This window comes from Trueperaceae bacterium (assembly GCA_023954415.1).
In the GTDB taxonomy this organism is placed as follows: Bacteria; Deinococcota; Deinococci; order Deinococcales; family Trueperaceae; genus JAAYYF01.
On the sequence record JAMLIB010000012.1, the window covers coordinates 1 to 57671 of the forward strand.

Below are 57671 nucleotides of genomic sequence, written 5' to 3' on the forward strand. Positions count from 1 at the left end.
GCGGTCGCCTGGATGGTCACCGAGATCGCGAACACGATCCCCCAGGCCGCCAGGTTGAGCTCCGGGCTCGCCATGCGCGCCACGAACGCGGCAGCTATGACGAGCTCGGACGTCATGATGATCCAGCTCAGCGCCAGCGGCAACCACGTGCCGACGACGGTCTTCGGGGTGATGGGTGAGGCTGCCTCTGCGATGCTCACGCGCGTGGAGCGTCTGCCTCGTGGGTCAGGCGGCTCAGCCCTCCACTACTTCGGCCATGTCCCAGCCGTTCTCGTGGCACACCGTCGCGACGTGCGAGTCCCACGTCGGCTCGACGGTGGGCCGGCCGCCGGGGAAGCAGTCGACGACGAGGTAGGCGAGCGGCACGCTAGAGGTGCAATGCACGCGGTGGAGCGTGCTCGGCGGGATGCGCACCAGGTCGCCCGGCACCAGGTCGGCCACGAAGCGCGCCTCCGGCCCGATCTCGAGGCGGCCCTCGCCCTCCAGGACGTAGAAGACCTGCTCCGTGTCGTCGTGTTTGTGGAGCGGCGGCGCCTCACCCGGCTCCATCACGCTGATGAAGCTCTCGCTCGTGGTCGCCTCGGCCCGGTCCATCACCAGGAGGTTGGTGTGGGTCGGGAAGCGATAGCGCTTGGGGTTGGAGGTCTTGAAGACGTAGTTCATGGCTTGCCGTCCTTCCTGCGCCAGCTGAACGCGGGCGTCATGGAGCCGTTTCCCAACCTGCGAGGAGTGATCGCAGCTCGTCGATCACGGGTCCCACGCTGAGACCGGGGCCGAGGTCATCCGCTGGGTCGCGAGCGAGGCCGCCCGCCAGGTTGCGGTGCTCCAGCGGGTCGGCGACGAGGTCGTAGAGCTCGTCCAGATCGCCCAACGGGTCGGTGACGTACTTCCACCGCGCGGTGCGGACCATGCGCCGCGCTCCCTCCGCCTCGCGCCGCTCGAGGCTCGCGCGCACGGCCTCCAGGCCGTGGGTAGTGCCGACGGTCCTCCCCACCGCCTCGAGGTCCGCGAGGGTGAAGGCCGGCCCACCGGCGCCGTACTCGGAGAAGGCGGCGGCGCGTGGCGCGGCGTCGGTGAGGGTGGGCAGGGGCGCGCCCTGCATGCCCGGCGGCACGGGCAAGCCTTGCAGCGTCAGGAGCGTCGGCACGACGTCTACGAGGTTCGCCATGGAGCCGTCGACCACGCCGGCCGGGCAGGTGCCGCGCCACGACACCACGAGCGGCACGCGCGTCAGGCAGTCGTAGAACGCGCCGCCCTTGCGCGCCATGCCGTGCTCGAGCGCGAAGTCGCCGTGGTCGGAGAGGAACACGACGATGGTGCGCTCGCGCAGGCCGGTCCGCTCGAGCGCGTCCAGGACGGTGCCGACCCCGTCATCCACGAAGCGCGTCATGGCCCGGTACGTGAGGAGCAGCCGCTCCTGGTCGACCCTGGGCACACCGGACACGTCGAGGAGCCGGCGCAGGACGCGTGTGCGCTCCGGCGCGCCGGGCATGTCCGGCGGCTCGGCGGGCGGCAGCTCGGCCCCCTCCGCCGCGGCCGCCTCGAAGTAGGCGCGCGGCACCTCGTAGGGCGTGTGCGGGTCGGGGAACGACACCCACAGGGCGAAGGGCTCGTCAGGGGTGCCGGCGCGCCCGGCGAGGTAGCGGGCGGCCTGGCCGGCGACGAGACCCGTCGAGTAGTCATCGTGAGGGTAGTCGGTGACGGCGTAGGACACGGCGGGCGCTTGGCGCGGCATGGCGCGCCGCACCGCGTGCGCGGCGGTCACGCCCTCCTCGGGGCGGAACCACGGCATGCCACGCGCGGGCCGCCCTAGGGGTAGGCCCTCATGGCCGATCTCGCACCATACGTCGAAGAGCGCCTGGTCCTCCGGCGCCTCGAAGCAGTGGTCCTTGCCTATCAGCGCGGTGGCGAAGCCGGCCTCGCGCCACACCTTGAACGCGTGGGCGGCCCCGGCGGGCATGGGCGTCTGGTTGTCGCGCGAGCCGTGCGTGTGCGGGTACTGGCCGGTCCAGAGCGACACGCGCGCAGGCACGCACAGCGGATGGGGCGTGACGGCGTTCTCGTACAGCACGCCCTCGGCCGCCAGCCGTGCGAGCGCCGGCGTGGCGGTGCCCACGGGCGAGTAGAGGCGGCTCGCCGTGGCCTTCAACTGGTCGGCCATGATGACGACCACGTTCGGCGGGCGGCCGCGCTCGTCCTGTGGTCGCTCTAGCCCGCCGGACGGCTGCCCGTCCGTGGGCCGCAGAACTCCGCTCGACGGCGCCGCGCTGCGTGCGCCGGGCGACGCGTCCTCGTGGCCGGTCGTCGTCAACCCTCGGCCCGCGAGGTGCCGAGGCTCGGGGTGCCCCGCTCCACGCCCGGCAGGTCGAGCTCCTCCGCGCGGTGGCACGCGACGAAGTGCCCGGGCCGCACCTCGCGCAGCAGCGGCGTCTCGGCCTTGCACTGCGCCGTCGCGAACGGGCAGCGCGGGTGGAAGTAGCAGCCGCTCGGGGGCTTGGCGGGGTTGGCTACCTCGCCCTCGAGCCGGATCATCTCGCTGCGCCGGCGCGGGTCGGCCTGCGGCACGGCCGCCATGAGGGCCGACGTGTACGGGTGGAGCGGCGCGTGGAACAGGGGGTCCGTAGGCGCCGTCTCGACGATCTTGCCGACGTACATGACGGCCACGCGGTGGCTGATGTGCTTGACGATGCTGAGGTCGTGCGCCACGAACAGGTACGAGAGCCCGAGCCGCTCCTGCAACTCCAGGAGGAGGTTGAGGATCTGCGCCTGCACGGAGACGTCGAGGGCGGAGACGGCTTCGTCGGCCACGACGAGCTTGGGGTTGAGCGCGAGTGCACGGGCGATCACGACGCGCTGGCGCTGCCCGCCGCTGAACGCGTGCGGGTAGCGGTGCATGTACTCGGGCCTCAAGCCCACGAGGCCGAGCAGCTCGGCCACCCGGTCCATGCGTTCCTGGCGGCCCTTCACGCCGTTGACGAGCAGGGGCTCGCCGATGATGTCGAAGAGGTTCTTGCGCGGGTTGAGCGACCCGAACGGGTCCTGGAAGATCATCTGCATGTTGCGCCACAGGGGGCGCAGCTCGCGGTCGCTCAGCTTGGCGACGTCGATGACCTCGTCGTCGCCGATCCGGAAGAGGATCTCGCCCGACGTGGGGTTGACGGCCCGCAACACGCAGCGCGACGTGGTCGTCTTGCCGCAGCCGCTCTCACCGACGAGGCTGAGGATCTCGCCAGTGTCGACGTGGAGGTTCACGTCGTCCACGGCCTTCACGGCGCCGACGGTGCTGCCGAAGAACCCGCCCTTGATGGGGAAGTGCTTCTTGAGGTGGCGCACCTCGAGCAGGCGCTCCGGGGGGAGCGCGTGCGCGCCGGCGCGGGTCCGCTCGGCGGCGGCGGGGCGCGTCCGCTCGCCCGTTGCCGCGGGCGTTCCAGCGTCCGACGGCGAGCGCTCCGCCGCGGCCGAGTCCGGCGTCGTGTTCACGGCATCCGCCTCACTCACCCTCGACCTCCCGGTGATAGAGGAAACAGGCGACGGGCTGCTCGGAGTCCGTGGGCCGCAGCGCGGGCACCTTGACGTCGCACACGCCCGGCATGGCGTCCGGGCAGCGCGGGTGGAACGGACAGCCGGTCGGCTTGTGCAGCGGGTGCGGGATGGAGCCCTCGACGGTCGGCAGGGCCACGCGCGGCTCCGTATCCATGTTCGGCACGGAGCGCAGGAGCGCCTTCGTGTACGGGTGCTTGGGGGCGTGGAAGATGTCGTCGACGGGGCCGCGCTCCATGACGCGCCCCAGGTACATGACGACGACGCGGTCGGCGACCTGCGCTATCACGCCGAGGTCGTGGGTGATGAAGATGATGGAGGAGCCGTGCTCGGCCTGCAGCTCGCGGAGGAGCGCCAGTACCTGCGCCTGGGTGGTGACGTCGATGGCCGTCGTCGGCTCGTCCGCCACGAGCAGCTTCGGGTGGCAGGACAGGGCCATGGCGATGATGGCGCGCTGCCGCAGCCCGCCGGAGAGCTGCCAGGAGTAGGCGTCGACGCGCTGCTCGGGGCTCGGCACGCCGACCTCGCGCAACCTCTCGATGGCCATGGCGCGCGCTTCCTTCTTCGAGACGTCCTGGTGCAGCCGGATGGCCTCGACGATCTGCTCGCCGATGGTGTGCAGCGGGCTGAACGACGCCATCGGCTCCTGCGGGATGAGGGCGATCTCTCCCCCGCGGATGTTGCGCATGCGGCGCCCGTCCTTGCGGAGCTTGGTCAGGTCGATCTCCGCGCCGCCGCCGCCCGCGCGGCCTGCCGGGTCGGGGCGGTAGAGGATCTCGCCGCCAACGATGCGGCCGGGCTTGGCGACGAGCCTCAGGATCGACTTCATGGTGATGCTCTTGCCGCAGCCGCTCTCCCCCACGATGCCGAGGACCTCGCCGGGCATGACGTCGAAGCTGACGCCGTCGACGGCGCGCACCGTGCCCTCGTCGAGCTCGAAGTACGTCTTCAGGCCGCGGACGGAGAGGAGCGGGGACGTGGCCTCAGTGGCTGTAGGGGTCTGCGGCATCGCGTAAGCCGTCTCCTAGGATGTTGAGGGCGAGGACGGTGATGATCACGAACACGCCGGGGATGAGCAGCCACGGGGCGTTGACGACCGATTGGAGGTTCTGCGCCTCCTGCAGCATGACGCCCCAGCTGATGGCGGGCGGGCGCATGCCGAGGCCGAGGAAGCTCAGGAACGTCTCGTTCAGGATCATCAGCGGCACTGCCAGGGTGACGGCGGCGATGATGTGGCTAGCGAACGACGGCACCATGTGCGAGAAGATGATGCGGCCCTGGCTGGCGCCGACGAGCCGGGCGGCCGTGACGAAGTCCTCCTCGCGCAGGCTGAGGAACCGACCGCGCACCTCGCGCGCCAGGCGCGTCCAGCCGAGCAGGGCGAGGATGACCGTGATGGCGAAGTAGACCCACGTGACGGGCCACGTCCTTGGCAACGCGGCGGAGAGCGCCAACCACACCGGGATGGCCGGGATGGCTTGGAGCAGGTCGATGAGGCGCTGGATGAGGTTGTCGACCCAGCCGCCGAAGTAGCCGGAGATCCCGCCGAGCACGATGCCGAGGATCGTGCTGATGAGCACGGCGACGAGGCCGATGGAGAGGGAGATGCGCGTGCCGTACATGAGGCGCGACCACTGGTCGCGGCCCAGTCGGTCCGTGCCGAGGATGTTGGCCGTCACCGGTTGCTCGGCCGTGCCGAAGCCGAAGAGGTGCCTGTCCGCCGGGATTACGCCGAACAGCTTGTAGGCGTAGCCGCGCGGGAACAGGCGCAAGGGCAGGACGACGTCGGTGTCCTGCACCCACTCCATCTTCAGCGTGCGCTGGTTGCGCTGCCCCTCCACGCCGTAGACGAACGGCCTGACGAGGTGGCCGTCGCGGATGATCCGCACGGGCTGCGGCGGGATATAGGCGAGCCGCGCGCTCGTCACGTTGGGGTCGGCCGCGCTGAAGAACTCGGGCATGAGGGCCATCAGCGTGATGAGCACGACGATCCAGAGGCACACGACGCCGAGCTTGTGCTTCGTGAAGCGCAGCCACGTGAGCTTCCAGGCCGGGGTGACGTAGACCGAGGGCTCCTTGGCCCGGTCGGCGACGGGCAGCGCGACGTCGCTCATGCGCTCTCCAGCTTGATGCGCGGGTCGAGGACCACGAGGAGGATGTCTGAGACGAGCGCGCCGAGGACGGCGAGCATGCAGAAGATGAGGATGATGGTGCCGGCGAGGTACATGTCCTGGCCGACGAGCGCGCGCAGGAGCAGCGGGCCGATGGTCGGCAGGCTCATCACGACGGAGACCACGAGGCCGCCCGACAGGAGCTGCGGGAAGTACCAGCCGAGGGTGCTGACGACCGGCGCGATCGCGACGCGCGTGGGGTACTTGATGACGAGGCGCCACTCGGGCAGGCCCTTGGCGCGCGCCATCTCCGTGTACGGCTTGCTGAGCTCGTCGAGCAGGTTGGCGCGCACGACGCGGGCGATCTGGGCCGTGCCCGCCACGCCGAGGACGATCATCGGCAACCAGATGTGGCTGAGCAGGTCGCCGACGCGCGCCCACGACCAGGCGGCGTCGAGGTACTGGGGTGAGAAGAGGCCGGTGACCGTGACCCCGAACTTGTCGAACGCCACCCACATCAACACGAGGGCGAGCATGAAGTTGGGCGTGGCCAACCCGATGTAGTTGAGGATCGTGAACACGTAGTCGAGCAGAGAATACTGGCGTGTCGCAGAGAAGATACCTATGGGGATGGCCACTGCCCAGGTGAACAGGAGCGAGAACGTGGTGAGGATGAGGGTGAGCACCAGGCGCTCACCGATGAGCTCGCTGTTCGGCCTCCGCCATTCGAGGGAGACACCGAGGTCGCCGCGCAGCAGGTTGCCCACCCACCTGCCGTACTGGACGTATATGGGTTGATCGAGGCCGTAGCGCGTGCGGAGCGCCTCTATCTCGGCCTGGTCGATGGACGTGCCGCCGGCCGCCAGCTCGGCGACGTAGCTCGTGAGGAAATCGCCGGGCGGGGCCTGGATGAGCGCGAAAGAGACGATCGAGAAGATCAGGAGCAGGAACGGGAGCAGCAGTAGTCGCTTGATGATGAACCAATGCAAGAGACGCTCTCCTAAGCGGTTCGTGCTCGTTACTTCGGCAGTGCCTCGCTCGGCGTGGCTCTGGTCGACGGAGCCTTCGTCGTAGCACCCCCGGTCGGTCCTGTTCACTGACCATCATGCCCCAAAGGCGGGCGGGGTGCCCAACGCCGGGCCGGTTGGGCACCCCTCGTAAGGGGCGCCCAACCGGGGTGAGCGGGTCAGTTCGTCTTGTAGAAGAACTGCTCGGGGCGGGAGTCGCCCGGAGTGCGGAGCGGCCAGTCGTTCGCGACGACGGCCGGGACGTTCATGAGGTCGTCGTTGACGACGACGACGCCCTGGACCATCGGCGTGAGGCCGACGAGGCCGAAGCCGTACAGCTCGTCGACGGCGTGGCGGAAGAGCTCCTTCGCCAGCTCGATCTGCTGCTCGACACCGACGGTCTTGGCCTCTTCGATGATGTCGACGATGCGGGCGATGCCCGGAGCGGGCTCCCTGCCGGCGGTGCCGCCGGACTCGTACCAGCGGCGCGACTCGACGGCGAAGATGGTCGCCGGGTTGCTACGCGGGTCGATCTTGGGGTTGCCCGTGAAGGGGAACGCCGTGGTGTCCTCGTTCCAGATCTCGACCTGGAGCTCGTTGGCGTCGCGCATGGTGAAGTGGGCGTTGCGCTCGCGCACCTGCACGTCGGTCGGAACGCCTACCGCGGCCCAGTCGGCGGCCACGAGCTGCGCCACGTCCGGCCACGGGCCGAACGCCGGCACGACGGAGAGCTCCACGCGCAGCGGCTTGCCGCTCGGCATGAGGCGGTTGCCGTTGGCGTCCTTCGTGAGGCCGATGGCATCTAGCATCTGGTTGGCGAGGTCAGGGTTGTACTCCGTGTACTTCTGGGCGTACTCGTCGCCCGGGTAGTACGGATGCCACGGCGCCGGGACGTTCTGACGGATGTCGCCGAGGCCGAGGAACGCGGATTCGCGGATCTCGTCGCGGTTGGTGGCGTACGAGAGGGCCACGCGGAAGTCGTGGTTGGCGAGGATGCTTCCGAGTTCCGGATCGATCTCGTACTCCTGGTTGAACCAGACGGCGGCGTCTGCGCCACCGAAGCTCGGCCACAGCATGACGCGGTAGTTGGAGCGGTCGGAGTTCTCGACCAGCACGGGGTAGTTGGGCATCTGGATGTGGCGGGCCTGGAAGTCGAGCTCGCCCGCGACGGCCGCGAAGTTCAGGGCCTGCACGTCGGCGAAGTAGCGGAACTGCACTTCGTCGATGTACGGGAGCTGGTTACCGGCCGGGTCGACGCCGATGTAGTACGGGTTGCGGCGCAGCGTGAAGACCTGATCGGAGACCGTCGAGTTGTAGGGCACCCAGGCGGCCATGGTCGGACGCTCGGGGTTCTCGGTCGGCATGGCCTTCGTCATGAACAGGTCGGTCCAGGTCGAGAGGCCGGCGGCCTTGACCTTGGCATCGAGCTCTTCGGCGGTCTGGAAGTCGGGGTGGAACTGCTGCAGGTAGTGGCCTGGGAGGAACGCGGCCAGGGTCCTGTCGCCGCCGTCGCGGAACGTGAGCTCCGTGAGGAACAGCGTGTTCGGGAAGTCGAACGTGATGCGGACCGTGTAGTCGTCGACGGCCTCGAGCTTGGCGGCCGTGCCGTCGCGGTTGGCGAACCAGGCGGGCACGCTCGGGGTCAGGTCCTTGTTGAGGATGACGCGCGTGTACCAGAACGTGAGGGCGCTGGCGTTGAACGGCGCGCCGTCCGACCAGTGGGCGCCGTCGCGCAGGTGGAGGGTCCAGCTATGGAAGTCGTCCGAGGCTTCCCACGACTCGACGATGTGCGGGACGATCTCGGAGCCGTCGGTGCTGAAGCGGACGAGGCTGTCGTAGACGACGCGCACATAGTTGTTGGAGTCGGCCGGGCCGGTGAAGGCGCGGCGCAGGACCCCGCCGTACGTGCCGATCTCGTCGACGACGTTGACGACGAGCGGGTTCTTGGGCAGGCGCTCTTCGACGGGCGGGAGCTGCCCTGCGGCCACGAGTTCCGCCAAGGCGGGGGCCTCGTGGTACGTCTGGGCCGACGCGATCCCCCAGATGAGGGCGGCCAGGACGAGAAGCAGCGGCCGCCTCCACCCCGCGCGCCTCCGAGTGCTCGACGTGAAGCTGTTGGTCATTTGAACTCCTTCCGGTCTCTAGCTGCGCGCCATCCGAAGCGCTCCCTCCGTTTGCGGAGGGACACCCTCGTTCCGAGGGGTTCTGCACAGGAGATCGCCCTCTTTGGCCCGGCGCCGTGCCATTTCGTCACCTTCGCCGGTTGCGTTAGCGATAACGCGAATTGCTAGTGGTAGGAGGCTAGCACGCGTCGGGGGGGTGGTCAAGGCTTGAGGCGGACCTCTCGGCGCCGCGGAGCGAAGCCGCGTGAACACGTTGCGGCTCGGCGCAACTTGTCCTCGGCGCGATCCTCCTCGGCGGTGCCTGCGGCCCGGCCGGACACACCGCGACCCGAGCGGGTTCGCGGCTCAGGCGGCCGAAGTGCGCGCCTCGACCCCACCCTGCAAGAGTTCGACGAGGACCATCAGGTTGCGGTTCAGGTGGTAAGGGTCCTTGACGGGCAGGCCGACGACCTTGTCGAGCGGCGCCCCCTTGCGATCGCGGATCTGGGCCCACTCCCCTACCGCCGGGTCGGGGTGCGGGAACGTCTTGAAGACGTAGTCGAACGTGCGGTCGTGGACGGCGCGGAGCTCGGCGTCGCCGGTCAGGACGTGGCCGAGGAGCGCGCCGTACAGCGTCTCGGAGTGCGGCCACCAGATCTTCGTGTCCCACGTGCCGAGGATCAGCTCCTCGAAGGGGCCGTTCGGTGCGCCCGTCGGTGGCAGGCCGTCGCCACCGACGTAGCGGAAGATGCCGCCGTGCTCGGGGTCCCAGCCGGCCTCGAAGGAGCGCCTCAGCACGCGGGCGGCGTTCTCCACCGCGGCCGTCCGCCCGTGCCTCGCGGCCTCCTCCATCACGAACCACATGGACTCGATGGCGTGGCCCGGGGTCACGTGGGTGGTCAACAGGCCTTCCCCGCCCTGGGCGCACCGCACTTCCTGCACGAGACCGTCCGGGCGGACGAAGGTGTCGAGGATCGCGTCCATGTGCGCGAGCGCACGAGCGGCCATGTCATCGGCGCGCGCGTCGCCGCGCTGCCTCAGCGCGAGCTCCAGCTCCTGCGCCACGTTGAGGAGGATCATCGGCTCGGCGTGCGCGCGGCAGCCGGCCGGCAGCGGGTAGGGCTCGCTGCGGGCGGTGCCGGCCGCGAGGCGCGCCACCACGCGCTCGTACGCGGCCACGGCCTCGTCGAGGTAGCGCCACTTCCCCGTGGCGCGCGCCGTCTCGCTCAAGGCCAGCGCTATGAAGCAGTCGGCGAAGTAGCTGATGTCGTGGCCCTTGCCGGGGATGAACTCCTTCTTGCGGCCGTCGGCCGTGAGCAGGTAGGCCGCCGAGCCGTCCTCGAGGAAGGCGTTGGCGCGCAGGAACTCGACCGTCTCGACGGCGCGCGCGGCTAGGTCGTCCGCGTCGCCCGTCAGGAGCCCGGCTCGCACGAGGCGCGCCGCGTGCGCCATCAGCCACGCGAACCGCCCCTGCGACCAAACGAACTTGTCGTCGCTGACGCGCTTGCCCGTGTAGTTGTCGATGCAGGTGAACACGCCGCCGTGCACGCGGTCGCTCGGCTCGCCCAGCCAGAACGGCAGCACGTCCTCCTCCAAGTGACGGCGGTAGAAGGCGCCGAGCTCGGCCAGCTCGAAGGTGGAGGACGGGGGGAGATTGGCGGTCGACTGGCTCATCGGGTGGCTCCTTGGGGTTGCGGCACGGTGTCGTGGCCGACGCGGTTCCGGCCGTCCGGGTGGCGGCTCGACAGGGTGCGCCTCAGCGCCGGGCACCTTTGGTCCGCTGCCGCGAGCGTACCCGGTTCTTGCCCTAGGCGCCGAGGGCCGCCCCGGGAAGGTCCAGCGTTATCGCCAGACCTCTTTCGACCGCGCCCAGCGCTTCGTCCGAGAGGCTCCCCAACCAGCCCGCCAGCTTCGAGCGATCCAAGGAAGTGAGTTGATGGCATAGGGCGACCGAGTCCTCCCGCAATCCGCCCTATCGCCGTCCTGGCAAGCGTCGTGGCGGGCAATCCCAGCCGCTCCGCCTGCTCTCTCAACCCTTGGTGCAGCGCGCTGGGCAGCGGCACGTGGATGTTCTTCCGATCCGTTGGCTGCATGGCTTGCCATCTCCGATGTCACATTTTCTTGACATACAACAGGACTCGTGGAATCTCTTCTGCCCCACCCAGCCCAGCACATCCGTGCAGGAGCCGCCTCCGCGCATGGTCCATCGACTCGCGTGTCCTCGTACCATCCTTCCCGGATGGGCGAACCTCGCAGCGCGCCGCGCGCGACGTCTGCTAGGTTGAGCGCGCCGACCCGAAGGCGCACGCCCCCGAGCCAGCCCATCTCCATCGTCAGGCGCGCGGGCACGAAACCCGCGGCGGCGTGACGAGGTGGAGAGTGCGCATACTTCTGACCCGCTCTTTGGCCGCTTGCCTGAGCGTCGGACTGCTCGGCGGTCCCATCGGTTTACCCAGCTCGGTGGCGCTGGCCGCCGGGAGACCAAGCATCTCAGGAGACGAGACGGGGCGCCTGCTGGCGGCCCTGATGACCGCCAGGCAGGAGCTGCCGCGCGACACGTTCGACACGTTCTCCGCCCTCGACCAGACCGACTTCACCGCCGAGGGCGCCTTCGCCTGGGTCAGGGACGAGACCAGGCTCGTCCCCTACCTCGGGGCGCTGCGCGGCGCGAGCGGCGTGCTACTCGACCGCGAAGGGAACAGCCTCGACCGCACCCTGCTTCTGCAGGACCTGCTCGACGCGCTCGGGTACGACACACGCCTCGTGCGCGGCACGTTGAGCGAAGAGACGGCGGCCGGGCTGCTGGCCGGCGTGCGCGGGCGCGACTGGCAGCGCACCTGGGAACGCGCGGCGCTCACCGACCTCGGCGAACCGACGACACCCGCGGAGCTCGCCGAACGCTTCGGCGTGGACGCGGCCCTCGTCACGGAGGCCGGGCGACTCACGACTGAACGCGCAGCCGCCCTGGAGGCGGCCATGGCCGAGCGCACGTCGGCCCAGACGGCCTTGCTGAGCGGCATGCTCGGGGCTCTAGCGCCGGCCGGCGCTTCCGGGCCCGGCGGCGCTGGCGGGCCGACAGGCGCGACCGACGCTCACGAACGAGCCCTGCTGGACGCCCTCGCCGACCACTGGTGGCTCCAGTACCAGGACGAGTCCGGCGCCTGGGTCGACCTCGATCCGAGCCTGACCGGCGGCGAGCCGGGCAGCACGTTGACGACCGCCGACGAGACGCTCGACGCCTTCGGCCTGGCGGAGCTACCCGCCGAGCTGACCCACCGCGTGAGCCTCGCCGTCGTGCTCGAATGCGTGGTCGACGGTGCGTTGAGTGAGACGACGCTCGTGGCCACCGAGCCGCTCCTCCCCTCGCGGCTGCTCGGCCAGCGCGTGTCATTCACGGTGCTCCCGGGCGGCCTGACCGAGGAAATCGCCGCCGACCCCGACGCCCTGATCGAGAAGCTCATGAGCGAGCAGCACTGGTACCCGACCATCAATGTCGGCGATGTGACACTCACCGACCTCGAGTTCTCACCGGCGTGCGAGACGAGCCCGTACTCCCCCTCGTCGCTCGGCACGGCGATCAGCGACACCCTCTTCGGCGCCATGGACACGCTCTTCGGCGCCGGGCCCGCCGAGGACGCCGTCAGCGCGCTGCGGCTCGAGTTCCGGTCGCAGCGACCCGGCGCGGACGACGTCGTGCTAGCGCGCCACCTCTTCGATGCCCTCGGCCCCGCCAAGCGCGCGGCCGGCGACCTCCGGCTGGATGAGAACGACGCCGCGCGCCTAGCCTGGCGCCTGAAGGCAATGGGCGAGACGGAGGCGCTCGTGACCGCGGGCGGCGTGAGCCGCGCGTTCGCGGCGGACCTGGCGGCGCGGGCGCTGCTGGCAGGCGAGAGCGGGCTGAGGGCGTTCGCGGACGGTGTGGGCGAGCAGGCCAAGGCGCAGCCGGAAGCCGTCGCGCCGAGCGCCCTGCTCGCGCTCGTCATGGAACGGCAGAAGGCACAGCCAACCTCCCTCTACCAGGCCGAGGCGAACGTGTTCCTGCGCCACACGTGGCTGGAGGACGGCGAGCACGGGCTGGCCCGGCATCAGGCCCTCGACTTCGTGAGGGCCGACCTGGCATCCTACTCGGACGCGGCCACGGCGCGCGCCGAGCGCATGGCGCAGGGCGTGGCCGACACGAACGCCGAGGCCCTCATCGTGCGGCAGCTCTGTGAGGACGACGCGACCGCCGAGTACTGCCTCCCCTACGGCAACGCGGCTGAGCGCATGGCGGCCTCCCCCGCCGCCGGCTCGTGGCTGGTGCTCGCCTCGCTCTCGGAGGTCGACGCTGTGCTGCCCACCTGGTCCGCCGACGCCCGCGCGAGCCTGGCCGCCGACCTGCGCGCCGGCTTCGCTGCCGTAGCGCCCGCCACGCTCGAGCCCTCCGGCCGGCCCGCCACCTGGTGGCGCGTCGACCCGGCCACCGGCGCGGTCCTCGGCGTCAGCGAGAGCGGGCGCGGCGACGCAGCGGTCGAGTACGGGATGCTGGTCAACGTTATCGGCCTGGCCTTCTGCATGGTGGGCGCGGTGAGCGCCGATTCGATCAGCGCCCTGTTGCTGTGCGGGTTCGGCTTCGCAACGGGCACGGGCGTCCTGCTCGGTTCGGCCACGGCCGTCGGACACGGCACGGGGCTCTTGATGGTCCTATCAGCCGTGCTGTACGGCCTCGGCGGGCTCGGCATCCCGGGAGGCCCTTGAGCAGCTAACGTCTGGCGACCCGGAACCCCATGTGGCCCGTCGTGCTGTCCGGCGTGTTGAAGGTGCGGGCCGCCACCCGGTAGCGGTTGCAGTAGGAGGCGTGGCAGAGGTACGAGCCGCCCTTCACGACGCGGCCGGGGCCGTGGCGCGGGCCTTGCGGGTCGGCGATCGGGGGTGAGCTCCGGGGGTCCGTGGCCACGTGACGGCGTTGCGGGTCTGCCACTTGACCCCTGTCGTGTAGATCGGCGACAGTGCGCGAGCCTGCGCTCAGGTTCACGTCCGGGCCGGCGCCGGCGGCGAGGGCCGGGCGGCTACCGCCGCCGAACCGGTCGGCCCCGAACCAGTCCGAGCACCACTCCCAGACGTTGCCCGAGACGTCGTGGAGGTCGTAGCCGTTGGGGGCGTAGGAGCCGACCGGCGACGTCCCGACCCAGCCGTCCTCCCCCGAGTTCCGCACGGGGAACTCGCCCTGCCAGATGTTGCAGCGATGCTCGCCGCCGGGTCGCAACGTGTCGCCCCACGGGTAGCGCCTGCCCTCGAGCCCGCCCCGGGCCGCGCGCTCCCACTCGGCCTCCGTTGGCAAGCGCACGCCGGCCCAGGCGCAGTAGGCGACGGCGTCGTTCCACGAGACGTGGACCACGGGATGGTCGGCCCGCTCGTCCACCCCGCTGCCGGGACCATCGGGTCGGCTCCACGTCGCGCCATGCACCTGGCGCCACCACGGGGCGGCCGGCACGGACCGGTAGGCCTTCGGGTCGGCCAGAAAGAGCTGGAAGACGAAGGACCAGCCGAAGCGCTCGGCCTCGGTCACGTAGCCCGTCGCGGCCACGAACTCCGCGAAGTCGGCGTTGGTGACGGGGTACTTGTCGATGGTGTATTCGGAAAGCTGCACCTCGCGAACGGGCCCCTCGCCGTCGGCCGGGAAGCCTTCACCGTTCGAGCCCATGAAGAACGTGCCCGCCGGGATGTGGACGAGGCGGTGCGCATGGCGGTCGTGCGCGTCGCGGTCGTGCGCATGGTAGTCGTGCGCGTGGCGGTCGTGCGCTTCGCAGTCGCCCGCTGTCGCGCCGACACGCGCACCGGCCGGGAGCGCGGCGGCGGCCGAAGCTGATGCGCCGACAAGTGGCACGGTAGCTGACGCCTGCGCCGCGGCGGCGGCCAGGCCGGAGTCCGCTCCGCTGACCTGCGCCCCATTGGGCGCGAGGCTAGGCACCGAACAACAACTAGGCTCTGATCTCTCCACTCGCGGCCTCCCGAGGCCTAGCCTAGGGCATGAAGTGACCCCGGCCTGATAAGACACAAGAAGAGTTAGCACACAAGTATATATCCACTTATACTGGTCGTCGAGTTGGAGGAGCCTCGATGAGCCAGATAACCATCTACCTCGAACCCGACCTCGCGAAGCGCATGCGCGAGGCGGCCGAAGGCGAAGGCATCTCCCAGAGCAAGTGGATAGCGCGGCTCGTCGAGGAGCGGCTCGACGACATGTGGCCTCCCGAGGTCCTCAGCCTCGCGGGCTCGATGCCGGACTTCCCTTCCCTGGATGAGATCCGGGCATTCGAGGGCGAAGACCTCCCGCGCGACTCCTTCTGATGTTCGCGCTAGACACGAACACCGTCATCCACTTCCTCAAGGAGGGCGGTAGGGTGCTGGTCAATCTCGCACGCGTCCCCCGGTCCCAGGTCGCCATACCAAGCACCGTGGTGTACGAACTGGAAGTAGGAACCCTTCGGCTGACCAACGCCGACGCTCGGCGAGCACGGATCGACGCGCTCCTGCGAACCGTGACTATCTTGCCGCTCGGACGGGAGGAGGCGGAAGCCGCTGCCCGCGTGCACGCGGGGCTCGAGGCGCGCGGACAGATCATCGGCCCGCGGGACACCCTCATCGCCGGCACCTGTCTGGCAGCGAACGCGACGCTCGTGACGCGCAAGACCCGCGAGTTCGCGCGGGTTCCCGGGCTCAAGGTCGTCAGCTGGTACGAGTGACGGACCGGCGTGCCTCGCCTACCGGTTGGGTCGCCTAATGGTTGGGTTTGGCGCGGCACGACCAAGCCCTCGCGGGCATTGCCCTAACGATCCGGTTGAAGCGACCACTAGGGTGTAATTACGATTACAGGTAATCACGCATCCATGTAAGTACGGTTACAAGTCCACCCAGGTCGAGCTGCCGACCTCCTGCCCGGCTAGATGTCAAAACCGGAGCCGGCTAAATGTCAAAAACTATTACGGCTGATCGTCAATCCGCAGTGTATCTTGCCATTGTGGATCGGATCGAACGCCGTCTCCAGCCCGTCATCCGGGAGCGCATGGCAGAGACGCCGGTGCTGCTACTCGAGGGTCCGCGGAGCGTCGGGAAATCGACCTTGTTGGCAGAGATCGCGACGAGTACTCCTCACGCACGATCGTTCGACTTCGATGACTAAACGGTCCTGGCACTGGCGCAACAGAACCTCTCGCTGATCACGCAAGAAACACTCCCCGTGTTCGTCGACACATCCCCGACGTCCTGCAGGCCATCAAGGCGCGACTCAACAAGGAGCCGCACCGTGTTCCCCGTGCTCTCGAGCGTGCGCTCGACGGCGACTGCCGTTGGTGGATGGCGGGTCCGCTTGGCCATGAGGTTCTCTCGCATGTTAAGCGCGATGTCTAGGCTCTGGATGTCTTGGCGCGGGATTTCTCGGCTAAGGACTTCTCTCCGTTAAGGATCTCTCTCAACGAGGGATGTCTCGGCGCGGACAGTCCTCAACCGGCCACCGCGGCGCGCAAACCCATACCCAGACGGCGTGCGCCTTCCGCCAGCTCCTCCGGAGCGTAACGACTGAACGACAGGCGCAAGTGGTCCGAGAACCCCCCACCGGCCGAGAACGCCGCTCCGGGCGCGAAGTCGGCGCCCGCCTCGCGCGCTGGGCCACGCAAGCGCTCCGCACCGACGCCCGGCAGCCGGGCCCAGATGAAGTAACCGCCCCGAGGCTCGTCGAAGGCGAGCTCGGGAACATGCTCGCGCAGCGCCGCCGCGAGTGCGCCCGCGCGCTGGGCGTACGCCCGGCGCAGGTCGCGCACGTGGTCGGAGAACCGTCCGTCGGCGAGTAGCTCGCCCACCAGCGCCGCGACGACGGGGTTGAGCCCGCCGCCGCTCCTGAGGAAGCCGCTCGCGCCTACACGGCCGATGACTGCTTCGGGACCGCTGAACCAACCCAGCCGCAGGCCGGGGCCGAGCGTCTTGGAGAACGAGTTCAGCGACACGACGTGCTCGCGTCCCGCGCCAGCCAAGCTCGCGATCGGCAGGCCCTCGAACTGGAGCAAGCGGTAGACCTCGTCGGCCACGACGAGCGTGCCGGTGCCGGCAGTAAGCTCGACAACGGCCGCGCGTCGCTCGGGCGTCAGCGTCACGCCAGTAGGGTTGCCGAAGATCGGCACGAGGTAGAAGAGCGCGGGCCGATGCGACGCGAGCGCCGCCTCGAGCTCCGCCGGCAGCGGGCCGTGCTCGTCGCACGGAACGGGCACGACGTGGAGGCCCCGGTCGGCGAACACCCTGAGCGCGAGGAAGTAGGTCGGTTCGGCCACCAGCACCGTCTGGCCGGGCCGGGTGTACAGGGTGCAGAGGATGTCGAGCGCCTGCGAGGCGCCGCCCGTTACGAACAGCGCGTCCGGGTCGGTGGCGACGCCCGTCTCGGCCGCCAACGACGCCGCGAGATGCCGCCTGAACCGCTCGGACCCCTGCTCGGCGCCGTACTGGAGGATGGAGGGGTCGGCGGCTAGGGCGCACTGCGCCGCTGAGCGCAGCAGTCCCAGGGGTAGCAGGTCGGTCGACGGGTGCCCTGGGCCGAGGTCGATGACCCCGGGTCGCCAGGTGGCAGTGATCGTCGCGGCGCTGTCGGCGGCCGGGTCCATTCAGCCCACGATATTACCGAGGAGGCGTCGCCGTGGTCCTTGCGCCACCAACCGGCCCGCACGCGCCAACAGGGACTACTCGCGCCAGATCGCCCAGCTCAGGTCCTCCAGTGCCATGCGCTGGTCCTCGGGCCGCCCGGCCTGCCGCAGCAGCGCCGCGATCTGCCCGCGGTGGTGCGAGTCGTGCACGATGCAGTGCTGGATGAGGTGAGCCGGGTGCGATTCGTAGTACCCCTCGAACCCCCGACCCGCGGCCATGGCGTCCAGCACGGCGCTGCGCATGGCGGCGTCCCCTTCGTCGAACGCGGCCTGCAGTTCGGCGATGCTCTTGACGGTGAGCCAGGTCGGCGTCTCGCCCGTCACGTCAGTGACGCGCGCAGCGTGCTCTGGCGAGACACGCTTCAGCCAACTGAGCCTGAAGTTCACGATGTCGGCCAGGTGCTGGCCGATGTTGAAGCCGCCCACCCCGTCGCTGTACTCGAGGTCGTCCATGGTGAGGGTTTCGAGCAGGGCGCGCGTTACACGGGCGTTACGGTCGAGGGACTCCAGGAGCAGTTCGACTTCGGTTGGTATCGGCATGGTCGGTCGTCCGCCCTTCGGCGCGCGGTTGCCGCGGCGCCTCGCGGTCTCATCGACGCGCTCGCCGTCGATTCTAGCGGCGCAGGCGCGCAGATACCGCAGGATGGGCGAACCCACTGTCTCCGACGGCCGACGTGCTGGCGTCCGCACCGTCTGGCGATCCGCGCGCACGCTTCCGTCCACCAGTTCCTCCCTACATACGCCATCCCAGCGCCGCACCTTGACAGCCCCAGTCACCCCTCCCTATCCTTGGCACCAGTCGAGCAGCTTGCGTTAGCGGTAACCTAGCGTGTCGAACAGGGGTCGCGATAGCGGCCCACGCATTCGCCCAACCCGGGTTCCGCGGGCACGGGCCGTCCTAGAGACCATCGGGACGGCCGACGGCGAGCGAAAGGATGTCCGCATGCCAGGCGAACCAGTACCAGTACGCGAACTAACGGTCGACTCCCTCCCGGTCGCCGTCTACGGCAGCACCGAGGCCATGGGGTTGGCCGCGGCGCTCGCAGCACGCGAGGCGCTCACGGCCGCCATCGCCGAACGTGGCGAGGCGAACGTCATCCTCGCGACGGGCAACTCGCAGCTCGCCTTCCTCCACGCGCTGCGCGAGCTGGACGGCATCGCCTGGCGGCGCGTGCGGGCGTTCCACATGGACGAGTACCTCGGCCTGCCGGCCGGTCACACGGCGAGCTTCCCACGCTTCCTGCACGAGCACTTCCTGGACCACGTGCCGCTCGGCGAGTTCCACCCGGTTCCCGGCGATCAGGACATGGCCGAGGAGAACTGCCGCGCCTACGAGGCGCTGCTGCGCGCCCACCCGGCCGACCTCGTGGCGCTCGGCTGGGGCGAGAACGGGCACCTCGCGTTCAACGACCCGCCTTACGCGTTCTTCGACGACCCGCACTGGGTGAAAGTGATCGAATTGGCCGAGGCGAGCCGCAAGCAACAGGTCGGTGAGGGGCACTTCCCCACCCTAGCCTCCGTGCCGACCCACGCCGTCACCCTCACCATCCCCGCGCTGCTGGCCGCCAAGCAGGTCCTCTGCATCGTGCCGGAGGCGCGCAAGGTCCCGGCCGTGCAGGCCTGCCTGTACGGGCCGGTCACCGAGGACCACCCCGGCTCCGTCCTGCGCACCGTGCGGCACGCGCGGCTCTACCTGGACCCGGCGTCCGCGGCGGGGCTGCGATGAGCGGCGGCGCCGCGACTGCCTCCGCCGGCAGCCCTCCCGTGAGCGACGAACCCGCGGCGAGCGGCTCCTCCACGGCCGCCTTCGGCCGCTTCGACCTAACGGGCCGCGTAGCGCTCGTCACGGGCGCCACAGGCGTCCTTGGGGGCGAGATGGCGCGCGGCCTGGCCGCGCACGGGGCGAAGATAGCCGTGCTGGGCAGGAACGCCGAGCGCGCGGAGGAACTCGCCGCCGGCCTCGCCTCCGAAGGGTACGAGGCGCTGGCGACGCCGGCCGACGTCCTCGACCGCCCCTCGCTCGAGCGCGCGCGCGAGGCGATCATGAAGCGCTTCGGGCGCCTGGACGTCCTCGTGAACGCGGCGGGCGGCAACATGCCCGGCGCCACTCTGCTGCCGGGCGCGAGCTTCCTGGAGCTCGGCGAAGAACCCATGCGCGAGGTGATCGACCTGAACTACATGGGCACCGTCCTGCCCATCCAAGTGTTCGGGGCCGAGCTCGCCAAGGGCGGCCACGGCAGCATCGTCAACATCTCCTCCATGGCGGCGCTCCGCGCCATCACGCGCGTCGTCGGCTACTCGGCCGCCAAGGCCGCCATCGACAACCTCACGCGCTGGCTCGCCATGGAGTTCGGCCGCCAGTACGGCGGTGGCCTGCGCGTCAACGCCATGGCCCCCGGGTTCTTCATCGGCAACCAGAACCGCCGGCTCCTGCTGGAGGAGGACGGCTCGCTGACGGCGCGGGGGCGCACCATCATCGATCACACGCCGCTCGGGCGCTTCGGCGAGCCCGAGGAGCTGGTAGGCACACTCGTATGGCTGTGCTCTGACGCCAGTCGCTTCGTAACGGGCGTCGTGGTGCCCGTGGACGGCGGCTTCGCCGTCACCAGCGGGGTGTGACCGGAAGGTGACCGACCGGTCCGGACGACGCGGCGAGGGCTCCAGGCCGAGGACCGTCACGAACGCCGACGTCGCGGCTGCCGCCGGCGTGTCGACCATGACCGTATCGCGCGTCGTGAACGGCACGGGCAGGGTCAGCGAGGCGACGCGCCAGCGCGTCCGCAAGGCGATCGACGAGCTCGGGTACCAGCCGAACCAGCTCGCGCGCTCACTCACCCAGGGCCGCACGCGCACCATAGGCATCGTCGTCCCGGACATCACGAACCCCTTCTTCCCCGAGATCGTCCGCGGGGCGGAGGACGCCGCCTGGGCGGCCGGCTACACGGTGGCCCTCGCCAACGCCGTCGAGGACCAGGCTCGCGAACGCGCCGCCCTGCGCAACCTCGCCGGTCACAGGGTGGACGGGGTGATCGTCTGCAGCCCCCGCCTCCCGGATCACGAGCTGACCGACCTGCTGGCGGCCCACCCCGCCGCCGTGCTCGTCAACCGCAAGGTCCACGGCGCGCCTGCCGTGAGCCTGATGGTCGACGACCTCCTCGGCGCGCACCTCGCCGTCGGGCACCTGCTCGGGCGCGGCCGCACCCGCCTGGCGCTCCTCGGCGGCCCCGACCGCTCGGCCAGCGCCAAGTACCGGCGCGAGGGGTTCCTGGCCGCCATGCGCGAGGCGGGCGTGGGCGTCAACGAGGCCCTCCTCACGCACTGCGAGCCGAACGAGGAGGCCGGCTACGAGGCCGCAACGCGCTGGGCGCAGGCCAAGGGGGGCGCGCCGTTCGACGGCATCGTCGCCTACAACGACCTGGCCGCGCTCGGCGCAGTGCGCGCGCTTAACGCCGCCGGGCTGCGCGTGCCCGAGGACGTCGCCGTCGTGGGGTGCGACGACATCCGCATGGCCAGCGCCGTCGCGCCGTCGCTGACGACGCTGCGCATCGAGAAGTACGGCCTTGGCCGCCTCGCGGTGGAGATGATCTTCGCTCTGCAGCGGGGCAGGAAGCCGGCGGACAAGACGTTCGCGCCGGAGCTGATCGTTAGGGAGAGTGCGCCGTGAGCCCCAGAAGAGAAGAGAAGCAGGCATCCAGGAGAACGCAGAGCAGCACGCATTGGAGAGAACGATGAGCGAGAGCACCAGTCCCGCGCCTGGCACGACGCCAGACATGCCGGCCGACCGGGCGGCGGCCGCGCGCGTGGCCGCGGAGCACGGGCGCCAGGCGGCGCCTGGCAGCGCCCGCGGCGTGGACGGCCTGTTCTTCTGGGCCGAACCCGGGGCGGGCGGCGGCCGCCTCGTCGTGGCCACCCTGGCGAACCACGCGCTCGGCGCGAACGCCGCCGTCATCGAAGCGCTCGGGCCGGAGACCCATGCGAGCGGCGGCTGGACCGTCTTCCGCGCCAACCGCGCTCCCGCGACGGACGCCGCGCTCCGTGCGCTCCTGCCGAACCTCGCGCCGCGGCCGCTCGGCCTCGCGACGAGCGCCGGCTTCGGCGACCGGCTCGGCCTCGCCACGCCCGGCCACGTCGACGCCCTGAACGCCTGCGGCGCCGCCGGCAAGGTGGCGGCCATCTTCGGCCAGCAGTCCATGCGCGAGAACGCCCGCACGGGCCGCACCCCGCGCGAGGTCGTCGACGACGCGACCTGGGGCGCGTTCACCGCCGGCTGGCAGCACGCGGTCGGCGCCGACGCCGACCACCTCAAGACGGAGGCCGACATCGACCTCTGCCTCGCAGCCGGCTACTCCTTCTTCACGATCGACCCCGGCGAGCATGTGAACCCGGCCGCGGACACGCTGGAAGGGGCCAAGCTGCAGGAGGCGTTCGACGCCCTGCCGTGGCAGGCGCTGGAGACGACGCCGGGCGACCTGCGGGCGCGGCTCGGCGGCGCGCGCGTCGACCTCGGTGCCGCGCCTGCGGGCGCTTCGGCCGCAGCCGGCTCCGGCGCGGCTTCCGGTATGGCAGGCGCCCACGCGGCTGCGGACGTCGTGACCTTCGCCCCCGGCGCCCTCGAGCGGGCCGCCGTCAAGTACGGCAGGGCCGTCGCCCACGTCGCGAGGCTGGCCAGGCACCTCGTCGCGCGGGCCGGCTACCCGACGGAGCTCGAGGTATCCGTCGACGAGACGCCCACCCCCACGTCGTTCGCAGAGCACGTCTACTTCGCTACGGAGCTGCGCCGCCTCGGCGTGCGCTGGGTGTCCCTCGCCCCGCGGTTCGTCGGGGAGTTCGAGAAGGGCGTCGAGTACATCGGCGACCTGGGCGAGCTGGCGCGCTGTCTACGGGGCCATGCGGCCATCGCGGCCCAACTCGGCCCCTACAAGCTGAGCCTCCACTCCGGCTCCGACAAGTTCGCCGTCTACCCGATCGCGGCAGCCGCCACGGGCGGCCTCGTGCACCTCAAGACGGCGGGCACGAGCTACCTGGAGGCGCTGCGCGTGGTGGGCGCGCATGAGCCCGAGCTGCTCAGGCGCGTCGCCGAGCTGGCCTTGGAGCGTTTCGCGGAGGACGTGCACTCGTACCACATCTCCGGCAGCCCCGCGCGGATGCCGGAACTGGCGGCCTTGGGCGGTACCGCCATCTGCGCGCTCCTCGAGCAGCTCGACGCCAGACAGGTGCTGCACGTGACCTTCGGCTCGGCCCTCAAGGCCCACGGCGCCGAGATCCGCGCGGTGCTACGGCGCGAGCCGGCCGCGTACCGGGCCGCGCTGCGCCGCCACTTCGAGCGGCACATCGCCCCGCTCGTCACCCCGCTCGTCACCCCGCTCGCCACCCCGCTCGCCACCGGCGCCAGGGGTGCCGCGTGAGCGGGCCGCAGGGCGAGCGCAGGTCCGACAGCGGCCGCAGACCCCAGGGCGACCCGGCGCGCAGAGCGACCGGTGCGGCCTGGTCGCTCGACCCGGACCGCTGCTTCTCCCCCGAACCGAGCCGGCGCGCCCTCGCGCGCGCGCTCCACGCCGAGGTCGCGGGGCTGCCGCTCGTCTCCCCGCACGGCCACGTGCCGCCCTCGCTGCTGCTCGACGACGCGCCCCTCGGCGACCCCGCCAGCACGTTCGTGGTACCCGACCACTACCTGCTCCGCATGCTGCACAGCCAGGGCGTGCCCCTGGAGCGGTTGGGCGTGGCGCGCCTGGACGACGCCCCCGTCGAGACGGACCCGCGCGCCATCTGGCGGGAGTTCTGCGCCCGCTTTCACCTCTTCGCCGGCACGCCGTCGGGGCTGTGGCTGAAGCACGAGCTCGTCGACCTCTTCGGCCTCACCGAGCGACCGTCGGCCGCGAACGCCGACAGGACCTACGACCACCTCGCCGCCCGACTGGCCGAGCCGGGGTACAGGCCGCGCGCCCTCTTCGCGCGCTTCGGCATCGAGGTCCTCGCGACGACGGACGCCGCCACCGACTCGCTCGACGAGCACTCCGAGCTCCAGCGGGAGGGCATGAACGTCGTCCCGACCTTCCGGCCGGACGCCGTAATCGACCCGACGCGTGAGGACTTCCTCGCCAACTTGCGGCTGCTGGAGGAGCGCAGCGGCGTAGCCGTCGACGGCTACGCCGCCTACCTCGCCGCGCTCGAGCAGCGCCGCGCCGCCTTCAAGGCCGCGGGCGCGACGGCGACGGACCACGCGGCCCTCACGGCCGACGCGGCGCCCCTACCCGAGGCCGAGGCGGTCTTCGACCGCGTGCTGGCCGGCGCGGCCACCGAGGCCGAGCGCCGGGCGTTCGCGGCGAACATGCTCATGGTCATGGCCCGCATGAGCGCCGAGGACGGTCTCGTCATGCAGCTCCACGTCGGCTCCCTGCGCGACCACCACCGCCCCACGTTCGAGCGCTTCGGGCGCGACAAGGGCGCCGACATGCCCATCGCCGGCGGCTGGACGCGGCAGCTCGCGCCCCTCCTGAACGAGCTCGGCGCGCATGAGCGTTTCAGGCTCGTGCTGTACACGCTCGACGAGACGACCTACTCGCGTGAGCTCGCGCCTCTGGCCGGCTTCTACCCCGCCCTGCGCCTCGGCGCGCCGTGGTGGTTCTTCGACTCCGTGCTCGGCATGGAGCGCTACCTCGACGCCGTGAGCGAGACGGCCGGCATCTATAACCTCGCGGGTTTCGTCGACGACACGCGCGCCTACCCCTCCATCCCCGCGCGCCACGACGTGTGGCGGCGCGTGACGTGCGACTGGCTGGCCGGCCGCGTGGTGCGAGGCCTCATCGACGAGGACCAGGCCCCCGCCCTCGCGCGCGCCCTCGCGTACGACCTCACGAAGGAGACCTACCGCCTGGGTGCCAACGGCTGACGTGACGCCGTACCTACACTTCAGCGTCGACGACGTCTTCGGCTGCCTGCGGGACGCCTTCACGGGCACCTATGCCAGCCCGTTCGCGCAGCCCACGTTCGCCTACCTGCGCGACCTGCACGAGCGGCACGGACTGTGCGTCAGCCTCTACTGCTTCGCGGAGGACAGGCCGGAACGTGGGACCGAGGGACGGTCGACGGAAGGACCGGGGCGCGGATCCTTGGGCTCGTCTGCCGCCGGCTGGCGCCTGGCGCACGCCGACGGGCGCTTCGCCGACGAGTTCGCCGCCGCACCCTGGCTGCGGTTCGGCTTCCACGCCCTGAACGCCGGAACGCGCTACTCGGCCGGGGCGACGCCGGCGGAGGTCGCACGGGCGCACCACGACGAGGTGACGGACGCCATCGTGCGCTTCGCGACCTCCGCGGCCCTCGACCGGGCGCCGCGCCTGCACTACTACACGGGGTCGCTGGCGGCCGTGCGGGCCATGGCGGCCAGCCCGCACGGGCTCCTCGGCCTGCTGACGGCGGACGACGACCGCGCCGAGGTCTACCACCTGGACGACGAGACGCGGCGCCGAGTGCGGGCAGAAGGCAGCCTGGGCGACCCGACGACCGGCCTGAGGCTCTTTTCGACGGACCTGCGCCTCGAGCGTTTCGAGCAGGACGTGGGCGAGATCGTAGCGGTGGCGGGGCGGCGCGCGGCGCTGGTCGGGCGAGAGCCTCTCCCCACAAAGCCCAGCTCCGTGCGCACCGGCGCGGCTACCGTGCGCGCCGGACCTATGGCGCACTCTGCACCGGGGGTGCGTCCAGTGCCGGGAGCGCGGGCTTTCACCCACGAGCAGTACCTGGTGGAGGCGCGCGTCAAGGACCGCCTGGAGCGTCTGGCGCGCGAGTGGAACGCGTTGGGTTGGCGGACGGGGTTCCCGCTGGACGAAACAGCCAAGTGAAGACGAGCGAGCGACGTGGCCCAGCCGTCCGCTACCGACATCATGGCCCTGGCTCGATCCGCGGCGTGCCTACTCCGCGCTATCCGCCGCCTTGAACGCCTCCGGCGCGCTCAGCCCGCGGAAGTTCCACTCCCCGTCGCGCCTGGGCGGCCAGATAACGGCCGTGGCCCGCCCGGCGATGGCCATGGCCTCGACCGGACCGAAGTAGCGGGAGTCCTCGCTGCCGCCGGCGGAGCGGTTGTCGCCCATCACGAAGTAGTGGCCCGCCGGCACGACCATGTTCAGGACCACCGGGGTGCCCTCGGCCGTCCCGGCCGGCACCTCGACGTTCTTCAGGACGTTGCCGTAGAAGAGCTGCACGCGAGGGTCGTCGACGCTCACGCTCGCGGGCGCGAAGCCGCCCATCGGGAGCATGGGGACGGCGTTGCCCTTGGGCGTCGTCTCGAAGCCCATGACCAGGGCGCTCACGGCGCCGTCGCGAACGATCACGGACGGGAAATCGACGGGCGCGACGCGGATGGTGCCGGAGTCGGTGATGAAGCCCTGGTCGATGGCCACGTCGTTGACGTACACCTGACCCCGCTCGATGCGGATACGGTCGCCCGGCACACCGACTATGCGCTTGATGAAGAAGTTGCGCTTGCCGGACTCCAGCGCGGTCGGGGCCGTGGCCGGCTCGCGCAGCACGACTACGGCACCGCGCTCGTAGTGGCCAAGGAGGCCGGCGCGGCGCAACCACGTGTCGAACTTGGGGATGAAGACGCGGTCGCCGGTGAGCAGCGCCTGCAAGACGTTGCCGCGGCCGTTGCCGCCGTCGAGGTTCGGCTCCATCGACGTGCCCACGACGCCGACGGTCGTGAACAGGAACGTGACGACGAGGAAGGCGATGACGAGCGCCTCCGCGTAGCCGCGCACCTCGCGCCAGAAGCGCTGCTTGAACGTGAGCGTGGCCGCCGGTTTGCCACCGCTGCCGGAGCCGGTCCGGCCGCTTGCGGCGCCCGGGCGCAACCGCGCTCGCGCCATCGCTCGCGGCGTATCGGATTTGTTATCGCTGCTTCTGGTCATGACGGCATAGCCTACCGTGAACGCCCGGCGCTACCTGAGAATCGTGACTCAGCACGCTGTTCACCCGGGCCGCGCGAGTCGGACGGGCGCATAGGGCACCCGGCCACCACCGCCACCGCGAAAGGAACGCGCATGCCACGTACGCCAACCCGACTCCTGATCGCCCTGACGTTCGCCATGGTCGCCATGGCCGGCGCCCAGCGGCCGTTCAACGTCCCCAACTACTACGTCTCCCAGCTCACCAAGCTGCAAGCGGGCGTGAGCGTGACCGGTCAGCTCGACGAATCGGACGGCCAGAACTACAAGGACGGCTCGTACCTCGACATCTACACGTTCGAGACCGGGATGGACGAGGAGTTCGTCGTCACCGTCTCCAGCTACGACTTCGACACCTACGTGAGCGTCTTCGATCCGGAAGGCGGGCTCTACGACTGGAACGACGACGACGGCTACGGCGACGCCTACACCTCGCGCCTCCAGGTGTACCCGTACACGGCCGGCAAGTACTACATCGTGGTGAGCGGCTACAGCCAGTACGACCTCGGCGAGTACGAGATCGTCGTCGACCAGGGCATCGGCGCCGGCCTCGAGGACGCCACGCCCATCAGCGCACCCGGCCAGTACAGCGGCGTCCTCGCAGCGTCGGACCCGACCGTGCCGTCCGGCTGGACGGGCCCGAGCCACGCGTTCCTCCTCCAGCTCAGTGAGCCCACCGCCCTGCGCATCGCGGCCTCCTCGAACGACTTCGACACTTACCTGTACGTGTACGACTCGGCCGGCTACGCGGTCGCGAGCAACGACGACGCCGATTACAGCGAGGAGCTCGGCTACAACAGCGACTCTGCGCTGTTCACCCTCCTGAGTCCCGGCACGTACGTCGTGTACGTGGCGGCGTGGAGCCTCGACGGCGAGGGCGCCTACACGCTGGACCTCGAGGTCTACGTCCCCCAGCGCTGAGCCGCCGTCCGGCGCGTTTCGTTCACTGGGGGCCGAAGCGGCTAGCATGGCCCCACGCATGCCGGCCGACCCCCACACAGGCTCGCTCTTCGAGTCGCCCGCAACCGAACCGCTTGCCGCGCGCATGCGGCCCAGGACCCTGGCCGAGTTCATCGGCCAGGGTCATATCATCGGGCCCGGCCGCCTGCTGCGGCGGGCCATCGAGGCCGACCAGCTCTCGTCGCTGATCTTCTACGGGCCGCCGGGCACGGGCAAGACGACGCTCGCCAGGGTCATCGCGAACTCCACGCGGGCGCGCTTCACGGCCATCAACGCCGTGCTCTCCGGCGTCAAGGAGATCCGTGAGGCCGTCGCAGCGGCGCAGGCCTCCCGCCGCGCCGGCGCCAAGACCATCCTCTTCGTCGACGAGGTGCACCGTTTCAACAAGGCCCAGCAGGACGCGCTCTTGCCGTGGGTCGAGAACGGCACCGTCATCCTGGTCGGCGCGACGACAGAGAACCCGTTCTTCGAGGTCAACAAGGCGCTCGTCAGCCGCAGCCGCGTGTTCCAGCTCCAGCCGCTCGACGAGGACGACCTGCGGGCCGTGGCGTACCAGGCCCTCGACGACAAGGAGCGCGGCTACGGCAATCGCACCGTCGAGCTCGAGGAGGACGCCCTCGACCACCTCGTCAACGTGGCCAACGGCGACGCGCGCGCCCTGCTGAACGCCCTCGAGTTGGCGGTCGAGACGACCCCGCCCGAAGGCGGCCGCGTGCGCGTCACCAAGGAGGTCGCCGAGGAGTCCATCCAGCGCCGCGCCGTCCTGTACGACAAGGAGGGCGACGCGCACTTCGACACGATCAGCGCGTTCATCAAGAGCGTGCGCGGCTCCGACCCCGACGCCGCCCTCTACTGGCTCGCCAAGATGGTCTACGCCGGCGAGGACCCGCGCTTCATCTTCAGGCGCCTCCTCGTCCTGGCCAGCGAGGACATCGGACTGGCCGACCCGTCGGCGCTGCCCAAGACGGTGGCGGCGGCGCAAGCCTACGACTACGTGGGCCTGCCCGAGGGCCGCTACCACCTGGCGCAGGCGACCCTCTACCTTGCCACGGCCCCGAAGTCCAACAGCACGCTGGCCTTCTTCGACGCGCTGGCCGCCGTGGAGCGCGAGCGCGACTCGGAGGTTCCCGTCCACCTGCGCGACGGGAACCGCGACAAGGAGTCGCTCGGCCACGGGGCCGGCTACGCGTATCCGCACGCCTACCGGGACCACTGGGTGGCGCAGCAGTACCTACCGACGTCGTTGCAGGGCCAGGTCTTCTACCAGCCGAGCGCAAGCGGCCACGAGGCGGCCATCCGCGCCGAGGTGGAGCGCAGGCGCGAGGCGCAGCTCGCGGCCATGTTGGAAGCGGAGCCCACGCCCGAGGTCCTCACGGTGGCGCCACGCGACGGCCGGGCGGCGGGACAGCGCGAGCGGTGGCTCGAACGCGCCGTGTCCTCGCGGGGCAAGCGGCTGGGCGAGTTGCGAGACGCGCTCTTCGGCCTGACGCCGCTGACGAGGCACCACGTCGTACTCGACCTGAAGCCGGGGACCGGCCTCCTGACCTGGGAGGCCGTGCGGCGCACGCCGGAGGGCCAGGTGTGGGCGCTCGAGCCGGACGAGAGCGCCGCGAGCGCCCTGGACGCCCAAGCGAGCAACCTCCCGGAGCTAGACCGACCGGTCGTTCTACGCACTAACCTCGCGTCCCTGACAGCCGAACTCGTCGGGGCCGTGAGGTTCGACGCCGCGCTCGGGCGGGGGGCGCTGGCCGGCACCAGGGAGGGCGACCTGCCGCGCGTCCTCGCCACCCTGCGCTCCGTGATGGTCGCCGGGGGCGGCCTGGCGCTGGCGGAGGTCGACACGCGGAGGGCCCAGCGGCTCAACGCCCTCGTCGACATGGCCGGCGAGGCACCGGGGCTGGCCGAGCGCCTCGCGGCTGCGGAGGAGTCGATCTACGCCCCGTCCGGTCCCGCGCGGGGCAACACGCTCGGCGCCGCCCCCGAGAAGGTCGCCGAACTGCTCGCCGGCGCTGGGTTCGCCGACGTGCAACTCACGCGACTCGAGTTCACGGACACGCGCCGGCTGGCCAGGGAGACCGTGGAAGGTTGGTTCGCACGGGGCGCCGGGCGCCCCGCCTTCGTCGACCACCTAGCGGGCATGCTGGGCGAGGAGGAGCTGCAGCGCGTCGAGAGGGTCTTCAAGGCGCAGCTCGCCGACCAGGAAGTACGCTGGCGGACCACGTACTACTTGCTGAAGGCCACGGCCGGCTGACCGGGCTTCGCGTTACCGCACAACAAGACGTAACGTCTGGTGGGCACGGGTCTGCCTCCGGCCGCGAGAGGCTAGGCCTCGAGCCGGCCGCCGGCGCGCCCTTGGCCCGCCCCACTGCTATGATGTACGCCACAACAAGTGGGAGGACTTAGGAGAGGGAGATGGCGCGAACGGAGCGCTGGATCTGGTCCGGGGCATCCGAGGAGTTTCGCTGCTCCACCGGCCACCGACAACCGGTTGAACCTACTCGGGGGGCTCGCCCATGGCTGCGCAGCCGGCTGCCGTGAGCCGCGGCCCGCAGCACGCGCTGACCCTGCGTTACGCGTTCCTCGTCGGGCTGCTCGAGCTGGCGATAGCCGTGCCGATGCCTGTCCTCGTGCTGCACATGACCGGCCGCGGGCTGGACCTGGCGGTGATCGGGCTGGCCTTCACGCTGCGGGCCGTGTTCGTCGTGCTCCTGGAACTGCCTACGGGCGGGCTCGCCGACGCCATCGGGCGCCGACCTGTCGCTCTCGCTTCGCAGCTCTTCACGCTGGCCTCGTTCGGGGCGCTGCTGTTCGTCTCCGGCCCCTTCCTCGCCCTCGTCTACGCCCTCCTGCAGGGCATCGGCTCCGCCCTCCACTCGGGCGCGCTCGATGCCTGGTACGTGGACGAGCTCAAGCGCCTGGAGCCGGAGGTCGAGCTGGAGCCCCACCTCGCCACGGTGAACGTCTACCAGTCGGCCGGCATGCTGATAGGCACGGCCCTGGGCGGGGTCCTCCCCAAGCTCACGGCTGGCCTCGACCTGCCATGGCCCCTCTCGGGGTTCGGCGTGGCGCTGTTCGCCGGCGTGGTGCTGCGCGGCCTCGTATGGCTGTTCACTTACCTGCTCATGCAGGAACCGGTGAAGCCGCAGGGCGGCGAGCTGGTCGGCTTGAAGGCGGTCCCGGCCATCCTCATGGATGCGGGCAGGCTCACGAAGCGCATCCCGCGGGTCAGGTGGCTGCTCGTCGCGGCCGGCGCGAGCGGGCTGGCCATGGTCAGCATCGAGACCTTCTGGCAGCCCATCGCGGCCCTCACGTTCGGCGACCAGCCGGACGACTCCCTCCCGTTCGCCGTCCTCGGCACGCTCTCCGGCGTAGCAGTCCTGCTTGGCAGCCTCGCTGTGATGCGCTGGGGCAAGCTCTTCCCCGGCGGCAGCGTGGCGCTCGCCGGCGTCAGCACGGTCGTGCGTGGCGTGGCCATGCTGCTGTTCGCGGCGCTGGCCTCGGCGTGGGGCCTCGGCGTCGGCCTCGCCGTCACCTACTTCGCGCTCGCAACGACCAACGTCCCCCATTACGCCCTCCTGCACGACACCATCCCCTCCTCACGCCGGTCGTCCATGCTGTCGGTGCACTCCCTGGTGTTCTTCGCCGGCATCGCGATCGCCTCGGGACCGCTGGGGTGGCTGGCCACGCAGATGGGGCCGAGGCCGGCCCTCGCCATCGCGGCCATGCTCACGATAGGCTCGAGCCTCGCCTACGTCATCGTCGCGCGGCTGAAGCCGGTGCGCATCGAGATGACCGAACACGACGCCATGGTCTCGGTGGTAGTCGATGACCAGGAGGTCGCGGCCGTCAACGCCATCACCGCTCCGGTCGGCGGGCCCGAGGGCGCGTTCGAGGCGGCGGCGCGCGAGCAGCTCATCGAGTAGCTCGCCAGCTGCCCGCCACCTTGCGGTAGCCTCACGACCCATGGACCATCTGCCCGATACCGACCGCTCAGCGCCGTCCCGGAGCGGCACGGAAGAGCCGGAGCGCCTACTCGAGTTGGCTTACGCCGCCATGCGCCTCAAGGACGAGCCGCGCGCGGGCTGGGTGATGCACGGCGTCCAGGATCCGGAGAGCGTGGCGGCGCACTCCTGGGGCACCGCCTACCTCTGCCTGCTGTTCGCAGGCGAGGCGGGCGTCGACGCGGGCCGCGCCGTGACGATGGCCCTCGTGCACGACATCGCCGAGGCCAAGACGGGCGACTTCGCCGCACGGGCCGCCGCCGAGGACCGGCGCGTGCCGGAAGCCGAGAAGGCTCGGCTCGAGCGCGCGGCCGTGCTGGAGCTGCTGCCGGGCGCGACGGCGGCCACTCCCGCCGCGCTCTGGCATGCCTACGAGGAGCGAGGAGACGCCGAGGCGGTGTTCGTGCGCGATATGAACCTCATCGATATGTGCCTGCAGGCCCTGAGGTACGAACGCGAGGCGCGCTACGACGCCAGCGTCCTGATAGCCTCACGCGACTCGCACAGGCACCTGGACGAGTTCTTCCTCAGCGCCGAGAAGCGCCTGAGCACCGACCTGGCCAGGCGGCTCTTCACGCGTATAGAGGAGCAATACCTGTTGGCTAGGCGCATGTGAAATGGCCTAGGGCGTCCTGGACCCTATCTCCTCATCAGGGAGCATCGTCAACCACACCGTCGAGAACAGCCTTTTCTCGAGTTGCTGGTGTCTTGTGGCACGCACACTCAGAGGCAGTGAGTCAGTAGGGTGCTCAGTGTACTGGCCAGCCCCCAGGAGTCGAACCTCCCCGGCTACGACCTCCATCAGCTCAAGGGGAACATGAAAGGGTATTGGTCCATCACGGCGAACGGCAACTGGCGAGTCACTTTCAAGTTCGCCGGAACCGATGTCGACCAGGTCGACTACGTCGATTACCATTGAAGAAGGTGACCATCATGTTCGACCATCCTCATCCCGGAGAGATCCTCAAGGAAGACGTGCTGGGGCCACTTGGTCTTAGCGTCACGGAGGCAGCCGAACGGCTCGGCATGACGCGCCCCAATCTCTCCCGCGTACTCAATGGCAAGGCCGGCATCAGCCCCGAGTTGGCGCTTAGGCTCGAGTCCGCCGGTGTCAGCACTGCCAAGTTCTGGATGAACCTGCAGACGAACTACGAGCTCGCGGAAGCCGCCAAACGACCGCAGCCTCGGATCAAACCCCTAGTGAACTCCCTAGCAGCCCACTAGACCGGGCCAGAACCACAAGCTGGCCCTGGCCGTTCCGTACCGCACCCGACGCACCGTCTGGTACTTTTCTCCCATGCCCACGTTCTGCGGCCGCGAAGACCATCTGGCCACGCTGCTGTCTCGCTGGCAGGAGGTCAAGCGAGGCGCTGGGCCGCGCGTGGTGGTCCTGCTGGCCGAGGCGGGCCTAGGCAAGACCCGGTTGGCGCAGGAGCTCTACGCGCGCCTGGTCCGATCCGAGCAGCCGGAAGGCGGTTACTGGCCGCCGGAGCTGGGCACCGACGGCAACAACCTGCTCGTCAACCCGCCGCCGGCCAGTTGGAACGCCGCCGCCGAGATGCCGTTCCTGTGGTGGGGCGTGCGCTTGTCGGACCCGGTGGGCCGCAACCAGGTCGCCACCGGGGCGCTGGCAGCGCACGTCGACAGCTACCTCGTCCCGCACCTGGAGCCGCTCCACCGCGAGCAGCGCCGCCGGCAACGGCTCGGGCAGCTGGCCAAGCTGGGCGGGGCCGTCGCAGCCGACGCGGTCCTCGACCTCGTCCCCGTGCTCAGCCTGATCAAGAAGGCCGGCGAGGTCGGGCTCGAGCTCAAGGGCATCCACGACTCCTGGCGCAAGGACCGCCAGGCGCTCGACGCCGCCACGCTGCTCGGCCAGCGGCGCGACTCGCTGGTGGACCAACTGTTGGGCGACCTCGGGAAGCTGTTCGACGGGCCGAGCGGCCGCACGGTACCCGCCGTCATACTCGTCGACGACGCGCAGTTCTCCGCCTCCGACCCTGGCGTCACCGCGTTCGTGAAGGCCCTACTGAAGGCCATGGCGGCCGGCGACTGGCCGCTACTGCTGCTGGTGACGCATTGGGAGCGTGAGTTCGCCGAAGCGGCCGACGGCGAGGTCGACGCGTCCGTGGCCGCCATCCTCGCCCGCCAGGCCCGGCTACGGCCCGAACGGGTCGAGGTACTGAGGCTGACGCCCATCGCCGGGCTGGAGCCGCTCGTGACCGGACGCCTGCCCGGCCTGCCGGCTTCACAGGTGGCCCGCCTGACGGAGCGCGCCGGCGGCAACCCGCAGTACCTCGACGAGATCGTGCGCCTGACGCTCGACCCGCGCAGCCGCGCCTGGTTCGAGGGGCGCGACCCGACGGGCGCACTGACCGACGCCGGGCTCGAGACGCTGCTCTCCAAGAGCGTGAAGCTGCAGGACGTCGTGGCCGAGCGCTTCGCCAACAGCCCCGCCGCGGTCCAGGAGGCGGTGGCACTGGCGGGCGTGCAGGGAGCGGAGTTCCTCGAGGCGCTGGTGGAGCTGACGCACCGGCGGCTGGCGGTCGACCGGGCGGGCGACCAGGCCGGCGGCGTGGGCGCCGGTCAAGCTGGCGGTCTGGCAAACGGCCGAACGGGCGGTCCTGCCGCCGGCGACGCCGTCGCCCACGCGCTGGCCGACGCCTGCAAGCGCCACGGCTACGTCGCCTGGCTCACCGAGGAGCGCGGAGCGTTCAGCCAGCGCATCTACCAGGACGTGGCCCGCGAGTTCCTCCCCGTGTTCCACGACGAGGCGGCCGCCGAGGACGCGCTACGCGCCGTCGTGGCCCAGGTGATGCTCGGCGAGCTGCCCCTCCCGGTGACCGCGGACGCAGAACGCGCCCTGATGCGCCTCGCCGCCGATCTGTTCGAGACCTCGGACGACGAAGAGGAGCGCCGCCTCGCCGCCCACGGCCTGCACCAGCTCACGCTCTCAGCTTCGAGGGCGGGCGAGCTGGAGGTCGCCCACGGGCTGGCCGTGCGGCAGGCGACGCTGCTGGAGAGCATCTCGGACGCACGTCAGGACGGCGACCTGGCGTGGCTGCGGGCCACCAACGACGTACTGGCCACGGCCGGCGACACCGAGGCGCGCCGCTCCGTGCTCAGGCGCCTCGTACGCCTCACCGGCGAGGCGTACGAGGACGACGTGAACACCTGGTCGGCCGGCCTGTACGCCCAGGTCCTCATGGACGTGGCCGAGTTCCACGAGGAGGCCGGCGCCCAGGAGCTGCGCTCGGAGGCTATCGACGCCGCAGTGTCCGTGGTGCAGAGCCTCGACAGCTTCGAGCCCGAGGTCGAGGTGCTGGAGGCCTCGCTGCGCCTCCACCGCATGTACGCCGCGTGGTTCGACGAGTACGGCAGGCTCGACGACGCCCTGGAGACCTACCGCTACGCGCTCGGCGTGGCGAACCGGCTCCTCGCGCTGGAGGACGACCCCGTGCGGCGCCTGCAGGTGGCCACCGTCCAGAGCGAGGTGGGCACGAACGCGCTGATGCGCGGCGACGCCCAGGGCGCCCTCGCCGACCTGGAGCAGGCCGCCGCCACGTTGCGCGAGGTGGCCAAGGACGCGGCCAACGTGGACCTGGACATCCGCCTGTCCACCGCCCTCGATCACCTGGCGGACGCGTACTCTGCCACCGGCCGCCCGCGAGACGCGGAGGCGTTGCTGGTGGAGGTCCTCGAGATGATGCGCCGGCATCTGAGCATGGCGCCTAGCGCGCCGAGGGCCCTGGCCAACGTAGCGGACGCGCTGGAGCGGCTGGCCACCCTGCAGCGGCGGCTCGGATCGGGCGAGCCCGCATGGCGGCACATCCAGGAGGCCGTGGCGCTGCGGCGCGGCGCGGCGGAGCGGTCGCGCGCGGTGCCTGACTACGCGCTGCTGGGCTACTCTTTGACCCGCGCGGGCGAGATCGCGGGTGGGCAAGGAGCGTTGGCCGAGGGCAACGACCTCATCGCCGAGGCGGTGGACCTATCCAGGCGCGTGTGCGCCAGCGACACGAGCGCCCGGGCCGCGTGGCGCCTGCTCCTCGCGCTGAAGGTGGCCCTCGACTACGCCCTGCACCGCGCGGACCTCGAGGCCGCGCGCGGGCTGCTGGCCGAGGTCGATGAGGTCAAGGGGCGACTGGAACCCGACGCGCTGAGTCCGATCATGCCGTACCTGCGCGACATCGAGGAGCAACGCGCGCGCGTGCTGGAGGAGAGCGGCGATGCAGAGGGTGCGGCGCGGGTGAGGGCCGGTGGGTGGGTCGGGGAGGGCGGAGCGGTGAACTGAGACGATAGCCGCAGTTGAGACGAGCGCACCGCCTCGCTCGACTCATGTACGCCGGCCAAGTGGGTCTTCCAGTAGGGCGACCAATCGGCCTCGCCCCTCGGCATTCAGTTCGCTCAAGTTGAGCTGCCGCCATCGAACGGCAGGCAAGTCGGCGACGTGGGAGAACGGCAGGAGGGTCCGATCGGGCTCACCGCGCTCGAAGGTGAGCAGGAACTCGCGGTGCCTATCCGGCATACCACCTATCAGTTCAGCGATCAGAGTGGCTCGAGCAGTGACCCGGTTCCCTGACATCCCGCTGGCGCCGCTGCAACGGATGTTGGAGGAGGAGATCTAGTGAGCACCTGAACGTCGATCCGCGTGAGCGGACGTCCGAGTGGCGCGGGTACCACATCGCGTACGGATCACGGCGCCACCGGAGATCGCGGACTACACTCCCCCATGCGCAACGACACCCCCACTGCCCGGACCGAACCTCCACGGCGCGTCTTCTCACTAGTAAGGGTCCTTCTTCTAGGAGGTGTCGTCGCCCTACTTGCATCGGCCTGCTCGACCGGTCCTGCCGGACCTCCCGACGACCCGCGACCCGACCCGCCCCGCGGCGGCCCGAGCGGAGCACCGCTGTCGGTCGCCGGCGGCGACATGCACTCCGTGGCCGTCGACGAAGCCGGCACGGTATGGGCCTGGGGCAACAACGCCTTGGGGCAACTCGGTGTCGGCTTGAGCACCGTGCAGAGCGCCTCGCCTCTGAAAGTACCCGGTCTACCTGCCATCGTCCAGGTGGCGGCGGGCGCCAACCACGTGCTGGCCCTGGCCTCCGACGGCACCGTCTGGGCCTGGGGGAGCGACGGCGGCGGTCAGGTCGGTCCGAACGGTACAGGCGATCCTTTACAGCCGCAGCGCACACCCGTGAAGGTCGACGGGGTGGTCGGCGCCAAGGCGGTCGTCGCCGCCGGCAACCAGTCGCTCGCCCTCCTGAACGACGGTAAGGTCATGGCCTGGGGCTTGAACGTTGACGGCGAGCTCGGTCAAGGTACGTTCACTGCCGGCAGTGCCGTGCCTACGGAAGTCCCGGGTCTGATGGACGTGGTCGCGTTGGCCGCCGGCGGCACGGGTGCCGGTGGGCACGTGCTGGCCCTGACATCGAGCGGTACCGTATGGGCGTGGGGGTCGAACAGGTCCGGACAGTTGGGCGCCGATATCGCCTACCCTGCGCTCGCCACGCCCGTGGAGGTCCCGGGCATCGCCACCGCGACAGAAGTGGCGGCCGGTTCCGCGTTCTCCCTCGCGCTGCTGGACGACGGCACCGTGGTGGCATGGGGCGCCAACAGCGTCGGCCAACTAGGTAGGGGCGCCACCACGCCCGCGTTCGCCCTTGCGCCCGCCCCCGTCGCGGGCGTGAGCGGGGTGGCGCACCTTGCGGCCGGACTCCAACACGTGTTGGCCCTGCGGACCGACGGCACCGTCGTCGCGTGGGGCGGCAACGGGATGGGCCAACTCGGCCGCGGTACGACGGCCGGTTACTCACCGGACGCCCAACCAGTCGTGGCCCTACCTGAAGCCACGACCATCGCCGCCGGCGCGTACCACTCGCTTGCCATCACGAGCGGACTGTGGGGCTGGGGGTCCAACCTGACTGCCCAGTTGGCGGGCACGGACACTGCTTCCAACCGCGGCACGCCCGCCGCCATCTGGTGACTGGTCCAGGCATCAGACACACAGCCACCCACGTCCCTCCGCCGCGGCCCCGGAACGGTAGAATCGCCTAGCAAGCCGCGGTCCAGTCAACCAGGTCGGTCGCGCGCGCCTCACCCGGCGCGGCGTCCTCACCGACCGCTCGGGCCGTCGCCTCGCGAACCGGAGGGTAAATGCGTTTCAGGTCCACCTTCATCGCACTCCTGGCAGCCGCGCTGCTGGGCCTCGCTTCCGCCCAGACGCTGACCGTCTACTCGAGCGTCGACGAGGAGAACGCCCGCCACATCCTCGAGGCGTTCACTGCCGACACGGGCGTCCAGGTCCAGATGGTGTTCCTCTCGGCCGGTCCGGCGCTGTCGCGCATCGAGGCCGAGAAGAACCGCCCGCAGGCCGACGTCTGGTTCGGCGCCCCGAGCGAGAACCACATCATCGCCAAGGACCGCGGGCTCACCCAGCCGTACGTGTCCGCCAACGCCGCCGCCCTGTCCGACTCCTTCAAGGACGCCGAAGGGTACTGGCACGCCATCTACACGAACCCGCTCGCCATCGGCGTGCGCACCGACATCCTGGAGAGCCGCGGCGCAGCGGTGCCGACGAGCTGGGCCGACCTCCTCGACCCGAGCTACAAGGGCCTCATCCAGATGCCGTCCCCGCAGTCGTCCGGCACGAGCTACAACTTCATCCTCACCGTCGCGACGGTGATGGGCGAGGACGCGGCCTTCGACTACATGAAGGCTCTCAACGCCAACGTGCAGACGTACACCCAGAGCGGCACGGCCCCGTCCGGCGCGCTCGGCGTCGGTGAGACGGCCGTCGCCATCCAGTTCAGCCCGGGCTTCCTCAAGCTCATCGACGAGGGCTTCCCCGCCCAGATCGTGTTCCCGAGCGAGGGCGTCGGCTACGAGGTCGCGGCCATGTCGATCCTCAAGGGCGCCACGAACCTCGGGGGCGCCCAGGAGCTCGTCGACTGGATGACCTCCGAGAAGGGCCAAGCGGCCCTGTCGGCGCAGAAGACGTACTTCATGCCCATCCGGGCCGACGTCAGCGCCGGCCCAGGCGTGCCGTCGCTCGCCGACATCCAGCTCGTGAGCTGGGACCCGGGCTACGCCGCCGAGAACCGGCAGCGCCTCGTCGACCGCTGGGTCGAAGAGGTCCTGGGGCAGTAACGCCTAAGTAACGTGGTCGAGGCTCGCGCCAGGCACCTGGCTGGGCGCGAGCCTCGGCAGTGGCCGCACCGACGCCGGAACCCGGCCAAGAACGCGCCACCGGACCCGCGACCTCCTGGCCCCACCCCCGAAAGGCCCGATGTTCAAGCGAGCCTGGCAAGAACTCCGCATCATCGCGCGCGACCCCATCCTGCTGGCGCTGATCCTGGCGATCATGGCAGCGCTCGTGGTCTTCGTCGTGTGGCCGCTCGCGCGCGTGCTGCTCACGGCGTTCCAGGCGCCCGACGGCAGCTTCTCGCTCGCCAACTTCGAACTCCTCGGCCAACGCCGCTTGTACCGGAACGCGCTGCGCAACAGCCTCGTGGTGGGCGGGCTCGTCGGGCTCGTCGGCGTCGTCGTCGGCTACATCGCCGCGTTCGTGCTCACCCGCACCAACGTGCCGTTCAAGCGCGTCCTGCACACGCTCGTCATGCTCCCGATCATCTCTCCCCCGTTCGCCGGGGCCATCTCGATCCTCTTCCTGTTCGGGTTCAACGGCTTGGTGACGCGCCAGCTGTTCGGCCTCACCGACTTCAGCATCTACGGCATGCACGGCGTCGTTCTATCTCAAGTGTTCACGTTCGCGCCCATCGCCTATCTCAACCTCCGGGGCGTCCTGGCCGGGCTCAACCCGACCCTCGAGGACGCCGCCCTCAACGTCGGCGCCAGTCGCTGGCAGGTCTTCTGGCGCGTCATCTTCCCCCTCTCCCTGCCGGGCGTTGCCAGCGCGTTCCTCGTCGTGCTCATCGAGTCGATGGCCGACTTCGGCAACCCGCTCGTCCTCGGCGGCGCCGCCTTCCCCATGCTCGCCACGCAGGCCTATCTCGAGATCACCGGCTCGTTCAACCTGGCGCGGGGCGCGATGCTGGCGGGGGTTCTCCTCCTGCCGTCCATCACGGCCTTCGCCATCCAGCGTTACTACCTCGCGAAGCGCCAGTACATCACGGTCACTGGTAAGCCGACGGCCTCAACGAGCAAGATCGTCTCGCCCGGCGCCAAGTGGCTCCTGTACGCGGTGGTAGTGGCGTTCGCGGTAGTCGTCATCGCGTTCTACGCCGTCATCCTGGTCGGCGCCCTCACGCGCGTGTGGGGCTTCGACTACACCCCGGACCTGCGCCACTTCCGCTACGTGTTCGCCGTCGGGTGGGAGACGGTCAAGGACACGCTCGTCGTCGCCGTGCTCACGACGCCCGTCAGCGGCCTGCTCGGCATGCTCATCGCGTTCATCGTCGTGCGCAAGCGCTTCCCGGGCCGCGCCTCGCTCGAGTTCATGTCGATCCTCAACTTCGCGGTGCCAGGCACCGTCGCCGGCATCGGCTACATCCTCGCGTTCAATGGCCCGCCCCTCATCCTCACGGGCACGCTCGCCATCCTCGTGCTCAACTTCGTGTTCCGCTACGTGCCCGTCGGCATCCAGTCGGGCATCGCGGTGCTGCGGCAGATCGACCCGGCCATCGAGGAGGCGGCGCAGAACCTCGGCGCCAACGCCATCACGACGTTCAGGCGCATCACGCTGCCCCTCATCGCCCCGGCCTTCTTCTCCGGGCTCGTGTTCGCGTTCGTGCGGGCCATGACGGCCATCAGCGCCGCCATCTTCCTCGTGTCGGCCAACTGGAACCTCATGACGGTGCAGATCCTCAACGAGGTCGGCTCCGGCAGGCTCGGGGTGGCGGCCGCCTACAGCGTCGTGCTCCTCGCCATCGTCCTCGTCGCGTTCGGGGTGATCAACCTCATCGTGGGCCGCGGCGCCGAGGACGCCACCTCGGTGCGGTTCTAGCGCCGCCAAGCCCAAGGAGACGTGATGCCGGCAGACCTACGCCTAGAGAAGCTTCGCAAAGAGTTCGCCTCGCCCGAGGTCGCGCCTTCGGGCGGGCCGGAACGCGCGACCGTCGTCGCCGTCGACGACGTCTCGCTCGAGGTCGAGAAGGGCGCGCTCGTGACGCTGCTCGGGCCGTCCGGCTGCGGCAAGACGACGCTCCTGCGCATGATCGCAGGCTTCGAGGAGCCCACGGCCGGCAGGATCTACTTCGGCGACAGGCGCGTGGACGAGCTCGCGCCGAACGTCCGCGACACGGCGATGGTCTTCCAGTCCTACGCGATCTTCCCGCACCTCAACGTGTACGAGAACATCGCGTTCGGCCTGCGGATGCACGGGGTGAGGGCGGCGGAGCTGGCCGAGCGCGTCGGGCAGGTCCTCGAGCTCGTGGGCCTCACCGCGATGGCGAAGCGCGCGCCCAGCCAGCTCTCCGGCGGTCAGCAGCAGCGCGTCGCGCTCGCCCGCTGCATCGTCATGCAGCCCAAGCTCCTCCTCTTCGACGAGCCCCTCTCCAACCTGGACGCCAAGCTGCGCGAGCAGATGCGCGTCGAGATCCGCGACCTGCAGCAGCGCCTCGGCATCACGAGCGTCTACGTGACCCACGACCAGATCGAGGCCATGGCCATGTCCGACGTCGTGGTGGTCATGAACGCCGGCAGGGTCGAGCAGGTCGGCAGCCCGCGCGAGATCTACGCGCGGCCCGTGTCGCGCTTCGTGGCCGACTTCATCGGCGACGCCAACTTCCTGCCCGGCGTCCTCCTCGACGCGCGCACGGTGCGCAGCGCCGGCACGACCCTCACGCTGGCCGACCCGTGCCAGGAGCGACCGGGGGCCAACGTAGTGGTCGTCGCGCGGCCGGAGGCCATGAACTTGGCGCGCGCGGCCGAGCAGGACGAGCGCGCGGCCGGCAGCCTCTCCGGCGTCGTGAAGCGCACGACGTTCCTCGGCACCATCGCCCGCTACCTGGTGGAGGTCGAGGGGCTGCCTGACCTCCAGGTGGACGTCGCTAGCCCAGCCGAGACGGGGTTGCTCGCGCCAGGCACACACGTGGCGCTCGCGCCGGGGGCGTTGCACGCGCTGGCGGACGGTTAGGTGGGGGCCGCGGGGTAGCGTCCGAGGAGATTCACCCTTCTAGGAAGCGCCAAATCGTCCGTATTCGCCCTTCTGGGAAGGGTGATCGCGGAGCATCGGCCAGCGCGTGGGTCCGGTGAGCCCCGTCGGTTCGTAGGCCGAGACGTGTAAGAAACCGGACATCTACGCCGAGGCAAGCTAGAGCCCATGACCGAGACCCCCTTCCACGTAGAGGCGCAGTTGAAGAACCTGCTGCGCGACGCCCAAGAGCTGGCCGCTACGAAGCGCCTGGCCGACGCGTTCGCGATGGAACTCTTCAGCCTGGGGCGCGCCGTGGACGAGGCGCTCGAGGCGCGTTCGAGCGCCCGCGCCAAGGTCGTCGTCGAGCAGGCCCGCAAGCTCATCCAGACGCTCCAGGCCGCGCCGGACAAGTCCGACGGGCTGCTTATGCGCTGAACCACCAGGGCCGTCCAAGACTAGGCAACCGGGGGCCGAGGATGGTCCAGGGGCCCCTCGCCGGGGATCCTCACCGGGGCTCCTCGCCGGGGATCCGTGCCGAGTTCCAGAGCGCCAGCGCCACAGCCGACCGCCAGCACCGCCGGCCAACCGCCGGCCAACGGTAGACCCCTTCCCCAAGCACCCGCGCTTGGATAGGGTAGTCGGATGGAGATCTTGATCCTCCCAACCTCAGGGCACGCCGAGCGCCTGGCGGCCCGCATAGTCGCCGACCGCGTGGCCACCAAGCCCGACCTCGTGCTCGGTTGCGCCACCGGCCGGACGATGGAAGGGATCTACGGCGAGCTCGTGCGCATCAGCCGTGCCGAGGGTCTAGACTTCTCGCGCGTGCGCACGTTCAACCTCGACGAGTACGTCGGCCTGGCGGCTGACGACCCCCGCTCATACCACCACTACATGCAGGAGATGCTCTTCCGGCACGTGAACCTGCGGCCCGAGAACACGCACCTGCCCAACGGCATGGCGGCCGACCTGACGGCGGAGGCGGCCAGGTACGAGGCCGAGATCGCGGCCGCCGGCGGCATCGACCTCCAACTGCTCGGCCTTGGCAACTCGGGCCACATCGGGTTCAACGAGCCGCTCTCGTCGCTCATGTCGCGCACGCGCGAGAAGGCGCTCGCGCCCCAGACGCGCAAGCAGAACGCCGGCATGTTCGGCGGCGACCCGGACGCGGTGCCGCCGCGCGCCCTCACCATGGGTGTCGGCACCATCCTGGAGGCGCGCGAGGTCCTGATGATCGCCACCGGCGCGCACAAGGCCGAGATCCTCGCCACCGCGACGGAGGGGCCCATCACCGCGATGGTGAGCGCCACGGCCCTCCAGCTCCACCCGCGCTGCCACGTCCTCGCCGACGAGGCCGCAGCCGCACGCCTGGCCGGTCATGAGTACTACCGCTGGACGCTGGAGAACGAGCCGGACTGGGCGCCCTATCGGGAGTTGGTGCGGGCGTAGGGGGCAGGGAGCGCCAGTCCCCTGGCTGGAGTCCGCTCCGGTTCTTCAGGACGGGAGGCCCGTCCCGCGCGTGGTCGACTCGACCGATCGACCGCTCAGCCGCCGAACTTGGTCCAAGACCCGACGAGGCGGCCGCCCGCCAACGCTTGCGCGTTGCGCCCTCAGGTCCGGGCGCGGCCCGAACAGCGCGACCACCCTGCTCACGACCGGCTCGACGATCAGGCCGCCGTCAACGCGGTAACACGCGGCTCCAGTGGGCGCGAGCGCCGCGGATGGGGCGATGAGCCCGTCGCTGCCCGCCTCACGCAGTCGCTTGGCCTCTGCCTGACATACCGGGTAACCGGCGGTACCGCCGGTAAGGATCGCTTCGGCAAGCACCGGCTCCGCCAGGGACTGATCATCCGGTACATCGATCACCCAAAGCGCCGCCCTAAGACCGGCGATATCCTCCGGGTCCGTTATCTCCTCGTGTCGTATCAACTCGGCCCAGGCGCCGTCTATCGTAGTTGCGAAGTAGTGAACGGGGCCGTTACCAGCGGCATGCCAACGCCCTGCCGGCTGCGCGGGAGTCTCCCACATGAACGGGTACCTACCTTGCGTGACGCGGAAGAGGATCATGTGGCGACCATCCCGAGCGTTGCCATGCCAAGCTCCATCACTCGGACCGCCCAAGGCGTGTCAGGCGTCCAGATCCCATCCGACTCGAGGGCCTCGGCCGGTGAGAGGCCATCAAGTTGCACTCGCGGACGGTCGAACCAGCGCCGCACACCGAAGTCGTTGTAGACGCCATGCAAGTAGCCCACGAGTAGGGCCAGCCAGTGCAGGCGCTCGACGATGACCTCGGGTGCCTGGCGCTTGCCCCGCGCGTAGCGCTGCACGCTGCTCTTCGACACGAGCAGGAGGGCGGCGAGCCTCTCTTCCCCGAGGGTGGCGATGAGAACGCGCGCCTCCTGGACCGGTGCCGGGTTCTCGCCAAGCGTCTCGTACAAGCCGTTGAGTGCGGCCACGACTCGTGGCTCGTCTTCGGGCCCGCCCGCCAGCGCCTGCTGGAGGGCGTCCAGTTGAACGGCCCCGATACCGTTCGCCCTAAGGTCTTGCATGAACACCGCGAGGCGCTCCTCGACGGAGTCCTCGCTCCTGCCGGTGGCGAAGCCCATCGCTTCTCCTCGGCCGATGGTCATGACCGCGGCCGGCCACCCGCGGTTGCCCAGCGCTGGCACGATTTCAGACGTAGAACGGAGTCCCAGGATAGTCCATTCTACGGCCCGACGACCCCCACCAACTCCGCCAGGTCTTTGATGACCGCCTCGGGCGTGCAGCTGGCCGCGTCCGCCTCTGGGTGGAAGACGGCGTACTGCGAGGCGGCCAGCGACTCGGCCACGCAGGCGGCCAGCTCCGGTCGCCCGGCGCGCGCGGCGACGGGCAGGGCCGCCAGGGCGTCGGGCAGGGCCGCGTCTAGCCACACGGCCTTCACGCCGGCCGAGCGCGCTCCGAACACGTCGTGCACGAGCGTGTCCCCCACGAACCAGTCGAGCGGCCCCGCGGCCGCGAACGCCTCGCGCTGCGGCTTGGCCGCGCCGGCCCAGTCGGGCGTCACGACGCGCTCGAAGTACCGCAGCAGCCCGAGCGCGTCCAACACCGGTTCCTGGTAGGCGGCGTAGCCGTTGGTCACGACGACCAGGCGGTGGCCGGCGGCGGCGAGCGCGGCCACCGTCTCGCGCGCGTGGGGCAGCGCCGCGATGACGCCCGGCAGGGCGCACCCCTCCCTGACGAGGGCCTCGACGGCCGGCAGGTCGACCCCGCCGCCGAACCGCTCCGCCACGGCGTGGAAGGTGGCGTCCCAGTCGTAGGCCGCCGCGAACTCGCCGCGCCGCATCAACGCGCCCCAGCGCTCGCGCACGGCGCGTGTGACGGCCGCCGCCGCGGCGGCCTCGTCGAGGTCTCGCAGCGCGGGCGCCGCGCGCATGAGGCGGTGGAAGGCCGGGAAGACGTGACCGCTGAACGGGTTGCGCATGAGCACCCCGTCGAGGTCGAAACCGATGTTGGCCACGCGAGTTCAGCCTTTCAGGGCGCCGACCGTGACGCCGCGGAGGAAGTAGCGCTGGAAGGCGAAGAACACGACGATGACGGGCAGGGCGGCCAGGACGGCGGCGGCCATGTGCAGGCCGTAGAAGAGGGGCTCCTGCTCGCGGATGAGCACGAGGCCGACCTGCAACGTGCGCATGCCGCTGGAGCGCGTCACGACGAGCGGCCATACGAAGGAGTTCCACTGCGCGACGAACGTGATGATGCCTAGGAACGCCAGGCCGGGCCGCACGAGGGGCAGGACTACCTCCCAGAAGATGCGGGCCTCGCCGGCGCCATCGACGCGCGCGGCGTCGAGCAGCTCGGTGGGCAGCGTGCCGATGAACTGCTTCATCAGGAAGATGCTGAAGGGGCTGACGAGCAGCGGCAGGATGAGCCCCAGGTAACTGTCCACCAGCCCGAGGCGGGTGACGACGAGGAACAGGGGCACGAGGATCGCCTCGAACGGCAGCATCATCGAGAGCATGAAGAGCCAGAAGAGGGCGCGGGAGCCCCGGAACGGCAGCTTCGCGAGCGCGTAGCCCGCCATGCTCGCCGTGGCGATGGTGACGAGCGTGACGCTGACGGACTGGACGAGGGAGTTGAGGACCCAGCGCATGAAGTTCGGCTGCGCCAGCACGTCCTGGTAGTTGCGGAGCGTGGGCGAGCTGGGGACCAGCTCGGGCGGGAACCTGACGGTCAGCGCCGAGGGCGTGAGCGACGTGGCGAACATCCAGTACAGGGGCGCTATCGCCGCGAGCGACAGGACCACGAGCACGACCAGGATCACGACCGCGCCGACGGGCCCAGGGCGGACGGGGTGGTCTGGGTCGCGCAGGAACGGGTCGAAGCGCCGGGCCGTCATGCGCGCCGCCGGCGGTCTGCGAGCGGTGGGAGCCGTGCGGCCATCAGTACTCCACGTTCTGGCCGAGGAAGCGGAACTGCACGGCCGCCAGCACGAACGTCAGGAGGAACAGCACGATGGCCTGGGCGGAGGCGAGCCCGAGGTTGAAGCGCTGGAACGCCTCCTGGTAAATGCGGTAGACGACGGTGGTGGTGCTGAACTGCGGGCCGCCCTGCGTCATCACGTAGACGGACTCGAAGACCTGGAACGTGTTGACGGTGCCCGTGACGACGAGGTAGAGGAGCGTCGGCCGGATGAGGGGCAGCACGACCTTCGTGAAGATGACGGGGCGTTTGGCGCCGTCGATGAGGGCGACCTCATAGAGGTCGCGCGGGATGCGCGCGAGCGCGGCCGAGAGGAGGACGATGCTCGACCCGCCACCCATGATGATCTGCATGGCCATGAGGGAGGCGAGCGCCGTGTCGACGTTGCCGAGCCAGGCCACCGGCTTGAGGCCGAAGAGGGCGATGAACGCGTTGAGCAGGCCGAAGGTCGGGTGGTAGATCCACGCCCACACGAGCGAGATGATGATGCTCGAGGTGACGGCCGGCAGGTAGAACGCCGACTTGAAGAACGTCTGGAGGGCGCGGTTCATCGGGTCGAGGAGGTACGCGATGAGGAGCGCCTTCCCGAGCCAGAACACCACCACGACGGCCGTGAAGATGGCCGTGTTCGTGAGGGCCTTGCCGAACAGCGGGTCGGCAAGGACGCGCTTGAAGTTGGCCAGGCCGATGAAGGTCATGCGCGTCGGCCTCACGTCCATGAACGCGAGCACGAACGCGATGACGACCGGCAGGAGGAAGAAGACGGCGAACAGCACGGCCTGGGGCGCGACGAACGTCGCACCCCAGGCGGCCCCGTGCCTGCGCGCCGCGCCTCCGCGCGTCACGCTAGCCGATCTCAGCGGCCGAAGACGGCCTGGTTGGCGGCCTCGACGAAGTCATCCAAGGCCTGTTGCGGTGTCTTGGAGCGGCTCAGCGCGGCCTCCATGGCGGCGGTGAAGTGCTCGATGGCTGGGCCGGTGTCGAGGCTCTCTGGGCCGTAGTAGGGCACGCCATGGTCGATGGCGGCCTGGTAGACGGCGACCTCGGTGGCGACGTCGGCGATGTACGGCGTGACGGTCCCGAACTCCAGGTCGGCGTTGGCAGACTTGCGCGCCGTGACGTACATGAGCGTCTCGAGGAGCTTCGCGTTCTCCGTGTTCGTGAGGAAGCGGGCGAACTCCATGACCATGTCGCGCTTGGCCTCGTCCTTCTGCTTGAAGACGAGGAAGCCGCCCGACGTCTCGTGCGCGACGGAGCCCGTGACCGGGTCGTGCGGGAACGGCGCGATGGCCACGTGGACGGGGTCCGTGATGCGGCCCTCCTGGACGTAACGGTCGAGACGGCCGATCTCGTAGATGCCGCCGTAGCCCATGGCCGCGCGGCCTTGGTGGAGGTTGTCGATGGTGCCGTACACGTCGAGCGCCTCGCCGCCCGTCGGGGCGTAGCCGTACTCGTAGACGAGGTCGACGATGAGCTGCAGCGCGCGCACGCCCGCCTCCGAGTTGAGGACGAACTCGGTGGCGTCGTCGTTCAGGAGCCGGGCGCCGAAGCGGTACATCCACGCCAGCATGTTGAGCGTGTCCTTGGCCGCGAACGTGAGGGCATAGACGTCGGTGGTGCCGTCGCCGTCGCGGTCGAACGTGAGCTTCTCGGCCGCGGCCATGAACTCATCGATCGTCCAGGAACGGTCCGGCAGGGCGGGCAGTTCGACGCCGCGCTCGGCGAAGAGGTCGACGTTGAGGAGCATCGTGGAGCCCATGCCGTTGTTCGAGTTGTTCCACGGCCAGATGTAGTGCGCTCCGTCGATGTTGCCCTTCTCGAGCGCGTACGGGAGGAAGTCGGCGCGGTCAGCGTCCGTCAGGTAGGCGTCGATGGGCTCGAGCAGCCCCTCGCGTGCCCACTCGGCCTTCCAGTCGAGGTCCTTGAGGAGGTCGGGCGGGTTGCCCGCGAAGATCGCGGTGGTGACCTTCTCGCCGAACCCGGCGTTGGGCACGAGTTCGTACTTGACCGTGACCTCGGGGTGCAGGAGCATGAACTGCTCGCTCATGTACCGGGCGTACTCCTCGCCCGTCGGGCTGGCCCCCTCGGCCATGTCTGGCGTGACGATGCGCCACGGGTTGATCCACCACGTGATCTCCATCTTCGGTTGCGCCATGGCCACGCCCGCGAACGCGAGCGCCAGGACGAGACAGCGTGCTAGGGGTCGTCGCATGTTGGACCTCCAGGCGTGCAGGGTGTGGTCGAAGACCTCCTCAGGTATACCACTTAAGCACCAGCTGCGCCAAAGGACGGGGCGCGCCGAGTACAAGCACTCGGCGCGCCCCAACCTCCGGCCGTCAAGGACGCCGAGGGACGAGGTCCTGCCTAGAGCTCACGCCGCCTCCAACGCCCCCTCGAACTGCGACTGGTACAGGGCGGCGTAGGCGCCGCCGAGCGCGAGGAGTTCGTCGTGGGTGCCGCGCTCCACGATGCGCCCCTCTTCCATCACGAGGATGGTGTCGGCGCCCTGGATGGTGGAGAGGCGGTGGGCGATCACGAACGACGTGCGGTTGCCGCGCAGGGCCGCCATGGCCTGCTGGAGGAGGAGCTCCGTGCGCGTGTCGACGGAGCTCGTGGCCTCGTCGAGGATGAGGAGCGCAGGGTCGGCGAGGAAGGCGCGCGCGATGGTGATGAGCTGCTTCTCGCCGGCGCTGACGTTGCCCCCCTCGTCGTCGATGACCGTGTCGTAGCCGTCTGGCAAGCTATGCACGAAGCGGTCGACGAAGGTGGCGCGCGCCGCCTCCATGACCTCCTCGTCGGTCGCGCCGGGCCGGCCGTAGGCGATGTTGTCCCGGATCGTGCCCTTGAAGAGCCACGTGTCCTGCAGCACCATGCCGATGTTGGAGCGGAGCTCCGCGCGGCTCATCGTGGCGATGTCGACGCCGTCCAGGGTGATCCGGCCCGAGTCGAGCTCGTAGAAGCGCATGAGCAGGTTGACGAGCGTGGTCTTCCCGGCCCCGGTCGGCCCGACGATGGCGACGGTGCGCCCGGGCTCCGCCGTGAGCGACAGGTCCTCGATGAGCGGCCGGTCGGGATCGTAGCGGAACGAGACGTGCTCGAAGGTCACACGGCCGTGCGTCTCGCCCTCGAGGCGCCGCGCAGTGGTGTCGACGGACTCCTCCTCGGCGTCGAGGAGCTCGAAGACGCGCTCTGCGGAGGCGACGCCGGACTGCAGCATGTTGATCATAGACGCGATCTGCGTCACGGGCTGCGTGAACTGCCGCGAGTACTGGATGAAGGCCTGCACGTTACCGAGGCTGATGGTGCCGCTCGCGACCCGCAGGCCGCCGATGACGGCGACGGCGGCGTAGTTGAGGTTCCCGATGAAGGCGGACGCGGGCATGATGAGGCCCGAGAGGAACTGGGCGCGGAAGGACGCGTCGTAGAGGCCGGCGTTCTCCTTCTCGAACTGCTCCTGGACCTCGCGCTGCCTGCCGAAGACCTTCACGAGCGCGTGGCCCGTGTACGCCTCCTCGATGGCGGAGTTGAGGGTGCCGGTGCGGCGCCACTGCAGCGTGAACTGCTTGCCGCTGCGCGACATGACGAGGATCGCCACGAGCATGGTGAGGGGGATGCTGAGCAGCGCCACGCCCGTCAGCACCGGGGAGATGGTGAACATCATGACGAGCATGAAGACGACGGAGAGGAGCGACGTGACGAACTGGCTCAACGTCTGCTGGAGGCTCTGCGACACGTTGTCGATGTCGTTCGTGACGCGGCTGAGGAGCTCGCCGCGCGGCTGCGCGTCGAAGTAACGCAGCGGCAGCCGGTTGAGCTTCTCCTCCACCGAGCGGCGCAGGCCGTAGACGGTGGCGTTGACGACGTCGTTGAGCAGGTAGCCCTGCACGAACTGGAGCAGGGACGCGACCACGTATATGCCCATCACGAGCAGGAGGACCTGGCTCACGGCCTGGAAGTCGACCCCGACGCCGGGGACGAGGTCGATGCCGCTCAGCATGTCGGCGACCTGCCCCTGCCCGGCCGCCCGCGCACCCGCGATGGCCTGTTCCTTGGTCATGCCTACCGGGAACATCTTGCCGATGATGCCGCCGAAGATGAGGTCGGTGGCGCGCCCGAGGATGCGCGGGCCGATGGACGACAGCGCCACCGAGATGACGGCCGCGACGAGCAGCAGGCCGACCTTCGCCTTGTGCGGCGCGAGCTGCTTCAGCAACCGGCGTACGGACGGCCCGAAGTTGGCCGCCTTCTGCCCGACACCCCCGCCGCCGAACATCATGCCGCCGCCCCGGACGCGTTCCGTCTCCTTCATGGTCTTGGGTTGCTTGGAAGCACCTTGGTCGACCTGCGCCCCACTGGCACCTTGCATGCCCTGGGCGCCCTGACCCTCCGCGGCGCCGGGCGCGGCGGTCCACTCCGCCCCAAGATCGTTCTTCTTCGGTGCCTTGCCTCGCTCCTGCGTCATGCCGCCACCTGCTCCTGGGACGCGACTATCTCGCGGTAGGTCTCGGACGTGGCGAGCAGCTCGGCGTGGCTACCCATGCCGACCACGCGCCCGTCCTCGAGGACGACGATGCGGTCGGCGTTCTGGATGGTCGCCACGCGCTGGGCCACGATCAGCACGGCGGCGTCGCGCGTCGCCGGCTCGAGCGCCCGCCTGAGGCGCGCGTCGGTCGCGACGTCGAGCGCCGAGAACGAGTCGTCGAAGACATAGACGACGGGCTTGCGCACGAGCGCGCGCGCGATGGCGAGGCGCTGCCGCTGGCCACCGGAGACGTTGGTGCCACCCTGCGCTATCGAAGACTCCAGGCCTTCCGGCATCGCGCTCACGAAGTCCTTGGCCTGCGCCACCTCGAGCGCGCGCCACAGGTCCGCGTCGGTGGCGTCCGGGTCGCCGTAGCGCAGGTTGCTCGCCACGGTGCCCGTGAACAGGTACGCCTTCTGCGGCACTAGCCCGATGCGCTCCCACAGTGCTTCCGGCGCGTAGTCGCGCACGTCGACGCCGTCGACGAGGACGGCACCGCCCGTGGCGTCGAAGAGGCGGGGCACGAGGTTGACGAGCGTCGTCTTGCCGGCGCCCGTCGAGCCCACGACCGCGACCGTCTCACCCGGACCGACCTTGAAGCTGACGTCGGCCAGCACGGGGTGCGTAGCGCCCGGGTAGCTGAAGGTCACGTTCCTGAACTCGAGGCTGCCGAGGCGGGCGGCGGGGGCGGCGACCGGCTTGCTGGACGGCACGACGCTCGGCTCCGTGTCGAGCACCTCGCCGATGCGGCCCGAGGAGACGGTCGCGCGGGGCAGGAGCATGAGGAGCATGGTGGACATCAGCATGGCGATGAGGATCTGCATCAGGTAGCTGAGGTAGGCGGTCATCGAGCCGATCTGCATGTGCCCGGCGTCCACGCGGATGCCCCCGAACCACAGGACGGCGATGGTGGAGGCGTTGAGGACGAGCATGACGAGCGGGAAGAGGGCCGACATCCAGCGCCCCACGTAGAGGGCGACGTCCGTCAGCTCCCGGTTGGCCTCGGCGAAGCGCCGCTCCTCGAACGGCTCGCGCACGAACGCGCGCACGACGCGGATGCCGCTGATCTGCTCGCGCAAGACCTGGTTGACGCGGTCGATGCGCTTCTGCATCTTCCGGAAGCCGGGCACCATCGCCATGAGGATCACGCCGACGGACCCCGCCAGCACGGGCACGGCCACGGCGACGAGCCAGGAGAGGCCGACGTCCTCGCGGATGGCCATGATGATGCCGCCGACCATCATGATCGGCGTCGTCACGAGCATGGAGAAGGCCATGAACACGAGCGTCTGCACCTGCATCACGTCGTTGGTAGTGCGGGTGAGGAGCGACGGCGCCCCGAACCGGCTCACCTCGCGCGCGGAGAAGTCGCCGACGTGCGCGAACACCCCGGAGCGCATGTCGCGCCCGAACGCCATAGCCGTCCTGGCCGCGAAGTAGACGGCCACGACGGTGGCGAGCACCTGCAGGAGCGAGACGCCGAGCATGAACGCGCCCTGCCTGAGGATGTAGTTCGTGTCGCCGAGGACGACGCCCTTGTCGATGATGTCGGCGTTGATGCTCGGCAGGAGGAGCGTGCAGATGGTGGCGACGAACTGCAGGGCGACGATGACCCAGACCGTTCCCCAGTACGGCTTCATGAAGCGTGCTACGAGCTTGAGCAACATCTGTGGGTCACCTTTCGTCTTGGCGCTTGAGTGCGCCGTTGAGGCAGAAGTCGACGAGTTCCTTCGGGTTGAGCGTGGGCTCGCCTTCCGCTTGGGGCATGCGGCTCGCGAGCAGGAGCGTCACGTACAACTGGGCGAGGCGGGAAGGGCTCTCCCTGAGTTCGGCGGCGTGCGGGGCAAGGAGTTCCGTGACCTGGGCTATCGCCGCCGTCACCCAGCCTTGCATCAGCCCTGGCGGCCCCGAACGATCGAAGTGGTCCCCACGTGAGTCGAGGCCGGTGGTGGGCCCGCGGCGTCCTCCGTCCGAGCCGGAGCCGCGCCGGCCTAGGTCTGCGCTGGTACCGGGGCGGCCTATGCCCGCGCCGGAGCCGCGGGGGGTCTCCTCGGTCGGTGGCGGCATGGGCGGGGCGCCTGGCATCACACGGCGCATGGCTACGAACAACGCGTGGAACTCCTCCACGCGCGGGATGATCACCTTCCACACCCCGAGCAGCTTGGCCTCGATGGTCGGCAGGGTCGCCAGGCCAGCGAGCCGCGCGCGCAGGGGCTCCGGGTCGAGCCGGCCCTGGATGGCGGCGAGCATGAGCGAGCGCTTGTCGTCGAAGACGCTGAAGAGCGTCCCCTCCGCCACGCCGGCGGCCTGGGCGAGTTCGCGCGTGGTCACGGCCCCGCCTCGCGCCGCCAGCAGGGGTGCCACGGCCTCGATGATCTTGGCGCGTCGCGCCGCACGGTCCAGCGGGGGTGCTCTGCGGGGTCTGGTCACCGCAGAAGCTTAATTGAGTGAGCGCTCACTTGGATGTGGGCAACGTGAGGGGCGACGGTCGCCCAACGGGCGCTCAAGCCGTGACCCCGCGCCCGGGAGCCGGGACGAGATGAGGCGAACGCGCTGGTTGTTGCAGTTGCTATTCGTCGCAAGCCTGATGTACTCCACGGCACGATCCGCCCCCGGCGGAGCCGCTCTGTACGCCAGCAGCTGCGCAGCTTGCCATGGACCTACGGGGCAAGGGAGCGTCGGACCGGCGCCCGCGGGTGACGCCGACCTCGCCGACCCGGAGCCCGGTAACTGGCTCATGTACAAGCGCACGTACGACCTGCAGGCTTACAACCCCCTCTCTCAGATCACTACCGACAACGTCGCGGACCTAGTCCCCGTGTGGTCGTTCTGCACGGGCGTGTCCGACGGCCACGAGGCACCCCCATCAACTACGGCACCACGCCAGCGGACCTGTTCGACGACGGCACCCGGCTGGTCCCGTCGGCCAGTTACAGACGTTGTTGGCGCCTTTCGCACACGCCCACCGCGTCTCGGACCGTTAAGGTGAGCCGGGTGCCGTTCACGAGTCTCGGGCGTTAGTCAGGGGGCAGGAGCCGTAGTCATGGCAGCGACAGGCAAGGAGGCGCAGCGCGCGGAGCTGCACAGGACGATCTGGCGTATCGCCAACGACTTGCGCGGCTCGGTGGACGGCTGGGACTTCAAGGCCTACGTGCTCGGCATGTTGTTCTACCGCTTCATCTCCGAGAACCTGGCCGCCTACCTCAACCGCTTGGAGCGCGCCGCGGGCGAGGCCGGTTTCGAGTACGCCGAGTTGCCTGACGATCAGGCGGAGGGTGGGCGTACAGCCACCGTCGAGGAGAAGGGCTTCTACATCCTGCCTTCCGAGCTCTTCGGTAACGTACGCAGGCGCGCTGCAACGGATCCGAACCTCAACGAGACCCTCGAGCGGGTGTTCAGGAACATCGAGGGCTCGGCCGTGGGCTACGAGAGCGAGCACGACCTGAAGGGTCTGTTCGACGACCTCGACGTGAACAGCTCCAAGCTCGGCAACACCGTCGCGAGGCGCAACGAGAAGCTCGTCAAGCTGCTCGACGCCATCGGCGACCTGCCGTTGGGTGACTTCGCGGACAACGCCATCGACCTGTTCGGCGACGCCTACGAGTACCTGATGCAGATGTACGCCTCACAGGCCGGCAAGTCGGGCGGCGAGTACTACACGCCGCAAGAGGTCTCCGAGGTCCTGGCGAGGATCGCCGTCGTCGGCAAGGAGCGCGTCAACAAGGTCTACGACCCCGCGGCGGGCTCGGGTTCGTTGCTGCTCAAGTTCGCCAAGGTGTTGGGGCCGGAGAACGTTGGCGGGTTCTACGGTCAGGAGATCAACCTGACCACCTACAACCTCGCCAGGATCAACATGTTCCTGCACGACGTGAACTACACGAAGTTCGACATGGCCCACGGCGACACCCTCACCGACCCGCAGCATTGGGACGACGAGCCGTTCGAGGCTATCGTCTCCAACCCGCCCTACTCCATCAGGTGGGAGGGCGACAGCAACCCGCTGCTGATCAACGACGAGCGCTTCGCTCCTGCCGGCGTGCTCGCCCCGAAGTCGAAGGCCGACCTCGCCTTCACCATGCACATGCTGGCGTGGCTGGCCGTGAACGGCACTGCCGCGATCGTCGAGTTCCCTGGCGTTCTCTACCGCGGTGGCGCGGAACGGAAGATCCGCAAGTACCTCATCGACAACAACTTCATAGATACCGTCATCCAACTCCCGCCCGACCTGTTCTTCGGCACCACCATCGCGACCTGCATCATCGTGCTCAAGCGGTCCAAGACCGACAACGCGGTGCTGTTCATAGATGCTTCGGCCGAGTTCACGCGCGTTGGCAACAAGAACAAGCTGCTGCCGGCGAACCAGCAGCACATTGTGGATACCTTCGTGACTCGCACGGACGTGGACCACGTCGCAAAGCTGGTGTCCAACGAGGCCATCGCTGAGAACGAGTACAACATCGCCGTGTCGTCGTACGTGGAGCCGGAGGACACGCGCGAGGAAGTGGACATCAGGGCTCTGAACGCCGAGATCGCGCGCATCGTGGCGCGTCAGGCGGAGCTGCGGGCGTCCATCGACGCGATCGTCGCCGACTTGGAGGGGGAGTCTCCATGAAGGCCGGACCGACTGGCGAGGTGGTGCTGTATCAGCGTGAGGACGGCGCACCAACCGTCGAGGTTCTTTCTGACGGCGACACCGTCTGGTTGACACAGCAGCAGATCGCTGAGCTGTTCGAGACGTCTCGCACGAACATCGTCGAGCACATCCAACACGTCTACGAAGAGGGTGAACTGAGCGAAGAGGCAACCAGTCGGAAATCCCGACAGGTTCGAACAGAGGGCTCGCGCCAGGTCACTCGAGAGCTTCCCTATTACAACCTAGACCTCATCATCTCCGTCGGTTACCGGGTCAAGAGCAAGGTCGCCACCCAGTTCCGCATCTGGGCCACCGAGCGCCTGCGCGACTACCTCGTCAAGGGCTACGCGATCAACGAGCAGCGGCTAGCGCAGCTCGGCTCCATCGTGCAGATCCTCGGTCGGTCGAGCCACGAACTCGTCGCCGGGGTCGCCGACGTGCTGGCGCGCTACGTGCCCGGCCTGACGCTCCTGCGCGACTACGACGAGGGCAGCCTTGCCGCGCAGCCGCACGCCATGCCTGGTTGGACGCTCACGCTGGCTGAGGCGCGCGCCGTCATCCGGCAGGTAGCGGCCGAGTTCCCGGACGACGCACTGTTCGGCAACGAGCCCGGGCACGGGCTCGGCACCGTGGTCGCAACGATCTACCAGGGTTTCGGCGAGCACGACCTCTACCCGACCGTGGAAGATAAGGCCGCCAACCTCCTCTATCTTGTCGTCAAAGACCACCCGCTCTCGGACGGCAACAAGCGCAGCGCCGCCGCCCTGTTCGTGACGTTCCTCGCCCGCAACGGCCTGCTGGAGAACGCCCATGGCCAGCCACGCATCACGAACAACGCCCTCGCCGCGATAACCCTCATGGTCGCGATGAGCGACCCGCAAGAGAAGGACCTCATGACCGCACTGCTCGTTCGGATGATCGTGGAGGGCGGAGCGTGAGTCGGGTCGATGAGTTGGTGGCGGAGTTGGCTCCAGAGGGAGTGAAGCAGGTACCGCTCTCGGCCGTGGCCAACTATTCAGACACCCGAATTGAAGCGGCCAAGCTGGATGAGAGGACCTTCGTTGGCGTCGACAACCTTTTGGCAGACAAGGGTGGCAAAACAGATGCTAGCTATCCCCCTAACTCTGCACGGCTGACCGCCTATGAGGCAGGCGATATCCTTCTCGGAAACATACGACCTTACCTCAAGAAAGTGTGGCTTGCGACTGAGGTCGGAGGTTGTAGCGGAGATGTCCTCGCCATCCGTATCTCTAAGATGCACCGTACGCTCATCGAGCCGAGGTATCTCTACTACGTTCTTTCGGCCGACGACTTTTTTGCCTATAGCATGCAACACGCCAAGGGCGCGAAAATGCCACGCGGAAATAAGGCGGCCATCCTAAGCTATCGGATCCCAGTCCCACCCATCGCCGTCCAGCGCGAGATCGTGCGAATACTGGACCAGTTCACTCAGCTGGAAGCGGAGCTGGAAGCGGAGCTGGAAGCGCGACGTCGACAGCTCGACTTCTATCGGAATCGCCTGTTGAGCTTCCGCGACGCGGGGGGGGTCCAGTGGAAACAAATGGGTGACCTGGCAGAGTACAAGTACGGCCTTACGGCTAGCGCTAACGACTCCGGCGCTTTCCGGCTCCTTAGGATCACAGATATAGATGCGTGGGGCAAGCTCCGGCAGTCTGATGAGAAATTCGTTTCAGCGTCGCTCGTCTCTGATGAGTATGTCGTGAAACCGGGCGATATTCTTATGGCACGCACTGGGGCGACATTCGGTAAGACCATGCTCGTCACTTCGTCGCAGGCCGCGGTTTTCGCTTCGTACCTGATACGAATCCGCTTCAAGGAGGGCAACTTAGACCCGACATTCTACTGGCACTTCGCTCAGAGCTCGCTCTATTGGTCTCAGGCCAACGCAATAGTCAGCAGCGGAGGGCAGCCGCAGTTCAATGCCAATGCCCTGAAGGTAGTGCGAGTCCCTCTGCCGCCTCTTGACGAGCAGTTGAAGGTCGCGTCACTCCTCGACAACTTCGACACCCTAGTCAACGACCTCAGCATCGGCCTCCCCGCCGAGCTCAACGCTCGCCGCAAGCAGTACGAGCACTATCGCGATCGGCTCCTTACCTTCGACGAGGCCGCCTGATGGCGTCCGTAGTTCCGGTCAACGTGCAGGTGCCCGCAGATGCGACTGCTCCGATGATCGCCGACTTCGTTGAGCACGCGCTTCGGGTCGCGTACGTTCACCGGCGTGACGTGCACAACCTGCGCGACACCGATTGGGCTGCTCCCGGCGTCTACGTGCTGCTGACTGATGACGGTAGCGGGAGCGTGTACGTCGGCAAGGCCGTATGGCTCCGCGCAAGGCTCCTGCAACACCGCGCGAAACCGAAGCTGCCATGGCGTAGAGCGGTCATCCTCAAACGGGATACCTCGCATGGTTTCAACAGCGCGGAGATCGGCTACCTGGAAGGGCGTCTATCGGCCGAGCTCGAGGCGACTCAAGACCTGACCGTCATCAAGGGTAAGGCAGACCAGGACCTAACGCTTCCTCCTCACATGCTGCTGTCTCTCGACGCAATACTTCCAAGCATGCTGGCCGCAGTAAGGCTAGCCGGGCTCGATGTCCGTAGAGCAAGCGACGCGGATGA

At 69.5% G+C, this 57671-nt stretch carries 47 protein-coding genes and 1 pseudogene (1 of these 48 running past the window's edge); 26 read left to right on the forward strand and 22 right to left on the reverse strand.

The features are described from left to right. The 9 genes from M9914_13055 to M9914_13095 all read right to left on the reverse strand — a co-directional run. Positions 1-200: hypothetical protein (locus M9914_13055; protein ID MCO5175103.1), on the reverse strand; the 200-nt coding region annotated here is incomplete at its 3' end. 34 nt (positions 201-234) lie between these two features. Next, on the reverse strand, positions 235-663 hold the full coding sequence (locus M9914_13060) for a cupin domain-containing protein (GenBank protein ID MCO5175104.1): 429 nt from the start codon (positions 661-663) through the stop codon (positions 235-237). A 37-nt stretch (positions 664-700) separates the two neighbouring features. Further along, positions 701-2161 (reverse strand): sulfatase-like hydrolase/transferase, encoded by a 1461-nt coding sequence (locus M9914_13065; protein ID MCO5175105.1) that lies wholly within the window; start codon positions 2159-2161, stop codon positions 701-703. A gap of 146 nt (positions 2162-2307) precedes the next feature. Next, positions 2308-3342 carry an ATP-binding cassette domain-containing protein gene (locus M9914_13070; protein ID MCO5175106.1) on the reverse strand — a complete coding sequence of 345 codons (1035 nt, stop codon included), beginning with the start codon at positions 3340-3342 and terminating at the stop codon, positions 2308-2310. A gap of 148 nt (positions 3343-3490) precedes the next feature. Beyond that, positions 3491-4549 (reverse strand): ABC transporter ATP-binding protein, encoded by a 1059-nt coding sequence (locus M9914_13075; protein MCO5175107.1) that lies wholly within the window; start codon positions 4547-4549, stop codon positions 3491-3493. Then, on the reverse strand, positions 4524-5654 hold the full coding sequence (locus M9914_13080; GenBank protein MCO5175108.1) for an ABC transporter permease: 1131 nt from the start codon (positions 5652-5654) through the stop codon (positions 4524-4526). Before M9914_13080 ends, M9914_13075 begins: the two co-directional genes overlap by 26 nt. Beyond that, positions 5651-6640: an ABC transporter permease gene (locus M9914_13085; GenBank protein MCO5175109.1), complete on the reverse strand. Its 990-nt coding sequence runs from the start codon at positions 6638-6640 to the stop codon at positions 5651-5653. Before M9914_13085 ends, M9914_13080 begins: the two co-directional genes overlap by 4 nt. Positions 6641-6837: 197 nt before the next feature. Beyond that, positions 6838-8781 carry an ABC transporter substrate-binding protein gene (locus M9914_13090; GenBank protein ID MCO5175110.1) on the reverse strand — a complete coding sequence of 648 codons (1944 nt, stop codon included), beginning with the start codon at positions 8779-8781 and terminating at the stop codon, positions 6838-6840. A gap of 345 nt (positions 8782-9126) precedes the next feature. Next, positions 9127-10434 carry an AGE family epimerase/isomerase gene (locus M9914_13095; GenBank protein MCO5175111.1) on the reverse strand — a complete coding sequence of 436 codons (1308 nt, stop codon included), beginning with the start codon at positions 10432-10434 and terminating at the stop codon, positions 9127-9129. 705 nt (positions 10435-11139) lie between these two features. Between M9914_13095 and M9914_13100 the strand changes: the two genes are divergently transcribed. After that, positions 11140-13497, forward strand: coding sequence for a hypothetical protein (locus M9914_13100; GenBank protein ID MCO5175112.1), 2358 nt, complete (start codon positions 11140-11142; stop codon positions 13495-13497). A gap of 4 nt (positions 13498-13501) precedes the next feature. Here M9914_13100 and M9914_13105 read toward each other — a convergent pair whose 3' ends face one another. After that, positions 13502-14710: a formylglycine-generating enzyme family protein gene (locus M9914_13105; protein MCO5175113.1), complete on the reverse strand. Its 1209-nt coding sequence runs from the start codon at positions 14708-14710 to the stop codon at positions 13502-13504. A 149-nt stretch (positions 14711-14859) separates the two neighbouring features. Here M9914_13105 and M9914_13110 point away from each other — a divergent pair, with 149 nt between their 5' ends. Next, on the forward strand, positions 14860-15090 hold the full coding sequence (locus M9914_13110; protein ID MCO5175114.1) for a ribbon-helix-helix domain-containing protein: 231 nt from the start codon (positions 14860-14862) through the stop codon (positions 15088-15090). Continuing rightward, entirely contained in the window at positions 15090-15485 is a 396-nt protein-coding gene (locus M9914_13115) for a type II toxin-antitoxin system VapC family toxin (GenBank protein MCO5175115.1), read from the forward strand. The genes M9914_13110 and M9914_13115 overlap by 1 nt, the downstream gene beginning before the upstream one ends. 756 nt (positions 15486-16241) lie before the next feature. Here the strand turns inward: M9914_13115 and M9914_13120 are convergent. Then, positions 16242-17390 carry a PLP-dependent aminotransferase family protein gene (locus M9914_13120; GenBank protein ID MCO5175116.1) on the reverse strand — a complete coding sequence of 383 codons (1149 nt, stop codon included), beginning with the start codon at positions 17388-17390 and terminating at the stop codon, positions 16242-16244. Positions 17391-17465: 75 nt separating this feature from the next. After that, a complete protein-coding gene (locus M9914_13125) occupies positions 17466-17969 on the reverse strand; it encodes a DinB family protein (protein ID MCO5175117.1) in 504 nt (167 codons plus the stop codon). Positions 17970-18372: 403 nt separating this feature from the next. Between M9914_13125 and M9914_13130 the strand changes: the two genes are divergently transcribed. From M9914_13130 to M9914_13155, 6 genes are all read left to right on the forward strand, one after another. After that, positions 18373-19155, forward strand: coding sequence for a 6-phosphogluconolactonase (locus M9914_13130; GenBank protein MCO5175118.1), 783 nt, complete (start codon positions 18373-18375; stop codon positions 19153-19155). Positions 19156-19193: 38 nt separating this feature from the next. Next, positions 19194-20048, forward strand: coding sequence for an SDR family oxidoreductase (locus tag M9914_13135; protein MCO5175119.1), 855 nt, complete (start codon positions 19194-19196; stop codon positions 20046-20048). A gap of 7 nt (positions 20049-20055) precedes the next feature. After that, positions 20056-21093, forward strand: coding sequence for a LacI family transcriptional regulator (locus M9914_13140; protein MCO5175120.1), 1038 nt, complete (start codon positions 20056-20058; stop codon positions 21091-21093). A gap of 64 nt (positions 21094-21157) precedes the next feature. Then, a complete protein-coding gene (locus M9914_13145) occupies positions 21158-22834 on the forward strand; it encodes a tagaturonate epimerase family protein (protein ID MCO5175121.1) in 1677 nt (558 codons plus the stop codon). After that, positions 22831-24318, forward strand: a complete 1488-nt coding sequence (gene uxaC, locus M9914_13150) for a glucuronate isomerase (protein ID MCO5175122.1) — start codon at positions 22831-22833, stop codon at positions 24316-24318. Before M9914_13145 ends, uxaC begins: the two co-directional genes overlap by 4 nt. Next, on the forward strand, positions 24305-25264 hold the full coding sequence (locus M9914_13155) for a hypothetical protein (GenBank protein MCO5175123.1): 960 nt from the start codon (positions 24305-24307) through the stop codon (positions 25262-25264). The genes uxaC and M9914_13155 overlap by 14 nt, the downstream gene beginning before the upstream one ends. Positions 25265-25333: 69 nt before the next feature. Here the strand turns inward: M9914_13155 and lepB are convergent, their stop codons facing one another. Beyond that, the gene (gene lepB, locus M9914_13160; GenBank protein ID MCO5175124.1) at positions 25334-26329 is read right to left on the reverse strand and encodes a signal peptidase I; all 996 of its coding nucleotides are present in this window, start codon (positions 26327-26329) and stop codon (positions 25334-25336) included. A 132-nt stretch (positions 26330-26461) separates the two neighbouring features. Between lepB and M9914_13165 the strand changes: the two genes are divergently transcribed. From M9914_13165 to nagB, 13 genes are all read left to right on the forward strand, one after another. Beyond that, on the forward strand, positions 26462-27286 hold the full coding sequence (locus M9914_13165; protein MCO5175125.1) for a DVUA0089 family protein: 825 nt from the start codon (positions 26462-26464) through the stop codon (positions 27284-27286). A 58-nt stretch (positions 27287-27344) separates the two neighbouring features. Further along, a complete protein-coding gene (locus M9914_13170) occupies positions 27345-29576 on the forward strand; it encodes an AAA family ATPase (protein MCO5175126.1) in 2232 nt (743 codons plus the stop codon). Positions 29577-29838: 262 nt separating this feature from the next. Further along, positions 29839-31248 (forward strand): MFS transporter, encoded by a 1410-nt coding sequence (locus M9914_13175; protein ID MCO5175127.1) that lies wholly within the window; start codon positions 29839-29841, stop codon positions 31246-31248. Between the two features lie 40 nt (positions 31249-31288). Then, positions 31289-31942 (forward strand): HD domain-containing protein, encoded by a 654-nt coding sequence (locus M9914_13180; protein ID MCO5175128.1) that lies wholly within the window; start codon positions 31289-31291, stop codon positions 31940-31942. A 129-nt stretch (positions 31943-32071) separates the two neighbouring features. Then, the gene (locus M9914_13185) at positions 32072-32245 is read left to right on the forward strand and encodes a type II toxin-antitoxin system RelE/ParE family toxin (protein ID MCO5175129.1); all 174 of its coding nucleotides are present in this window, start codon (positions 32072-32074) and stop codon (positions 32243-32245) included. Beyond that, a complete protein-coding gene (locus tag M9914_13190) occupies positions 32179-32550 on the forward strand; it encodes a HigA family addiction module antitoxin (GenBank protein MCO5175130.1) in 372 nt (123 codons plus the stop codon). The genes M9914_13185 and M9914_13190 overlap by 67 nt, the downstream gene beginning before the upstream one ends. 73 nt (positions 32551-32623) lie before the next feature. Then, positions 32624-35614 carry an AAA family ATPase gene (locus tag M9914_13195; protein MCO5175131.1) on the forward strand — a complete coding sequence of 997 codons (2991 nt, stop codon included), beginning with the start codon at positions 32624-32626 and terminating at the stop codon, positions 35612-35614. A 639-nt stretch (positions 35615-36253) separates the two neighbouring features. Continuing rightward, a complete protein-coding gene (locus tag M9914_13200; GenBank protein ID MCO5175132.1) occupies positions 36254-37309 on the forward strand; it encodes a hypothetical protein in 1056 nt (351 codons plus the stop codon). Positions 37310-37479: 170 nt separating this feature from the next. After that, positions 37480-38472: an ABC transporter substrate-binding protein gene (locus tag M9914_13205; GenBank protein MCO5175133.1), complete on the forward strand. Its 993-nt coding sequence runs from the start codon at positions 37480-37482 to the stop codon at positions 38470-38472. 139 nt (positions 38473-38611) lie between these two features. Next, on the forward strand, positions 38612-40288 hold the full coding sequence (locus M9914_13210) for an iron ABC transporter permease (GenBank protein MCO5175134.1): 1677 nt from the start codon (positions 38612-38614) through the stop codon (positions 40286-40288). Positions 40289-40312: 24 nt separating this feature from the next. After that, positions 40313-41419, forward strand: a complete 1107-nt coding sequence (locus tag M9914_13215) for an ABC transporter ATP-binding protein (protein MCO5175135.1) — start codon at positions 40313-40315, stop codon at positions 41417-41419. Positions 41420-41605: 186 nt separating this feature from the next. Continuing rightward, a complete protein-coding gene (locus tag M9914_13220) occupies positions 41606-41854 on the forward strand; it encodes a hypothetical protein (protein MCO5175136.1) in 249 nt (82 codons plus the stop codon). Between the two features lie 207 nt (positions 41855-42061). Next, positions 42062-42865, forward strand: a complete 804-nt coding sequence (gene nagB, locus M9914_13225) for a glucosamine-6-phosphate deaminase (protein ID MCO5175137.1) — start codon at positions 42062-42064, stop codon at positions 42863-42865. 45 nt (positions 42866-42910) lie between these two features. On the opposite strand, the gene M9914_13230 is transcribed toward nagB, so the two are convergent. The 9 genes and pseudogenes from M9914_13230 to M9914_13270 form a co-directional block, all read right to left on the reverse strand. Continuing rightward, positions 42911-43483 (reverse strand): RES family NAD+ phosphorylase, encoded by a 573-nt coding sequence (locus tag M9914_13230; protein ID MCO5175138.1) that lies wholly within the window; start codon positions 43481-43483, stop codon positions 42911-42913. Continuing rightward, complete coding sequence (locus M9914_13235) at positions 43480-44022, reverse strand: hypothetical protein (protein ID MCO5175139.1); 543 nt, start codon at positions 44020-44022, stop codon at positions 43480-43482. Before M9914_13235 ends, M9914_13230 begins: the two co-directional genes overlap by 4 nt. A gap of 101 nt (positions 44023-44123) precedes the next feature. Continuing rightward, complete coding sequence (locus tag M9914_13240) at positions 44124-44915, reverse strand: HAD family hydrolase (protein ID MCO5175140.1); 792 nt, start codon at positions 44913-44915, stop codon at positions 44124-44126. A 6-nt stretch (positions 44916-44921) separates the two neighbouring features. Then, positions 44922-45794, reverse strand: coding sequence for a carbohydrate ABC transporter permease (locus M9914_13245; protein ID MCO5175141.1), 873 nt, complete (start codon positions 45792-45794; stop codon positions 44922-44924). Positions 45795-45837: 43 nt separating this feature from the next. Beyond that, the gene (locus M9914_13250; GenBank protein MCO5175142.1) at positions 45838-46722 is read right to left on the reverse strand and encodes a sugar ABC transporter permease; all 885 of its coding nucleotides are present in this window, start codon (positions 46720-46722) and stop codon (positions 45838-45840) included. Between the two features lie 11 nt (positions 46723-46733). Continuing rightward, positions 46734-48089, reverse strand: coding sequence for an extracellular solute-binding protein (locus M9914_13255; GenBank protein ID MCO5175143.1), 1356 nt, complete (start codon positions 48087-48089; stop codon positions 46734-46736). Positions 48090-48248: 159 nt separating this feature from the next. Next, positions 48249-50009 (reverse strand): annotated as a pseudogene (locus tag M9914_13260) (ABC transporter ATP-binding protein/permease). 326 nt (positions 50010-50335) lie between these two features. Then, positions 50336-52066: an ABC transporter ATP-binding protein/permease gene (locus M9914_13265; GenBank protein MCO5175144.1), complete on the reverse strand. Its 1731-nt coding sequence runs from the start codon at positions 52064-52066 to the stop codon at positions 50336-50338. 7 nt (positions 52067-52073) lie between these two features. Beyond that, positions 52074-52829, reverse strand: a complete 756-nt coding sequence (locus M9914_13270; GenBank protein MCO5175145.1) for a TetR/AcrR family transcriptional regulator — start codon at positions 52827-52829, stop codon at positions 52074-52076. 613 nt (positions 52830-53442) lie between these two features. Between M9914_13270 and M9914_13275 the strand changes: the two genes are divergently transcribed. The 4 genes in view from M9914_13275 to M9914_13290 are tightly spaced (at most 53 nt apart) and all read left to right on the forward strand, a layout consistent with a single transcriptional unit that may run on beyond the window. Next, positions 53443-55011 (forward strand): type I restriction-modification system subunit M, encoded by a 1569-nt coding sequence (locus tag M9914_13275; protein MCO5175146.1) that lies wholly within the window; start codon positions 53443-53445, stop codon positions 55009-55011. After that, positions 55008-55970 carry a virulence RhuM family protein gene (locus tag M9914_13280; GenBank protein ID MCO5175147.1) on the forward strand — a complete coding sequence of 321 codons (963 nt, stop codon included), beginning with the start codon at positions 55008-55010 and terminating at the stop codon, positions 55968-55970. Before M9914_13275 ends, M9914_13280 begins: the two co-directional genes overlap by 4 nt. Continuing rightward, positions 55967-57166 carry a restriction endonuclease subunit S gene (locus M9914_13285; protein ID MCO5175148.1) on the forward strand — a complete coding sequence of 400 codons (1200 nt, stop codon included), beginning with the start codon at positions 55967-55969 and terminating at the stop codon, positions 57164-57166. The genes M9914_13280 and M9914_13285 overlap by 4 nt, the downstream gene beginning before the upstream one ends. Before the next feature lie 53 nt (positions 57167-57219). Further along, positions 57220-57671, forward strand: partial view of a hypothetical protein gene (locus M9914_13290; protein ID MCO5175149.1) — the 5' portion only. 325 nt of this gene lie beyond the right edge of the window; 452 of the gene's 777 nt are visible here — the first part of the coding sequence; its start codon is at positions 57220-57222; its stop codon lies off the right edge, out of view.

Excerpts from the sequence above, each read along its gene's own strand:
- M9914_13060 (MCO5175104.1), bottom strand. The coding sequence starts at position 663 with ATGAACTACGTCTTCAAGACCTCCAACCCCAAGCGCTATCGCTTCCCG.
- M9914_13065 (MCO5175105.1), bottom strand. The coding sequence starts at position 2,161 with ATGGCCGACCAGTTGAAGGCCACGGCGAGCCGCCTCTACTCGCCCGTG.
- M9914_13075 (MCO5175107.1), bottom strand. The coding sequence starts at position 4,549 with ATGCCGCAGACCCCTACAGCCACTGAGGCCACGTCCCCGCTCCTCTCC.
- M9914_13080 (MCO5175108.1), bottom strand. The coding sequence starts at position 5,654 with ATGAGCGACGTCGCGCTGCCCGTCGCCGACCGGGCCAAGGAGCCCTCG.
- M9914_13090 (MCO5175110.1), bottom strand. The coding sequence starts at position 8,781 with ATGACCAACAGCTTCACGTCGAGCACTCGGAGGCGCGCGGGGTGGAGG.
- M9914_13095 (MCO5175111.1), bottom strand. The coding sequence starts at position 10,434 with ATGAGCCAGTCGACCGCCAATCTCCCCCCGTCCTCCACCTTCGAGCTG.
- M9914_13110 (MCO5175114.1), top strand. The coding sequence starts at position 14,860 with ATGAGCCAGATAACCATCTACCTCGAACCCGACCTCGCGAAGCGCATG.
- M9914_13115 (MCO5175115.1), top strand. The coding sequence starts at position 15,090 with ATGTTCGCGCTAGACACGAACACCGTCATCCACTTCCTCAAGGAGGGC.
- M9914_13120 (MCO5175116.1), bottom strand. The coding sequence starts at position 17,390 with ATGGACCCGGCCGCCGACAGCGCCGCGACGATCACTGCCACCTGGCGA.
- M9914_13125 (MCO5175117.1), bottom strand. The coding sequence starts at position 17,969 with ATGCCGATACCAACCGAAGTCGAACTGCTCCTGGAGTCCCTCGACCGT.
- M9914_13130 (MCO5175118.1), top strand. The coding sequence starts at position 18,373 with ATGCCAGGCGAACCAGTACCAGTACGCGAACTAACGGTCGACTCCCTC.
- M9914_13145 (MCO5175121.1), top strand. The coding sequence starts at position 21,158 with ATGAGCGAGAGCACCAGTCCCGCGCCTGGCACGACGCCAGACATGCCG.
- lepB (MCO5175124.1), bottom strand. The coding sequence starts at position 26,329 with ATGACCAGAAGCAGCGATAACAAATCCGATACGCCGCGAGCGATGGCG.
- M9914_13165 (MCO5175125.1), top strand. The coding sequence starts at position 26,462 with ATGCCACGTACGCCAACCCGACTCCTGATCGCCCTGACGTTCGCCATG.
- M9914_13170 (MCO5175126.1), top strand. The coding sequence starts at position 27,345 with ATGCCGGCCGACCCCCACACAGGCTCGCTCTTCGAGTCGCCCGCAACC.
- M9914_13175 (MCO5175127.1), top strand. The coding sequence starts at position 29,839 with ATGGCTGCGCAGCCGGCTGCCGTGAGCCGCGGCCCGCAGCACGCGCTG.
- M9914_13180 (MCO5175128.1), top strand. The coding sequence starts at position 31,289 with ATGGACCATCTGCCCGATACCGACCGCTCAGCGCCGTCCCGGAGCGGC.
- M9914_13195 (MCO5175131.1), top strand. The coding sequence starts at position 32,624 with ATGCCCACGTTCTGCGGCCGCGAAGACCATCTGGCCACGCTGCTGTCT.
- M9914_13200 (MCO5175132.1), top strand. The coding sequence starts at position 36,254 with ATGCACTCCGTGGCCGTCGACGAAGCCGGCACGGTATGGGCCTGGGGC.
- M9914_13205 (MCO5175133.1), top strand. The coding sequence starts at position 37,480 with ATGCGTTTCAGGTCCACCTTCATCGCACTCCTGGCAGCCGCGCTGCTG.
- M9914_13210 (MCO5175134.1), top strand. The coding sequence starts at position 38,612 with ATGTTCAAGCGAGCCTGGCAAGAACTCCGCATCATCGCGCGCGACCCC.
- M9914_13215 (MCO5175135.1), top strand. The coding sequence starts at position 40,313 with ATGCCGGCAGACCTACGCCTAGAGAAGCTTCGCAAAGAGTTCGCCTCG.
- M9914_13220 (MCO5175136.1), top strand. The coding sequence starts at position 41,606 with ATGACCGAGACCCCCTTCCACGTAGAGGCGCAGTTGAAGAACCTGCTG.
- nagB (MCO5175137.1), top strand. The coding sequence starts at position 42,062 with ATGGAGATCTTGATCCTCCCAACCTCAGGGCACGCCGAGCGCCTGGCG.
- M9914_13230 (MCO5175138.1), bottom strand. The coding sequence starts at position 43,483 with ATGATCCTCTTCCGCGTCACGCAAGGTAGGTACCCGTTCATGTGGGAG.
- M9914_13235 (MCO5175139.1), bottom strand. The coding sequence starts at position 44,022 with ATGGGCTTCGCCACCGGCAGGAGCGAGGACTCCGTCGAGGAGCGCCTC.
- M9914_13245 (MCO5175141.1), bottom strand. The coding sequence starts at position 45,794 with ATGACGGCCCGGCGCTTCGACCCGTTCCTGCGCGACCCAGACCACCCC.
- M9914_13255 (MCO5175143.1), bottom strand. The coding sequence starts at position 48,089 with ATGCGACGACCCCTAGCACGCTGTCTCGTCCTGGCGCTCGCGTTCGCG.
- M9914_13265 (MCO5175144.1), bottom strand. The coding sequence starts at position 52,066 with ATGTTGCTCAAGCTCGTAGCACGCTTCATGAAGCCGTACTGGGGAACG.
- M9914_13275 (MCO5175146.1), top strand. The coding sequence starts at position 53,443 with ATGGCAGCGACAGGCAAGGAGGCGCAGCGCGCGGAGCTGCACAGGACG.
- M9914_13280 (MCO5175147.1), top strand. The coding sequence starts at position 55,008 with ATGAAGGCCGGACCGACTGGCGAGGTGGTGCTGTATCAGCGTGAGGAC.